Source organism: Acinetobacter sp. B-6 (assembly GCF_056930735.1).
The window spans coordinates 57672-115342 of the sequence record NZ_JBXPBY010000006.1 but is presented as its reverse complement, the minus strand read 5'-3'; the positions used below and the strand labels follow the sequence as shown (position 1 = coordinate 115342).

The following is a 57671-nucleotide window of genomic DNA, read 5'->3' as shown; positions in this document are numbered from 1 at the left end:
AGACATAAATCATCAGACACCCATAATAATTTTTTGACACGATCAAAATAAAGATTGATTATTCAAGGAAAAAATTGTTTATTAAAATTTTATTTTCGACTATTTTTAGATATTACAACATGGATGAAAAAACAAATCTTAATCAGGAAGATAAACGCACACTTGGTCTCTCCTCTTTGGGTGGCGCACTCGAATTTTATGATTTTGTGATTTATGTATTCTACGCAAAAATCATTGCTGAACTATTTTTCCCCAGCACACTGAGTCCTTTTTGGGCGATGTTGAACACCTATGGAATTTTTGCAGCTGGATATTTCTTTCGCCCTTTGGGCGGTATCGTCATGGCACATTTTGGGGATTTGGTAGGACGTAAGCGTCTATTTAGTCTATCTATTTTATTAATGGCACTGCCAACCTTAATGATTGGTCTCATGCCAACCTATACTGATATAGGTCTTGCTGCTCCACTATTATTACTGCTTATGCGTGTGGTACAAGGGATTGCCATCGGTGGTGAAATTCCAGCAGCATGGACTTTTGTTTCAGAACATGTTCCTGAAAAGAAAATTGGCTTTGCCAATGGTCTACTCACAGCAGGCTTATCGTTGGGAATTTTATTGGGTTCACTAACATCATTATTGATTTCACTCAAATTTAATGAAGCAGAAATTCACGCTTGGGCTTGGCGTATTCCCTTTATTTTGGGCGGAATATTTGGATTAATTGCTTTATATCTAAGAAGCTATCTCAAAGAAACACCTGTGTTTAAAGCCATGCAAGCACGTAAAGAACTCTCCAAAGCGCTACCAGTCAAACAAGTCTTAAGCTCCCATAAGTCAGCGGTTTTGATAGGAATGCTGTTTACTTGGTTTTTAACGGGTTGTGTCGTGGTCATTATTTTAGCGATGCCTAATTTACTCACGGGGACTTTTGCTTTTCAACGTACAGATGCATTTCAAATGCAAAGTGCTGCAATCTTAATGCAGATGTTGGGTTGTGTGATTGCAGGAACATTGGCTGATCGCTTTGGTGCAGGTCGTATTATGTTCTGGGGTTCACTGTGTGTCGCTGTTATTTCAAGTATTTTTTACAACAGTTTGGGGTATGTAACCCCATCCACCATTTTTAGCCTCTATATGCTATTGGGTTTATTTTCAGGTACGGTAGGTATAGTTTCTTATAGCATGGTAAAAATGTTTCCTGCACAAATCCGTTTTTCAGGAATTTCTTTTTCTTATAACGTTGCTTATGCCATCGTAGGTGGATTAACGCTCCCATTAGTACAATGGCTCAGTTTATATAGTGATATTGGTGCAATGTACTATATTGTCGTGTTGTGTTGCTTTACCCTACTGACCAGCTTAATTTACCGAAAAAAATTTGAAATACATTAGAGTCTGTGGACAATTCGTCTATGTTTGCGACTAGGTGTGTTTTTTAGGCGATTCTAGGCGCGAAATACGAAATTTAGTCATTCTAAATGAGTAGTTCGGAACGAAGAAGCGACAAAAAACACACTAGTCCCGAAGGGTTGTGGCTAAAATTATCTCAGGCTACGTTATGAAACTTAAAAATAGTCTCGCTATTCTCTTCATTTCATGCCTTACCTGCTCAATTTTAACCTACAACGCAAGCCATTTATGAAATGTCCACAGCCCCTAAATCACTTGTTTAGATTCCATTGAATGGGTAATTTTAATTTCCAAGAAATGACGAACTTGATTGCGCCCATTCTTTTTTGCCAAATATAACGCTTGATCTGCCTGACGAATAATTTCTTCTTTGGTAATTCCAAAAGGATTGATTGAGGCTGCAACGCCAAAACTTGCAGTAATGCTAATTTTGCGTTGAGTATCCAGTAAAATCACTTCTTTCTCAATTGCTTTACGGCATCGCTCAGCGATATCAATGGCTTTGGCGAGCTGACCACCTCTGGTCAAAATGATAAATTCCTCACCACCAAAGCGTCCAACAATATCCTCTTCATGGATATTTTCAGTCAATATCCCAGCAACTTGTTGTAAAACGATATCGCCTATATCGTGACCATATTTATCATTAATATCTTTAAAATAATCAAGGTCTAACAACACAATCGCAAAAGAGCTTTGTTGTTGTTTGAGCATATCAATATTTTCACTGATTTTACGACGATTAAAAATGCCAGTTAAAGGATCAATAATACTCACTTGCTCAATCATTTTTTCGCGTTTACGCCACTGTGTAAGAAGAACCTCAAACAAAACTAAACTTGCAAAGAAAATTGGAATATAAAAATACAGCATGCAATATACCCAAAATGCATTGCGATACAAGGGCATTACCAGCAGTTCTTCACTGAAAATCGGGGCATATCTAATCTGACCTGTAAGACTCAATACAATACAAATCAACATAAAACCACTAATTGGAATAACTGTTAAATAAACAACCCGCCGTTCAAACAACACCAAACCAACCGTAATCAAGCTGACAAAACCAGCAGTCGAAGCTGGACTAAAGATACCTATACAATAAGCACCATAAATAAAAATAGTGCCAAAATATACAATCGTTATATAAGGAATAATTTTTTCAAAAATAGAAATTTTTTTTAAAGATCGAATCAGAAAAATGAGCACAAAAAAACCAATTGTGGCAAGAGACAACATCCGAATATACGTTGGATAAAAGGCTTGATTAATCCAAGGTTGTATATCTACTTTTGCTTCACTGAAATACCACCATATGATCCACAACAAAACATCTATACCACCAAGTAATAGGACCAAGCCGCACTTTTTATAATTACTCCAATTCATGATCATATTGTCGTGTATAAAAACTTCAGCGGAGGAATGTATTACCCCTCTATTTTTTTGCTTCATATTACCATTCACCCGTCAAAAATAGTGAATTACTCTCTATTTTTATTTTTCATATCGATGATTAAAATATAACACTTAGAAAAGTCAAAGTAAGTCAATTTTTTAAATACTACCATTTCTTAATTCTATTTATTTTAATATTAAAACTGAATTGAATGAAATAAGTTGGTTTGTATTGATTTCACACATTACATAGCATTCATTTAAACCATTAGATATATTTAACATATTGTATTTATTCAAATAAATCAAAATAAAAAGAACTTTGTATTCAATAATAATGCATAATTACAGTAAATAAAATTCAAAAAATAACAAGCTATTTTTTTTAAAATATTTTGATACATATACTTATAGATATATTTTTTTCTAAAATGAATAAAAAAATATTCAAAATTACTGTATTTATTTAAGTTATAAAATTTAATTTTTTAATTTTAGTGTCTTGTGTTTTTTTGAATCATAACACGAGTATCAAAATCAAAAATTAGGATGTATCGAGAACATATCATCAAACTGCCTGATTAAACAAATATGTGATTTGATATCAATCACATCCAATGAAATTTATGCTTTTATACAGATGGTTAAATGATTTGGTGATTCAATTATTTTGTACTTTTTAAGGTTGATTTCTCTTTAAGAAAAGTTCAGCACTCAAAATTTTCCTATTGAAATATGATTAAAAATTATCCAATATGATCAATATAGACAACAAACATGACAATTGTATGAACGAAATGAAGCATCTGAATCATTGAGCGATTATTCTCTAATTGTATAACGAACCTTGATTAATTTTTGCACACCTTGCACATCAATCGATAAAAAATGATTTTTATATTCAATATGAATACAAAAGTCTTCTGCACCATCATCAAGACCAGATACAGTCCATGTCGTTCCTTGAGGAAAATCATTGAGCCATTGAGCTTTATAAAAATCGGATACTGAATCAAAATCAAGATACTTTTCAGGTCTATCTACAATATTTTGTGCCAGATCTTCAAATTTCTGTTTTTGTATTTGAACAAAGTCAATCAGCATGCTCGACCTTTATATCCACTAGATTTCATTATACAACTGACTCCATTGTTTCTTTTTCACTTGTTCCCATTGCCACCATCCAAATGCCGCCATAGCCACAAATGCTGCATATAAACCTGCAGTCAAAAATAAATCTTTGTAAAGAAACATCGCCACATAGACAATATCAACAAATACCCACAGTACCCAAGTCGCAATGTGTTTACGACTTGTCCAATAGGTTGCTAACAAACTAAATGCCGCTAGTTGCGAGTCTAGCATCGGCAAAGCTGCATCAGTAAAATAATGCAATGACAAGCCGAATAAAAGCCCACCTAAGGCAGCAATCAACATTTGAATAAACACGGCACCTATCGCAATGGGCTCAATTCGAATTTCATGATCTTGCTGTTTACCTTTAAACCAGTGATAAAAACCATAAAAATTCACCAACATAAAAAATAGCTGTAAAATGGTTTCACCATATAATTTAAAGGTAAAAAATAGATAAGCGTATAAGACAAATGCAAAAAAATTAAATAACCAACACCACATATTGCGCTTTATTGTCAAACCAACACCAATCACACTAATAATAACGGCAAAAATTTCTAATGCTGACATGATAAAAAGCGCACAAATATAAAAAAGCTTATTATGAAAAAAAACACTACAAATGCAAGAAAAATGACATACCAAATTCAATTCGAAACGGCGCATACACTCAGCCATCATGTTTTATGATGATCATATATAGCCGTTTTATTTATATATTAAATTGGACACGCTCATACATTTGAGTCGAAGATTAAAGTAAATTAGGAACATGGATTGTTTGCCATGTAAATCGAAGCTTATCGTCAAAAATAATTTTTTAGAAATTTAATTATTTTTATCACTTCAATACGGCAATTTGACGTGATTTTAATTAAAACTAAGCAATCACCAATAAATAAAGCGAGCCAACGCAGTTCATTTCATCAAAACATTCATAACATCGCTCAAACTAGCACTGATAAATGCTTTTTAAGATGCTAAAAAATAGCCAAAATCTAAGTTTTTCAAACCGTGTATTTATCATTCGTTAAAAAATACTGTATATGCTTAGATTGTTTGTTTATACAATATAACTTAAAAATCTCTATAAAAAACATAGATTAAAATTAAGTTTCTTTCATTGATACTGTTCACATTTTAACCTTATTTACGAGATTTAACACTTGTTTACGTGAATACCAATGAATTAACAGACAGAACCGTCTACTATCATACTTAAGTTATGAATCTTCCCCAAAATTCATAACATTTCTCCTTAACCGAACTGTGAAAGCAGATTCGTTGTTCTACGCAATGATCACCCCAATCATTGCGTATTTTTTTGTCTACAGTTCCGTCTGTTAACTTCAACAGTTATAAGGAATCATTGAACAAAATGCAAGCAATCATTTTCAAACAACTTTTCAACTATTAAAAATGATAAGATATTGATTTTAATTACAATCAAAAAATATTTAGTTGCAATATTTCGACAAAACCGATAGACTTTATTTATTAATTGAATTAATTGATGATAATTGTAGGATTAGTTCAAATTTAAAATACGATCTATAAAAATTTTTTAACAATAATTTTGAGCAAAACAATATGTGGGAATTATTTACACACTCATCTAACTTAGTTTTTAGCGTAAGTCTTTGCCTTATGTTGTTGTTGGGACTGGTGGAGTGTTTGCTTCTCATTATTGGTTCGAGTAGCCAAGGTTTTTTAGACCAATTTGTTCCTGATCAGCTTCTAGAAGCCCATCATCCAGATATTGATCTGCATACAGAACATGGTTTTTTTGTACAACTTTTAGATTGGCTCTATTTGGGACGAGTTCCTGTCTTAGTTTGGTTGATTATTTTTTTAACTGTTTATGCCCTATTTGGCTTTATTGTTCAAACAATTTTTTATCACTTTACAGAACATTATTTTTCAATTTGGGTAATTGCACCAGCCAGTCTTTTTTTATGTATGCCCATAGTCCGTCTCTGTGCATCCCTGATCTCCAAAATTTTACCCCAAGATGAAACCACTGCCATTCATAGTGACGAGTTGATTGGTCGTACAGCTCAGATTGTTTTAGGCGAAGCAAAGCAGAACTATCCTGCTCAAGCCAAAGTCATCGATCAATTTGGACAAACACATTATATTTTGGTTGAACCTGAATTAGACCAAGTTTTTTCACAAGGTCAATCGGTAATTCTCACCCAGCGAACAAAAGCAGGTTTTCAAGCAATTCTTGATTAATTTTTTAATAACAAACGAAGGCATAATAAAATGTTGAATTCAAATTTATATCAAATACTGGTTTTAGCGGGCATTGTGCTCGCAGCACTGATCATTATTGGCGTGATCATTGCCCGTTTATATAAACGTTCGAGTAAAGAAGTTTCCTTTGTTCGTACTGGTTTTGGTGGTGAAAAGGTCATTTTGAATGGCGGTGCAATTGTACTTCCTGTTTTACATGAAGTGATTCCTGTCAATATGAATACACTACGACTTGAAGTTAAACGTGCGACAGATCAAGCATTGATTACTCGAGATCGCATGCGGGTAGATGTGATGGCGGAATTCTATGTTCGTGTAAAACCAACTGCAGAATCAATTGCTACAGCAGCGCAAACGCTGGGTAAAAAAACCATGTCGCCGCAAGAGCTAAAAGACTTGGTCGAAGGTAAATTTGTGGACTCACTTCGTGCAGTTGCTGCTGAAATGGCAATGGAAGAGTTACATGAAAAGCGGGTTGATTTTGTCCAAAAAGTTCAACAAGTGGTTTCAGAAGATTTATTTAAAAATGGTTTAGAACTTGAAACTGTTTCTTTGACAGGTTTGGACCAAACCAGTTTTGAATATTTTAATCCACAAAATGCTTTCGATGCTGAAGGTTTAACCAAATTAACCGAAACCATTGAAGACCGTCGTAAAAAACGAAATGACATCGAACAGGACAATGACCTGGCAATCAAAGCCAAAAACTTAGAAGCTGAACAAGCGCGTTTGCAAATCCTTCGCGAAGAAGAATATGCAAAAATGCAACAAGAACGTGAAATTGCCATTCGCAAAGCTGAACAGTCTGCTGAAATCGCGACCCAAGAAGCGGCAAAAAAACGAGAAGCCGAAGAGGCGCGTATTGCGGCTGAACGTGAAGTTGAAATCAAACGCATTGCTTCAGCACGAGATGTTGAAAATGAAAATATTCAAAAAGCACAGTTGATCCAAAAAGCCCAAGTAGAACAGAAGAAAACCATTGAACTGGCTGAACAAGATCGTGCCATTGCAATTGCCGAAAAATCACGCGCAGAATCTGAAGCAAAAACCTTAGCAGATCAAGCGCGTGCACAAGCGGTAAAAGCGGAAGAAGAAGTGACCACAGTTCGAGAAACTCAGCGAGCTGAGCGTTTAAAAGCAGTTGAGTTGGTTGCTGCGAAACAAGTTGCTGAAACAGATGCGATTGCCATTAGCGTTGCAGCAGAAGCATCAAAACAAGCTGCAGTAGATGATGCAGAAGCTGTACGTATTGCAGCACAAGCGGAAGCAGAAAAGGTTCGATTAAAGGCCAAAGGTGAGGCTGATGCAAAAATGCTGCTTGCAGCCGCTCAAGAGAAACAATATCAAGTGGATGCTGAGGGTACGCGTGCAGTGAACGAAGCCAATAATGTCCTTTCAACTGAACAAGTTGAAATGCAAATTCGTTTAGCGTTATTGAAATACCTACCTGAAATCATTCGTGAAAGTGTTAAACCGATGGAAAATATTGATGATATTAAGATTCTCCAAGTCAATGGTTTAGGCGGTGTTGCTGGCTCGACTGGAAGCTCAGAATCAGGTGAACAAACTCAAGTTGCGCTTTCTGATCAAGTCGTCAACAGCGCACTTCGTTATCGCTCACAAGCACCGTTAATTGATAGTTTAATGAATGAGTTAGGCATCAAAGGTGGTGATATCAATGGTTTAACCCAATCATTAAAACCTAATAATGATTAATTTACTCATTATTTAGACATAACATGAATATTGAGCCTCTAAAGTTAGGGGCTTTTTTATTGGCTGAAATTCAATGCAAGAATGACGATTTGAATCTCAATTTTAATCTAAATAAATGATGAAGCCATTCATTCATTTCTTTTAGAATCGAGTGCTTGATCTCATCCTTTTGGTCGGAATACCATGCCCCTTTTCCAGCTCGATATAACACACTAAAAAATGACTTGGTTTATTTTCATTCTCGGTGCCATGATTGCAGGCTTTGTGCAAGGTTTAACAGGTTTTGCCTTTGCTTTAATTGCGATGTCTTTTTGGGTTTGGGTATTACCACCTCAACTGGCAGCACCGTTGGTGGTCTTTGCTTCTCTATGGAGTCATCTCATCGCACTGGGGCGAGAGCAAAAACATGACTTTTCTTTTTCTTTGGTATTGCCCTATCTGATTGCAGGACTCATCGGTGTTCCATTAGGAACTTACCTTTTACACTTGGTTGATGGCAATAGTTTTAAAATTATACTCGGGCTGTTTCTCATGCTTTGGTGTCCAATCATGCTTTTTGCACCTGAATTCCCACGCATTCAAGCATTGGGGAAAATCGCTGACAGTTGCATTGGCTTTGTAGGTGGAGTTTTAGGTGGATTAGGTGGTTTTTGTGGTGCAGCACCTTCTGCATGGGTGATGCTTAAAAACCTACCTAAAGCCCAACAGCGCTATATTCTGAGACACTTTAATTTTGCCATTCAGTTATTTACCATATTGGTCTATCTCTACCAAGGGGCGATTCAACGCTTACATTTACCTTATTTTGCACTGATTATTATTGCAGTGAGTATTCCAGCAATGATGGGTGCACAAATGTTTTACAAAATTTCTGAAATTCAGTTTAAACGTATCGTCCTTAGCTTGCTTTTCGCTTCTGGGTGTTTCTTGTTGTTCACAACATTGATCTAAATGATGCCATTTTTGAAAACTTGCATCATATCAATAAGGCACTTTTACAACCTTGTATTTTGAGAAAAATTTCGATTTGTGTCAGTCTTATCAATGAATGATAGATATTGAATTGAACACGACCACCAAGACTAAGGTGTCATACTGTTCACAAATAAAAGATACTGTCAAAATCATCAAGTAAATTATTTATCTAGGTATCAATTTTCCCATTCTGAATATAAGTAGATTACATATTACAGAATGGGTGTATTGGGTCTAGCAAGCTTTGATCTGGATTTGCACAATCAAGATGGGTCTTGACTTGAATGCTCTTGCTGAGGTGCTTGTTGCGAAAGCGATATTGGTGGTTGAGGTTTAAAATGATCCTGTAACAACGCCTTTCTCATACCAAACATATACAACAAAATAATCACAGAGAATGGCAATCCACAGAGCACTACGGCGCTTTGCATGGAATGGAAGCTCCCTGCTAACAACAGACCAACACTGACCAATGTAATCACCACTGACCAGAAAATTCGTAACCAGATCGGTGAGTCGCTTTCACTACTTCCACCTTTGGTAGATAAATTCGCAATCATCAATGTCCCTGAACCTACTGGAGTTAAAAATAGGACAAAACAGATCACCACGACAATACCAGCCACATAAGGATTGAAAGGTAAATATTCTAATAATTTAAACAAAGACAAAGCAGGATCAGTTAACACCATATCCCCTAGGATTTTTTGCTTTTGATTCAAAATCAAATCAATCGCAGTATTTCCAAAGATAGAAAGCCAAGCCAGTGTAAAGCCAAGAGGAATCAGACATACACCCAATACCACTTCGCGAATTGTACGACCTTTTGAAATTCGGGCAATAAACATTCCTACAAATGGCGCCCAAGCAATCCACCATGCCCAGTAAAACACTGTCCACGAACCTAACCACGCACTGGCTTTTTGATTGTATAAATACACATCAAAACTTTTAACGACAAAATGATTAAGATAATCACCAATATTTTGTACCAGACCATTCAACAAATGATTGGTGGGTCCTGTTAAAAATACAAAAAGCAATAAAGCATAGAGTAAACGTAAATTAATCCTTGAAAGCCAAGCTAAACCTTTTTCAATACCAACTACCGTGGTAATCGTTGCAACAACCATCATCACCAAGACCACACTAATCAAGGTAATATTATTATTGGGAATTTCTGGGAGTAAATAACTAATTCCTGAGACCAGAACCAATGCACCAATCCCTAAATTGGTGACCAAAGAAATGACAGTAGCTAAAATACCAAAGCCGTCAACACAGTCACCAATCAAACCATAGATCTTTTGACCAAAAATTGGATACAGTGCTGAGCGTAGTGCTAAGGGTAAGTCTAGGCGGAAGGCAAAATAGCCCAGAGTCACACCCAATAAGGCATAGAGCACCCAACCATGAATGCCCCAATGTAAGAAACTATACATCATAGCATCACGTGCTGCTTGAATGGTTCCACCCTCACCTTCTGGCGGACGTAGGAAATGATCAACTGGTTCAGCAACACCATAATAGAGTAAGGCGATCCCAATACCTGCAGAGAACAACATGGAAACCCAAGCCAGATAGCCAAACTCAGGCTTATCGTCATCTTTACCTAAAGGAATTTGACCAAACCTTGAAAAAGCTAACCAAGCAACGAAACCGATGCAGCCGACGATCACCAACATATAGTACCAACCAAATAGCTGGTTGGCTTGCTCTTGTACATAGGTCAGCCAAAATTGGCTTTTTTCAGGAAATAACACAAATAATAACCCAAAAATACCGATACTGACTGCTGAACTACCAAATACAAATAAATTTAATCTAACATGTTCGGATTCGGATCCTTCATGACTTTTTGACACCATGCTCTTGCTCCTTGCAAACGGTGTATTTTCTTTAAAAATAAGATGATAGGCACTTTTTTCGACTTAGCACATCAACCATCAACGAACTTGATTTAGCCATTTAGATCTTATATTGCCCATCAAAGAATTATTGATTTTTGCAGATTATACTTTTTATTGATTGAACGTTCAATCAATAAAAAGTATGATTAAAATGTTATGATGCTCTACATCGAGAAATGTTAGATAAAAACCCTGTTTAGGGCGAATGGAAAAGCATGACAAAGCGTAGAGTAAAACCAGAGCATGTGCGACGCGAAGAAATTATCAATGCCGCATTTCATGTGATTTATGAAGTGGGATTGTCCAATACAACCATTGCACAAATTGCAAAAAAAGCTGAATTATCAACAGGTATTGTCAGTCACTATTTTGGTGATAAACAAGGATTAATCAATACCTGTATGCAAGAAATGCTCAACGTTTTGCGTCGAAAAACCGACCAGAATAAAGCTGAAGCAGATACGCATCCAGAAAGCCAGATTAAGGCAATTATTGATTCCAACTTTGATATCAGTCAGGTCAATAAACAAGCGATGCGTGTCTGGTTAGACTTTTGGTCTGCAAGTATGCATCTCCCTGAATTGGGACGCTTGCAACAAATTAACGACCAACGTCTATATTCAAACTTGAAGTTTCATTTCCTCAAGTTGTTGGACAAAGAACAGGCAAGTATTGCTGCGCGTGGATTGGCAGCTTTGATTGACGGATTATGGTTACGTGGCAGTTTAGTCAGTCATGATGAATTTGACAGTGAACTGGCACGATCCATTGCTTATGATTATGTAAAAACGCAATTGCAATTTGCGCAAAAACCTTTGCAGGAGAGACAGAATGAGTGATTCACAAGTTCATCAATTGTATATCCATGGTCGCTATGTTGCCGCGACCAGTGGTAAAACATTTAATAGTATTAACCCTGCCAATGGTGAGGTGATTGCAACACTTCAGCAAGCATCACAACAAGATATTGAAACAGCTGTTCAAAGCGCACGACAAGGTCAGAAAATTTGGGCAGCCATGACGGCGATGGAACGTTCACGTATTTTACGCCGTGCTGTAGATATTCTTCGTGAGCGTAATGACCAGTTAGCGCACTTAGAAACACTGGATACAGGTAAAGCCTATAGCGAAACATCAACTGTTGATATTGTCACAGGGGCTGATGTTTTAGAGTACTACGCAGGACTTGCCACTGCGATTCAAGGTGAACAAGTTCCCCTTCGTGATTCCAGCTTTTTTTATACCCGTCGTGAACCATTGGGTGTGGTTGCAGGCATTGGTGCTTGGAACTATCCAATTCAAATTGCACTTTGGAAATCTGCTCCTGCCCTTGCAGCGGGAAATGCTATGATTTTCAAACCAAGTGAAACTACCCCGCTTACAGCATTTAAACTTGCAGAAATCTATACGGAAGCAGGTCTGCCAGACGGCGTATTTAACGTTGTACAAGGTGCAGGTCGTGAAATTGGACAATGGCTGACTGAACACCCTGTGATTGAAAAAATTTCTTTTACAGGCGGTGTAGAAACAGGCAAGAAAGTCATGGCCAGTGCAGCAGGTTCAACCCTTAAAGAAGTCACAATGGAACTCGGTGGTAAATCACCATTGATCATTTGCGATGATGCCAATCTAGACCGCGCCGCCGACATTGCCATCATGGCGAACTTTTTTAGCTCAGGACAGGTATGTACCAATGGTACACGCGTCTTTGTGCCTAAATCTTTACTCGCTGACTTTGAAAAAGCGATTGTTGAACGTGTTAAGCGAATTCGCATTGGCGATCCAATGTCAGAAAACACCAACTTTGGTCCGCTCACCAGCTTCCCACATATGGAAAAGGTATTGTCTTTCATTGAGTCAGGCAAACAACAAGGTGCAAAACTGCTTATCGGTGGTGGGCGTGCGACTGAAGGTGATTTAGCCAAAGGGGCTTATGTATTACCGACTGTTTTTAGTCACTGTCAAGATGATATGCGCATTGTTGAAGAAGAAATTTTCGGACCTGTGATGAGCATCCTCAGTTATGACACCGAGGAAGAAGTCATTCGCCGTGCTAACGACACGACTTTTGGTCTTGCAGCGGGTGTTGTGACTCAAGACATCACCCGAGCACACCGTATTATTCACCAAATCGAAGCAGGAATTTGCTGGATCAATACTTGGGGTGAGTCTCCTGCGGAAATGCCAGTTGGCGGTTATAAGCAATCTGGTGTGGGTCGTGAAAATGGTTTGACCACACTCGCACATTACACACGCATTAAATCGATTCAAGTTGAATTAGGTGAGTACCAAAGCATTTTTTAATGCACTCACCCTTTCCCTCTCAATCCATCCTATGTGCCATGTCATCACTTGATTGCATTGGCACCTTTAAGAAATACAAAAAGGATAATTATGAATACTCAATCCTATGACTACATTATCATTGGCGCAGGATCTGCCGGAAATGTATTGGCTACTCGTTTGACTGAAGACAAAGATGTCACTGTTTTATTATTAGAAGCAGGTGGTCCTGACTATCGTTTAGATTTCCGTACCCAAATGCCTGCTGCCTTGGCATATCCATTACAAGGTCGTCGTTACAATTGGGCGTATTTAACCGACCCAGAACCCCATATGAACAATCGCCGTATGGAATGCGGTCGTGGTAAAGGTCTAGGTGGCTCTTCGTTGATTAACGGAATGTGCTACATCCGTGGTAATGCTATGGACCTAGATCAGTGGTCAACCCACAAAGGTCTGGAAGACTGGACTTATGCGGATTGTTTGCCTTATTACAAAAAAGCCGAAACACGAGATATCGGTGGTAATGACTATCATGGTGACAACGGTCCAGTTTCTGTGGCTACGCCAAAAAATGGTAACAATGTACTGTTCCATGCCATGGTTGAAGCAGGCGTACAAGCAGGTTACCCACGTACTGACGATTTGAACGGTTATCAACAAGAAGGCTTTGGTCCAATGGACCGCACTGTGACGCCAAAAGGTCGTCGCTCAAGTACAGCGCGTGGTTATTTGGATATGGCAAAAGGTCGACCAAACTTAACCATTGTCACCCATGCAACCACCAATAAAATTCTTTTTAATCAGAAACAAGCGGTCGGTGTAGAGTATATTCTTGGTGCTGATCAAGCCAATTTAAAACAAGCGCAAGCAAAACGGGAAGTTTTGCTGTGTGCAGGTGCGATTGCTTCACCACAAATTTTGCAACGCTCAGGCGTAGGTCAAAGCACTTTCCTCAAATCAATGGACATTGCTGTGGTTCATGATTTGCCAGGGGTGGGTGAAAATCTACAAGACCATTTGGAAATGTACTTACAGTATAAGTGTAAGCAGCCTGTTTCTCTGTATCCAGCACTAAAATGGTTTAATCAACCTGCGATTGGTGCTGAATGGCTCTTTAATGGCACAGGCATTGGCGCAAGTAACCAGTTTGAAGCAGGCGGCTTTATCCGTAGCTCAGATGAGTTTGATTGGCCCAATATCCAATATCACTTCTTGCCTGTGGCGATTAACTACAATGGTAGTAATGCTGTTAAAGAACATGGCTTTCAAGCGCATGTCGGTTCCATGCGCTCACCGTCTCGTGGTCGAATCAAGCTCAATTCAAAAGATCCGTTTCAACATCCAAGTATTTTGTTCAACTATATGTCCACTGAACAAGACTGGCGTGAATTTAGAGATGCAATTCGCATTACTCGTGAAATCATGCAACAGCCTGCTTTGGATGCCTATCGAGGAGATGAAATCAGTCCCGGTAAGAAAGTACAAACCGATGCTGAGCTAGATGATTTTGTACGGAACCATGCAGAAACGGCTTACCACCCTTCTTGTAGCTGCAAAATGGGTGAAGATGAAATGGCCGTGGTGGATGGTCAAGGTCGAGTGCATGGCTTAGAAGGCTTACGTGTCGTAGATGCCTCGATCATGCCATTGATCATTACTGGAAACTTAAATGCAACCACCATTATGATCGCAGAAAAAATTGCAGATCAAATCCGTGGTCAAAAGTTACCACGATCTGAAGCGGGCTATTACAAGGCAGGAACAACGCCTGTACGCCAAGCACCTTTGCGTGCAATCCATTCATAGAGGTCTATATTGCGCCAGCTGAGTGACCACTGAGCTGGCGCATTACTCAAGGACGAATAAGATGAAAAAGCAACTATTATTTCTCATTCCTTGCAGCATATACGTTCAAGGCATCTATGCAGACGAATCGAGTAAAGTCACGACATCACCGTATAGCGCGAATCTAACCATAGCAAGCCAATATATTTCACGTGGTTTCCAACAAACTTGGGGGAAACCTGCTGTACAAGGTGGCTTAGATTACAATCATAGCAATGGTTTTTTTGCAGGAACATGGGCATCTACAGTCAGTGATGATTTTATCCGAGATGCGACTGTCGAATGGGATGTATATAGCGGATATCGCCGTAGTTTCGGTGAGCTTACGCTAGGTACAAAAGTCGCGTATTACTATTACCCTGGTGCAAAAACCACAGCAGAAACAGCACATACGCGATTTAATTATGGTGAGATCATTCCTGAAATCAGTTATGGTCCATTCAGCTTGAAATATGCCATCACCTATACACAAGACTACTTTGGCAATAACTCTGACACCTTAGCGATTGGCAACAATCAACACTCTCGTGGCTCTGGATATCTAGACTTGAATTGGTATCAACCCATTACTCAAGGTTGGTCTGTAAATGCACACTATGGTCATCAACGTATTCAAAATTTTTCTGAGGCTAACTTTCAGGATGCAAGTTTGACCATCAGTAAACAATTGCCTTATCAGATTTCAAGCAGTTTGAGTTATAGCAAAGCCTGGGATAAAAATGGTTTCTATCAGAACTATAGTAACGGTAACCCAAATGCTAAAGTTTCTAATCCGATTGACTCAACCGTGACTTTTGCACTCACCAAAAGTTTTTAGTTTTCAGGCTTAATTCCCAGAGTTTAGTATGGCTATCCCATAAAGGGAGCTAAAACCAAATATTTTTGAATTCAGTTCCCTCTTTAGCATGACTCATCCTCATGCTTTTTTTATTGATCTATACGACTTCCCCACCAGCACATATATAAAATGGGTAGATTCAGACCAACAAAAAACCGATAAAAATATTTTAATTACAACAACTTAATAAAAACATTCTCCATTTATTCTCTATGTACTTGGTCTTTGTAAGCCAATGATCTCACTATAATTTTTAAAATTTTCGATGATTTTATCGACAGTCTGACATATTTTGTGACGTGATATTCCCTATTTATTTTCAGGTTTTTTATCGTTTTTATGATTTAGCAATGTATTCCTGCGAACTTTTACTTTAAAATGCACCTACTATCTTTTCGTAATTCGTCACCACCTTGCGCCAAAGCAACTGTTTTATGCGTGGTAGCACGAATAAACATGCCTTTGAAAATTCGCGTGGCTAATAATTGTAATGACTCAAGCAACTCATCATCCTATGGAATCCATTTCCAACATCCGTGTATTGGATGAATGGCAAGAAGAAATTCCAGAGGATTTATACATTCCTCCTGCTGCATTCGAAATTCTGCTTGAACATTTCGAAGGACCACTCGACTTTTTAATTTATCTGATTCAGAAAAACGGTTTTGATCTTTTACAATTGGATATTGCTCCAATTGCAACGCAATATCTGTCTTATATGGACAATATGAAATCGCTTAACATTGAACTCACTGCGGACTACATGGTCATGGCGGCACTGTTAGCTGATTTAAAATCGCGCTTGTTGTTGCCAAAACCGAAAACAATAAATATCGAAAAAGATCCAAAACAAGAACTTATTGATCGTTTAGAAACTTATTTACGAATCAAACAAGCAACTGAACGTTTAGGGCAAATGCCTGTTTTAGACCGAGATACTTTTGCCAGTCATGTGGCAATTGGTGAAATTCCAAAAGTATATGAGGGCTATGATGTCAACATGTTAAAAGATGCCTTGTACTGCATTTTTAACCGCCCTGAACCAATTACCCATAAAATTGAACAAGAGCCTGTCCTGCTTGAAGAACGTATTGCTTATATTGAATATATGACCCAATCTGGTGGAGTACTCAGTTTTCAAGAATTGCTTAAGCCAAACCAAGGTCGTATGGGCATGGTGGTGACTTTCATGGCAATCTTAGAGCTGACGCGTCAGCAAAAAGTTCAAATTATTTCATCTGGTGTCGAAGCTCCTCTTTCCATTCAAGGTGCAAACGCATGACCATAGATCAAAATAATGTATTTAATGTTGATGAATTACATCATGAAGTTTTGATGCAACTTGAAGCGATTATCTTTGCCAGTGACGCCCCTGTCTCTCTAGCACGTTTAAAAGAAGCATTTCAAAATCAGTACTCTAAACAGCAGTTGCAACAGTATTTACAACAACTGTCTGTTTTACAACATGGTCGTTCTATTGAGTTGATTGAAACCGCTCAAGGTTATCGTTTTCAAGTTCGTGCTAAATATCGCAATATGATTGCACAAGTTTGGCCTGATCGACCAACCAGATTATCTCCATCACTGTTAGAAACTGTTGCAGTGATTGCTTATCATCAGCCTGTAACCCGCGCTGATATTGAGCAAATACGAGGAGTGACAAATAATAGTCAAATACTCAGGACTTTATTTGATTGGAACTGGATTAAAGAATCTGGTTACCGTGAGCTCCCAGGAAGACCCGCGTTGTTGGTAACGACGCCACAATTTTTAAATGCCTTTGGTCTAGTGTCTTTAGATCAATTGCCTCCCCTACAGGACGCCAAGGAAGCTTTTATGGCTTTGGATGCGCAAGCGCCAAAGTCTTAAATAGGTGCACTGTTGATGATTATTTCTAAGGTTATGCTGTCATGAGTGAAAAATTGCAAAAGGTACTCGCACGAGTTGGTCTGGGCTCTCGCCGTTATATGGAAGAGGTCATTGCCGCTGGTCGTGTAAGTGTCAACGGGCAGGTTGCTCAAGTGGGTGAACGTATCGAACCAGGTGATGAGCTTCGCATCGATGGTCGTAAGGTTCAGTTCCAAATTGAAGACGAAATCCGTCGTCGTGTATTGATTTACTACAAACCAGAAGGTGAAATCTGCTCACGTAATGATCCAGAATCTCGCCCGACCGTGTTTGATCATTTACCGCCAATTGCCAACGACCGTTGGGTCATGGTAGGTCGTTTAGACATTAACTCTACCGGTTTATTGCTTTTCACAAACGATGGTGAACTTGCCAATCGTTTAATGCATCCCTCAAATGAAATCGAACGTGAATATGCTGTTCGTGTCATGGGAGAAGTCACGCCTCAACTTAAAAACAACATGACAAATGGCGTTGTTTTAGATGATGGTCCAGCTAAATTTGAATCTTTCTCTGAAATTGGTGGTGAAGGGATCAATCGCTGGTACCAAGTCGTTGTAAAAGAAGGTCGTAACCGTGAGGTTCGCCGTATTTTTGAATCACAAGGTTTAAAAGTAAGTCGCTTACTCCGTACACGTTACGGTACTGTGATTTTGCCTCGTGAACTTCGTACAGGTCGTTGGATGGAACTGGATAAAACTGATATTGATAATTTAACCAAAGCGGTTGAACTAAAACCACGTCAAGGTACGGGTCTATTTGGTATGGCAAAACGCCGTACAGAACGTATGCAAGACAAACCAATGGCTGCACGTCGTGGCGGTTTCCTTCGTCAGCAACGTCGTGACAATGAAGGTGAGCAACAAAATAACCATAATGAACAACGCGACTATAAAGCGGGTTCAAATCAATATGGTCAAAACCGCAGTGAAAATCGTGCTGATCAACGTAATGAACGTTCTGAAAACCGTTTTAATAAAGCGCGTTCTGGTGGCAACCATTACAATCAAGATCGTGCAGATAATCGTGGCAACAGCTTTAACAGCAACCGCTCTGAAAACCGCTATGGTTCACCACAAAACCGTAACCGCTCAGATGAACGTTACAGCAATGATCGTCGTGATTATTCAGACCGTCAAGAACGTAGTGAACAACCTGAAAAGAAAAAACCTTTTGTAGTGAATAAAGGTTTTAAAAAGTTTTAAGTCATGCATAGACTGAACGCTAAAAAGCCACTCGATTGAGTGGCTTTTTGATTTGCATCGGATCAGAACAGTTACTCAACAACAGCTTTTGGAATGGCACTCAACAAGCGTTTGGTATACTCATGTTTAGGAGACTGATACAGTTCATCAGAATTGGCAATTTCGACAATATCACCATGATTCATCACCATGATTTGATCAGAAATATATTTCACTACAGATAGATCATGTGAAATAAAAATATAGCTTAATCCAAACTCATCTTGTAAATCCTGAAGTAAATTTAACACCTGAGCTTGAACAGATACATCCAATGCAGATACTGACTCATCACAAATTAAAATTTCAGGCTTTAAAGTCAAACAACGAGCAATTGCAATCCGTTGACGCTGACCACCCGAAAACTCATGTGGATAACGATCAAAAGCCTGTACAGGTAAGCTGACTTTCTCCAATAAGGCTAAAGCAAACTGTTTGCGCTCTACATCGTTTGCACCAATGCGATGAATCTGCATCGGTTCCATCAAGATCTGTCCAACCGTAAAACGTGGATTTAGTGAAGCATATGGGTTTTGGAAAATAATCTGAATTTTACGTTGATATTGAATGAATTCTTTTTCAGACATTGCCAAAATATCTTTACCTTGAAATAATGCCTGCCCGCCTGTAGCCTGTTGTAAACGCATCAGCAATAAGCCAATCGTGGTTTTACCAGAACCTGACTCACCGACTAAGCCTAATGTCTTTCCTTTTGCCAATTGAAAAGATGCACCTTTTACCGCTTGATATTCCTCTTTTCCAAAGAACCCTTTACGGCTAAAAAATGATTTTTTTAAGCCTTTGACTTCTAGGATGATTTCCTCACCACCGACTAAACCACGTGTTCTTTCTGGCATTTTTGTTTTTGCTAAATCTCCGCCTTCGACCCAATGCCCTTCTTGTTGTTTAAGAAAGTCACTGATGACAGGTAAACGATAAGGACGTTGTGATAATGTTGGTCGGCATAACAATAAAGCTTTGGTATATGGATCTTTGGGATGTTCTAGCACCTCGTTGGCTAAACCTTGCTCACGAATTTCACCATGACGCATCACAATGACTTGATCGGCAATTTCATTCACCAAAGCCAAATCATGAGTAATAAATAGCATCGACATTTGGCGGCGTTTACGCAAAGCCTCTAGCAAATCTAAGATTTGTTTTTGAATCGTAACATCTAATGCTGTGGTAGGTTCATCAGCGATCAGTAATTTCGGTTCACAGGCAATTGCCATTGCAATCATGACCCGTTGCTGCTGACCACCTGAAAGCTGATTGGGATATGCATCAATCTTGGTTTCTGGCGATGGGATCCCCACTTCTGTGAGTAACGCGAGTGCACGTTGTCGCGCTTGTTTTCGTCCCATGTTTAAGTGAATACGTAGAATCTCAGCAATTTGATCACCTACAGTAAAGACAGGATTAAGCGATGACATCGGTTCCTGAAAAATCATGGCAATGTCTTTACCACAAATCTTACGCATTTGTTTGGTTGTCAAATCCAGTAAATCTTGACCTTCAAACATAATTTTACTTTTTTCAGCAATACGAGACTGATCTTTGGGTAATAGTCCCATTGTTGCCAAAGAGGTCACTGACTTACCACTGCCAGACTCACCCACCAATGCCACGGTGGTATTGGCTGGAATCTGAAAAGAAATGCCTTTTACAGTTTCAATAAATTGCTTATTTTCCCCCTTAAAACTCACACTCAGATCTTCGACACTAAGAAGTACAGGAGGTGTCACATATTGTTCTGACATTGATGTGCTCCTTATTTTAATTTCGGGTCTAATGCATCACGTAATGCATCTGTAAACATTGAAAATGCCGTGACGAGTACTGCCATTGCGACTGATGCAGCAACCAATTGCCACCATTTACCCAGTATGAGCTCGCTTTGTGCTTCATTTAGCATACTGCCCCATGACACAACCCCTACAGGAACACCAAAGCCAAGAAAACTTAAAATCACTTCTGATTTAATAAATCCAACCACTAAAATTGACATCTGAACCAGTGCAATATGACTGACATTGGGAAAGATATGCACAAACATTCGTCTGAGGTGGCTCACCCCAATAGCTTTAGCCGCAAGCACATACTCACGTGAGGTATGCTTCATATATTCAGCACGAATTAAACGAAACACACCTGTCCAGCCAGTTAAACCTAGAATCAAAACGATAGACAAAATCCCTTTTTGTTGTAATACAGCTGCTATCGCCAAAACCAGTAATAAATAGGGAATAGAGGTAAAAATGCTATAAAACCAGTTTAGAACGTCATCGACCCATCCACCAAAATAACCTGCAACCGCCCCAAGAAAAGTACCGATCACCACAGCAAGCAATGCAGAAACCAACCCTACAACAATCGAGGTTTCAGCGCCTTTAATGGTCTTTAATAAAACATCCTGTCCCCATTTATCAGCACCAAAAGGCAAAGTTTTTTTCAACTCGCTTTGCTGATCGAGCAAATGTCCACCCAACTGCTGATCAATGACCTTCATATCCTCAGCGAGTGGATCTTGAACACCATAATAATCCACTGCACCACCTGAAGCCTGCTCAATGGCAATTTGAGCATTTAATTCTTTGATAACATCTTTTAAAGGATCAACAGGATTTTCAGGTAAAGCTGCTGTATTTGCTGTCTTTTGAGCAGCATTTTGTAGTGTTTGATCTGCTCCCATAAAGGTAGGAGGTGCATAACTTTCGGCAACCTCTTTGTTCCAGTTAGAAGCGATGACACCTGTCATGGATAAAATCAAGATGATGAAATAACAGAACAATACTCCTAACGACACCATGGCAACACGATCAGCTTTTAATCGTCGCATAGCCAAGCGCCATAGCCCCGGAGAAGCGTGCTGTTGTGTTTCTACTTTTTTAGATAAAATTCCAAGCATCATCCCACCTACTTCAACTGTACGCGTGGATCAACCACTTTATAAATCAAATCAGCGATGAGATTAAAAATCATGGTTGCGGCTGCGACATACACAGTAATGGCTTTAATCACAGGAAAATCACTACGCTCAACTGCAATGATGATTTCACGCCCGATCCCTGGAATCCCAAAAAAACGCTCAATTAAGAATGCACCGATTAATAAACCAGGCAGACTTGCCATCACATCAGTGATAATCGGAATTGAAGCATTACGAAGCACATGAATCCCCAAGATACGTCCTTCCCCTACGCCTTTTGCACGAGCAGTTCTGACATAATCCTGATTGACTTCATCCAAAATAAAGCTGCGATAAAGCCGTAATGTAGGCGCAATACTGACCACTAACATGATTAAAATTGGCAATAAGGCATACTCAAATAAATTCCCCGTCAGACTGTCACTCCATCCTTGCACAGGGAACCAACCAAGCTGATAAGCAAGACTGTATTGAAATACAATGATATACACCAAAATACTGATCGACATACCGATGGTACACAACAACATCACCATTCGATCTGTTAAAGAACCACGAACCGATGCAACAGCCAATGCCAAAATGATTGAAATCACAGTTTGTAAAATTGTCAGTGGGATAATGATGGTGAGAGATGGACCTAGTCGGGTTAAAATAATATTTGAAACTGACTCACCGGTGCTCCAACTAAAACCATAATCAAAAGTGATAATTTGTTTAATAAAAATCCAAAGTTGAATGTAATAGGGTTGGTCAACGCCCAATTGCTGGCGAATATTTGCAATTTGTTCTGGATTCGCCATTTTGCCTGCAAGGATATATGCAGGATCGCCCCCGACCCAATTAAATAAAAAGAAAATCAGCAACACAACTCCCAACATGGTAGGAATCATTTGCCATATACGACGTATGATATATGCCAACATAGTTCTTATTCCCTTTAGTTACGTTGTCCCGTAATTTCTTGAAAGAATGCCTTGTTATCTGGTGCTCTGCCTAAGAAATCGACCACCAATTGTTCAGCTTTCTTCTGCCCACCTTGCGACAAGATTGTCTTCCGATAACGTGCACCAACTTCAGGATTATTTAAGTTATCGCCAAATGCTGAAAGCATGTCTAAGGCCAAGACTTCAGACCACATATAACCGTAATAGCCGACTTGATAGCCTCCCATAATATGACCAAACTGACCTGGGAATTCTGTCGTAGGCACATAGCCTAGAGCCGTTTGAGCTTCTAGATTTTTCCAGACGTCCATGGGTTGGGTTTTTAATGCATTGGCAGTATGTAGTGCCATATCATATTGCGCATACAAGGTCTGACGAGAATAGAACAAACCACGTCCATAGTTTTTAACCGCTTTAAGTTTTCCAATCAGTTCATCATCAATGCGTGGACATGCAGGCTTACAATAATCCGCCAAGGTAGAAAGCGTTTCTTTACGACGTGCCCATTCCTCATACATTTGGGAAGGTGCTTCCACAAAGTCACGCTCTACAGAAGTCCCTGATTGCGAGGCATAACGCGTATTTGAAAGAATGCCATGCAAAGCGTGACCAAACTCATGGACAAATGTTTCCAGTTCATCACTGTTTAAGCCTTTACGGTTAAAATTGGTGACCAAAGCAGAAATGGGTTTACGGTGGGTCAATGTACTTCCGCCTCTTACGCCCCAAACTGCAGCGTGACCATATTTACCTTCACGTGGAAACTTATCCATATACAGACCACCTAAAAGTTGACCTGTCTGCTTATCGACTACATCGTAGTACTCAACTTCATCTTGCCAAACATCAACTTTGGCAGGCTTAAATTCGATACCATATAACTGAGACGAAATGGCAAATAACCAATCTTGTGACGCTTGTGTCGGAAAATATTCACGCATTTTTTCTTGGTCAATTTGGTACTTATCTTGGCGTAATTTTTCACTCCAATATGCTTCACTCCAGCGATTAATTTCAGCTTTTTCCACAGCAATGTTCAACGTTTTGGCTTTGAATTCACGGAGAGTCTGCACTTCTTGTTTTTCTAATGGCGCAACGGTATTGTGTACTTCTTTGAGGAACTTATTGACTGTTTCAGGATTTTGCGCCATACGATTTTTCAATGCCCAATCGGCATAGCTGGCTTTACCAAAGAGTTGTGCCAACTCATGACGCAGATCAATGGCTTGTTTAAGCAAGACTAAATTCTTTTCAGTTCCACGGCGTGTATAAGCAATTTGATAACGTTTACGCGCATCTTCGCTGTCTGCCAACTCCATAAATGGACGATATTCGGGATAGTCAAATCCCAATAAATAGTTACCCTTTTCATTTTTCTTTAAATTGGTGATATAACTTTCGGGTAAACCTTTTAGCTCGGCAGGTGTAAATTCTAATTTTTCTGGATTATCACGAATATTACGCGCATATTCTTGTTGGATCTTGGTCAACTCATCCAAAATTACCTTTAAACGGGCTTGTTTTTCTGCGGAGAGCTGAACACCAGTATCTTCAAAACCATCTAAAATATCTTGGCGATATTTACTGTCAATCTCATTATTGGCTTTGGTTTTTTTAATCTGCTGATATAACTTGGCATCTTGATAAACTTCAGTCTGGAATTGGCTAATTTTAACCTCACAATCCTCAGCAGCTTTACGTAATGCTGCATCTGGATCGACATTGCTCATCAAATTGATCGGTCCATAAAAATCTTCAAACTCAGCAAAAATTTGATCCCACTTTGCCAACACATTACCAGCAGGCGCATTATTTTTTAATTTGAGCTTGGCAAATTCAGCAAGTTTACTTTTTACATCAGCAATTTTTGCATCACATTGGGCAGGAATGTCTTTCGCTTGAAACTTCGGTAAAGTACTCCGTTCCGATTGTGCATATGCCCACTGTCCTAAACCTATTGATAACATACATAACGCACTGAGCTTAAATCGCTTCATTTTCATCTTTACTCCAATCTTCAATTTATTTTTCAAAATTCAATCTGTTTATTTTTTCAACAAATGCAATAAATTACTTTTTCATATCAAAATACATCCATTCTGATGGAAGAATAGGATGCTTTTTAAATCCAATCACACGCGGTTGCGCCAAAGCATTTCGGTAACGTGTTGATGCCATTTGTACAGGCATATAAACTTCTAATATTCTTGCCATTTTGCGATAGAGTGCATCGCGTTCAGGACCCGGCTTTAACTTTTGGGTTTGTTCATAGAGGCGGTCATATTCAGGAATTTTCATACAGGCATTGTTGGTCGCATGAATATTTTTGCTGTAGAACAATTGCATAAAGTTGTCAGCATCAGGATAGTCAGCAACCCAAGCAGAACCTTTAAACATGGTTTTACATTGCTTTTCAGCTTTTAGACCTTCTGCAAAAGGTAAGGATTTGGTGGTCATTTTGACTTTAATATTGTCTAACGTTTTTTTCCAAAATTCGGCACTCTGCTGACTACGCGCACTCCCCCCATAAACTGCTAATTCGATCACCAACGGCTTACCATCGGGCAAAGTTCGCCAACCATCTGCCCCCACTTTATAGTGATAACGATCAAGAAGTAAATTGGCTGCTTTGACTGAATAAGGGATACTGGTTTTATAATTTGGATCATGCCCCACTACCCCGTAAGGGACAGGGAACTGTAATCTTTGTGCATCCCCTTTCATTAAAATTTTAATTTGGTTATCTGGGGAATACGCCATTGCCATGGCACGACGTAAAGCAATTTTTTCTTTACTTAAACCACCAACAACAGGATTCTGCATATTCCAGTAATAATAATCAATCGAAGGATCGACAATTCGGGAAAGTTGAATGCCTTTTTTCGCCAGTTCAGGCTTGAGCTGACCATCCTGAATCGCTTGAACAGTTAAATCACCATCAAGGACGAATAAGTCTGTTTCATCTTTGCTAAACGATAACCAGCGTGATTGCGCTTCTTCCATCACTTGAATATCAACCACACCGATTTGCGGCATCTTTTTGCCTTTCATCGCATCGACAATTTTCTGATCTTCGGGTGTTGAAGCTTTGAAATCCCAAACATAGCCACGATAGTCAGGATTTGCTTTTAAAATAATACGTGAGCCAGGAATCCACTTGGTCAAAATATAAGGACCTGTACCTACAGGATGAGCCATAGCAAATCCGGATTTATCGCGATAATGTTCAATTACTTCCCGAGCCACCGCACCTGCTGGCTGATGTGCCAAGAGCATTGGAAAGTTTTGATCAGGCTGTTTTAACTTAATCACCAAAGTATAACGATCTGTTGCCTGAAGCCCTGCAACAGGTTGATCATAATCAAACTTCCCGGTTTTTTTGGCTTGATCAAGGAGTTTATCTATACCCACGATCTTGTCATCCAACAACCAACTATTGGGTGAATGTAAACCTGGATCTAATAAACGTTTATAAGAATAAACATAATCTTGTGCAGTTAACTCTCGCGCCTTACCTTTAAACACTGGATCTTTTGCAAAATAGATACCTTTTTTAATTTTAAAGGTATAGGTCAACCCATCAGCACTCACTTCAGGCAATGCTACAGCAGTACGCGGGACTAATTTGGCAGGTGATGCTAGATAATCATAGGTATATAAGCCTTCAAAGATTGAATTATGCACATGTGCAGAATACAAATCTTGTGTTCCAGCTGGATCAAATCCCGTTTCCGCAACGGGAAAAACATAACGTAAAACCTTATTTGGATCTGCTGGACTTTTGGCAAAAACATTCATCGTGCCTGTAAGCATCATACTGCCCAACAATACACTTAACCCAATCTGTTTAAGTTTCCTATTTAAATTATCCTTCATCATTTCCTTCAACTTTATCAGTTATTTTTTGATTGACTGTACATCAAGATATTGCCAAACGGTATTCATCATTGGGTGCGCTTTATAGCCTTGAACTTGTGGTTGCAATAACCAATTACGAATTCGGGTGGTATGTATAATCCAAGGATTATCGGCTTCAATCTGACGACTGATTTTTTCATAAAAAGGCTGTCGTTGTTGTGGTGGTAAGGTTAAGGCTTGCTGATAAAGTGAATCGTAAGCTTTAGATTGATAACAACTTAAATTGCCTTTTCCTGAATTAGGACCATAAAGCAACTGAGCAAAATTTTCGCCTTCAGGGAAATCAGCAATCCACGCACCACCCCAAATCATATGCTTACATTGCATGGCTTCTTTTAAATTATCAGCAAAGTTACTGACTTTAAATTCAACACGCACCCCAATCGCGTCCAAATTTTTCTTCCATAACTCAGAATGAATGACTGAACTGGAACTATTTTCCGTATTGTATTTCAATGTCAATGGCTGCCCATTGGGTAAAGTTCGGTATCCATCCTTGGCTTTTTTATAGCCAAATCGATCCAGTAGTTTGTTCGCCAATAGAGGGTTATAAGCCACGCTACTGCGATATTGGGCATTATGCCCTTGTACACCATCTGGCACGAGCATTTCAGCTCGGACAGCTTGTCCCTTATAAAGCTGCTTAATTGCTTCTTCTTGGTTATATGCCAAGGTAATCGCTCGACGCAAGGCGATTTTATCTAAACTATAGCCACCCACAATTGGATCTTTCATGTTGAACATGGTGTAAGTAATTTCTGGATCTTTATTGGGAAAGTGCTGAATACCTTGTTTCTTTAATTCAGGTTTTAATTGTGTACCATTGAGTGCCTGTGGAACAGCATTAGAGGTTAATTTATCAAAGTCCAATTGCCCAGATTTAAACGCTAACCATCTGGATTGCTCCTCCTCAATAATACTGACCACAACCTTACCGACTTGGGGCATTTTTTTGCCTGTCATTTCCTTGACCAACTGATTATCCCAAGCTGTTCCTGTAGATTTATAATTCCAGATAAAACCACGATAGTCAGGATTTGCCACTAATTCAATTTTACTACGTGGCACATATTTACTGAGTTGATAGGGTCCAGTACCTACGGGATGTTGCGCTATACGATCTCCATAAAACTCAACAACTTCTCGTGCTGTTCCGCTAAAAGTGACATAAGCTAAAATATATGGGAAATTATAGTCAGGACGGGTAAGGGTAAATTGCAATGTATATTTATCTAAAGCTTTAAGCCCTGCAATCGGTGCATCATAATCAAACTTTCCAGTCTTTTTTGCCTGAGCAACCACAGATACTAAACCTTGAATCTTACCATCGATAAAAGAGTAAGTTGGAGAGTGATTTTTCGGATCACTGATACGCTGTATTGAGTAAATATAATCCTGAGCAGTCAATTCACGTCGTTTTCCCTTAAATGCAGGATCTTCGGTGAAATAAATTCCAGGCTGAATTTTAAAGGTATAAACCTTACCCTCTTGTTCTATTTTTGGTAAGGACTGTGCTGTATTGGGCACGAGTACCACTGGTCGAGCCAAATAATCATATTTTAACAAAGGCTCAAATATCGCTTCTGCGATATTGCCGCTGTAGTAATTATAGGTTTTAACCATATCAAAACCATCATCTGGCGCTTCAAAGGCCAAATTCAAAATTTTATTGGGTTGCGCAGGAGTTTTCGCAATGACGAGTTCCCCACAACCGATTGCATAAGCACACAACGCAATACGTAAAAGCTTAGATTCCAAATTCATACCTATGTGTTTTTATAAGAGTAGCAAACCTTGAAAAGCGCCTCAGCTCTGAATCAGATCATATGAAACAGTATGCTAACGGTACGATCATCCTGTACATTACCGCTTTGGTACGAAACCAAATATCAAATTAACAATAGTGAAAAACTGCACAAGATAACAGCCCTAAATCGAAAGCGAATTTCATGCCACCCATAATCAACGTTGTAAATTTTGTTTATTTTTACCGTAATAAATTGACAATTATTAAGGATTTATCAAAGTTCGACATATAATAATTTGTACGATAACTGATATAAATATTAAATTCGTATAACCTTTATCAAAATGACTTATATTGCACAATTTAAGGACACCAGTGTTCCAAAATTGCTCACTTATTTTATCAAACACTTTAAAATAATTAATAAATATATGATTATTATAAAATAATATAAAAATTTAAATCATAATAAATTTATATAATACTCATAACTTATATTAAACATTTGATTTTAAAAACATTGCTTAAACATAATCACCATAAAACAACACCTTTAATTACAATCTTTTCATCTTTCCTTAATATTTTTTAAAAATTAGATTTTTTCAATCAAGCCACGGAAGAATAAGATAATTAGACACTAGTAACGTAATTTATTAGCAATTTTTTGTATATTTTTACAACATATAATTAGATAGTTGGCACTTGTATTGCTAGAAAGCATTGCAGCAATATCGCTAAGTACAAAAAAAAACGGATGTCTGAAAATATGAAAATGAACAAAGAGTTTCGTTCTTTGGAATCGCCAGTAATGGGGAAAAATATTCTTAAATTAAGCATACTTAGTTTAAGTTTGATGTACCTCTCTGTAGCAAAAGCAGCGGAAAATGAAGAAAGCCCTCAAACAACCAAAGTGGCAAAAGTGACGGTCACAGGCTCTTCGATCAAAGGGGTTGCTGCCCAAAGTGCGTCCCCCATTACAATTATTAAAGGAGATGATTTAGCGAAACAAGGGGTCACCACAGTTGAAGAAGCGTTGACCAAAGTCAGTTCAAACCAAGCAGGATTTTCAACTTCACAAAACGTCGGAGCAAGTAATACAGAGGGTTCTTCTGCCAACCTTCGTGGTTTAGGAACAGATAAAACATTGGTATTACTCAATGGTCGTCGTTTGGCTTATAGCCCTTTCAGCACATCCACCACCAATCTTAATATTATTCCAATGGCAATGGTGGAGCGTATAGAGATTCTCCGTGATGGTGCTTCCGCCGTGTATGGCGCAGATGCAATAGGAGGTGTAATTAATTTCATTACAAAAAAATCCTTTGAAGGACTCAATATTAGTGTTGGTGCTACTCAACCTGAAGCCAGTGGTGGAGATAAACAAGACATTTCTATTTTTGGGGGATATGGTAATTTAGACGAACAAGGCTTTAACGTTTACGGCGTAGTTGATTATCGTAGAGCCAATAATATCATGGCGAAAGACCGTAAAATCAGTCGTCGCGGGGGCGTAATCCCTGAACTGGGACTAGATGCCAGTTCAGCAAATGCCTTTCCTGCAAACTTTTTTGAGCCAAAATCCAATATTTTTGCAAACCCATATGGCAATACAAATTGTAATAACACGCCCAATGTTATTGCAGATGGAGGCTTATGCTATTTGAACACGCAAGCACTGATTGGCATTACCCCAGAAGTTGAAACAATTTCAGCACTTGGTCGAGGTACATTTAAACTTTCAGATCAATTTAATTTAATTGGTGAGTATATTTTTTCTCGCAATGAAGTGACAACCTCGATTGCCCCTGATGTATACAGTCGTTCTGTAACACTGCCAAGTACAAGTCAATATTATCCAGGCAAAGGAATCACCCCAGAAGTGAGTGGCTTGAATGATGCAGATTTACAACTTTATCTGCGTTCACAAGGTGGCAATCGCTCTGGCAAAACAACCAATGACTCTCACCGAGCTTTTGCTGGAATTGAAGGTGAAGCTTATGGATGGGATATCAATGCAGGTTTAACTTATGCAAAAAGCAAGGCAACAGACAGCTTTAATGCTGGTTATCTTAACCAAAGTAAAGTTCAAGCTGCATTAAATGATGGTTCGCTCAATCCATTTGGTCCCTCAGCAGATGCCAATATTTGGAAATCATTTGAAGTCAACGGAGATACCAATAAAGCCAGTTTAGATTCAACTTCTGTTGATGTCACTGTATCTCGCCCCATCTACAGCTTACCTGCTGGTGATGTTGGCTTTGCTTTAGGTGGAAGTTTTACCAAACAAAATTGGGATCAAAAAATTAATGCTGAAATTGTTAGACAAGTGCCTGGCAGTGGAATAGATCCAGACAAACCTGTGAGTAAAGGTGATCGTAATATTTCAGCCGTATTTACTGAATTACATATTCCGATTTTAGCCAATTTAGAGGCACAACTTGCCGCACGCTATGATGATTACAGTGACTTTGGGGATACTTTCAATCCTAAAGTAGCGTTGCGTTGGGAACCTTTAAAACAATTAATGTTCCGCACATCCTATAGCACAGGCTTCCGTGCACCAAGTTTATACGACATCAATGCACCTCAAAGCCAGACCTACACAGGCTCAAGATACAATGATCCTGTACTTTGCCCAGGTGGAGCTGCAAGTTCACCACAATATCAAACAGAATGTAATGTTCAATTTAAGCGTATGCAAGGTGGAAACCCAGATTTAAAAGCTGAAGAATCAACATCATATACAGCTGGCGTGGTATTTGAACCGATCAAAAACCTTGTATTCACAGCAGATTATTACAACATCAAAGTTGATAATCTAATCGATGCCATTACAGATTCAATTGTTTTCGCAGATCCAAATAAATATGCAAGTCTTTTTGTCCGTGACGCAGATGGTCGTATCAAATATGTCAGTACCACTTTGATCAATATGGGAGGGATCAAAACTCAAGGGGTTGATTTAAGTTTGAATTATCTTACACCTGTGACCAAAACTGGACGATTTGGGTTTGGTATTGACGGAACCTATGTCATCAAATATGACAAACAAGAAGAAAAAGGCGGTGAATGGATCGGTCGTGTAGGGAGCTATTACAATCAACAAGTGTATACACGCTGGAAACATGTTGCCAATGTAAATTGGAGCTACGACAAATGGAAAATGATCTTTGAACAACAATTTAGCCGTGGCTATAAAGACTCAAATACAACGGGTGAAGCAAAATACGACCAACATCGTGTAAGCGATTACACTCTCTACAACATCGCAAGTACTTATAGTGGATTTAAGAATCTTGAACTCACTGCAGGAATCAAAAATATTTTTGATCAAGATCCACCAGCCTCGAACGTTACAGATAACTTCCAATATGGCTATGACTCAAGTTATGCCGATCCAACAGGTCGTGCATATTACCTAAGAGCGACCTATAAGTTTTAACTGAGTATTTCACAAACAGCAGCCCAATTTCTTCTGTTGTTTGTGAAAGTAAATCGTTCACATCGTCAAACAAAAAATTGAACACAATTTTTATATAGCCTCTTTTGCGCTATTTATTGTTTGTCTCTCATTTCAGGAGTCGCAATGGGCAAGAATTTTTCAGAATTAGAAAATAATTCTGCCAAACGCCTGATTGGTATTGGAGCTGTAATTCTTCTGCATCTGATCATTCTTTATGGACTGATTACAGGATTGTCTAAGCATGTGGAAAAGCCGACTGATAAGCCAGTTGAATTACTCATCATTCAGGACAAAAAGCCTGAACCAGAAAAACCAAAACCTATTGAAAAACCACCTGAGCTTCCAAAGTTAGTGGAGAAAGTATTAAAAACACCCGATCCAAAACCTCGTGAAAAACAGGTGCAAAAAACCAATCCAGATTCGAAACCTCAGGAAAAACCAACTGAAAAGCCAACACAGAAAACATCTGAAAGCCCAGAGTCTACACCAACCCAAAAAACAGAGTCAGAGCAGAAATCTGATCCTACGCCAAAATCCAAACCTGCTGGTGAAACACGTGGTGTTTCTCGTGGTGAAGCGGGCTGTAAAAAGCCTGATTATCCAAGGGAGTCTTTACAGAGTGAAGAACAAGGTGAAGTTCTTATTTCAGTCTTTGTTGGTGCTGATGGCAAAGTTAAAGAAGCCAAAGTTAAAAAATCGAGTGGTAGTAAAGCTTTAGATAGAGCAGCTTCAAAAGCTTTCAGTTTATGTACTTTCAAACCTGCCTTGAAGAATGGTGAACCTCAAGATTCTTGGTATGACATTCCCTATGAATTTGTAATGAATTAATTAAAAAATTGGAGATCCTGAATGAATAAAATGATGAAAACTGTCCGACTTTTTGCATTAACAAGTGTTTTAGCAGGTACCAGTGTACTGCCTATTTCTAGCGTATTTGCAGAAGAAACAGTTACAGCAACAGCAGTTCAAACTACTGAAAATGCCAATAATAGTGCCCATACCCCACCACCTCAACCTGCTACAAGTCAAGCTGTTCACAATCCTTATGGCTTAGAAGCGTTATGGCGTGAAGGCGATATCGTTGCTAAATCGACCTTATTTATCTTGGTGCTGATGTCGATTGGTACATGGTACATCATGGTGACCAAGTTTATCCAACAAGCCAAGATCAAACGTCAGGGAAAAGAAGTTGAAGCTAAATTTTGGGATGCAGCTTCGATTGACCATGCAGCAGAAACATTAAATGAAACAAGTGCATACCGTTTTATTGCAGAAAAAGGGATTCATTCAACAAAAAAACATGGAGGTAATTTACTAGAGCGTATTGATTTTAATACATGGGTCACGATTTCGATTCAACGTGCCATAGATAAAATCCAAAGTCATTTAAGTGGTGGCTTGGCATTCTTGGCGACAGTAGGTTCAACTGCTCCTTTTGTGGGGTTATTTGGGACGGTTTGGGGAATTTACCATGCCTTGACCGCAATCGGAATTTCAGGACAGGCATCCATTGATAAAGTTGCTGGTCCTGTGGGCGAAGCCTTAATCATGACTGCAATCGGTCTTGCTGTCGCAGTACCTGCCGTACTCGGCTATAACTGGCTCACTCGACGTAACAAAGCAGTTTTGGACAATGTTCGTACTTTTGGTTCTGATCTGCACACAGTGTTATTGAGTGGTGAAATCAAAAATACCGATGATCTTAAATAATATAAACAATAATACGAGGTATTTAGCATGGGAATGAGCGTAAATTCAGAGGGCGATGAAGATGATGTAATTTCAGCCATCAATACCACACCATTGGTTGATATTATGTTGGTCTTGCTGATTATCTTTTTAATTACTGTGCCGGTTGCCATACATACAGTGCCAGTCAAATTACCTGAGGAAAAAAATACACCTTATGTGACCAAGCCCATCAATATTCAAATTGCAGTCAATAAAGCAGGTGATATTTTTTGGAACGAAAAATATATTGCAGACAAAACTACGTTGATCAGTCGTTTACAGGTGGAAGCTCAGAAACGCCCTCAGCCTGAGGTACACATTCGGGGAGATCAAGTCACCAAATTTGAGGCAATTGATGAAGTCATTAGTGCGACCAAACAGGCAGGTATTGGCAAAATTGCCTTTGTGACCACTCCTGTTGCTGCACCATGATCAAATAAGAGGAATATTTTATGGCGATGAATGTTGGTTCAAATAAAGATGATGATGTCATGTTGGATGTCAATATGACACCGCTTATCGATGTCATGCTGGTCTTGCTCATCATGTTCATCATTACTATCCCGATCCCCAATAATGCGATTAATATTAATTTACCTAATGGCAATCCTCCACCCAATCAAGATCAACCACTAGAGCCAATCAATTTGAGAATTGATCCACAAGGTAAAATTTTTTGGAATAATCAAGAGGTGGAAAACAAACAAGCGTTGGAAGTTTTATTGGCAAGTGTTGCACAAAAATCTGATCAAGATCAGATCAAAGTACAACCTGACCAATTCACTGAATATAAAGATGTCGCGATGGTTATGGCAGCAGCACAACGCTTAAATGTGAAAAAAATTGCCATTGCAACAAATCATTAAATCATAAACTCAAACTGAATCACGCATAGATCAATCTATGAGTGATTCTAAAGCCACTTGAATTTTAAGAAAAAACTTATTAAACCACATCTTACTTACTGCTTTGCTGCCAAATTTGATATAAATGAAAAGGCAGATCCAATTTTAATTGAACAAATTGTAAGCCATCTTGCTGTTGTGGAGGCTGTCTAAGTTGTACAGCCACCTGTTCAGTCGATAAACCATAAGGTTCTGCATCAGAATTGGAATAAGCATAGACAATTTTCTCCACGCCAACCATCCGCATTGCAGCCAAACACATTGGGCAAGGCTGACCACTTGCATAGACCACACAATCTTTTAAAGATAAACGTTGTAATTTCTGGCAAGCTTGGCGTACTGCGTTCAGTTCTGCATGCGAAGTCGGATCATTGTGAGCTAAAATCTGATTAACGCCTGTACTCACTAGCTCGCCTTGATAAACAATAACTGCACCGAAAGGACGACCACCTTTCTCAACATTTTCTCTAGCAAGATTCACGGCGTATTGTAAAAACTCAATATCCTGCATGCTTTCATCTTCTCTTAAATAGCTTAAATTTCAGGCAACATCAGTGAGCAAAAGGTTTAAACTTTTTTAACAAACTCAGATTTCAACTTCATTTGACCAATACCCTCAATTTTACAATCGATATCATGACCATCACTACTATCTGTAAGCAAACGAATACTTTTAACTTTAGTACCCACTTTTACCACTGAAGATGAACCTTTGATTTTTAAATCTTTAATGACAGTAACAGCATCGCCATCTGCCAAAATATTACCTACAGCATCTTTGATGACAACTTGCTCTTCAGCTTGTGATAACTCACCTTCTTTCCATTCATAACTACATTCAGGGCAAATCAACAAATCACCGTCTTCATAGGTATATTCAGAACTACATTTTGGGCAGTTAGGCAATGACATGATTCACTCCTATAATATTAAAAAAGAAGCATCATAACATCTATCCATTTTTCATCAACTTAAAACCCCTAACAAATATAAGGAATAATAAACATCATGACGAGACTTGATGATTCAGCACCTCAAGCAGTACTGTCAGATGATTATGATCTTCATTCTTGACAGCAGTTAATAAAGTCATTGAACCCTGTTGACCCCATTGTCGTAGTTGTTCTAAATGTGCCTGTTGTTGCTCTAATTCAGCCTTATATTTCAGTCTAAATTCGTCCCAACGATGCTCAATATCTTGGTGATACCATTTTCTTAAATCATTTGAAGGTGTAATTTCTTTAAGCCACACATCAATATGTGCATTTTCTTTTTTTATTCCGCGCGGCCATAAACGATCCACAAGAATACGTTTTCCATCTTTTTCAGACACTTCCTCATAGATACGCTTTGTATAAATTGTCACTTTTATTAAACTCTACTGGTCTATTTTTTATTGATCAGGAATAGTTGGATTGACTAAAAGACCGAGAAGCTGCAGCGATTCTTGCCAGCCTAAATAACAAGCTTCAACAGGAATGACTTCAGGAATACCCGACTGAGTAATATTTACTTCTGTTCCCACAAGCACACTTTTTATTTCAATGATGACTTCAATTTCACCAGCCAATTCAGGATTATCAAAACGATCAAAATAACGTATCCGTTGATTCGGAATAAGTTCCGCATACGTTCCGCCGAACGAATGAATTGAACCCGTTGAAAAATTGGTAAATGACATTCGATATGAACCACCCTCTGTGGCATCCATATGATGTATTTTGGCGGTGAAACCATGCGGTGGCATCCACTTAACCAGTGCATCTGGGTCTAAAAATGCTTTATAAACACGTTCAGGTGGTGCACTAAAAACACGATGCAATTTTACAGTATTACTCATCTTTTACATCCTTGATTATTTATTCTTGTTAAATATCTAGTTTAGCGCTGTAAATTATTGGTATTTGTATGGCTTTAGTAGTTTGAAACTTAAAAAAGAAAAGCATATCTCTTTGGATATGCTCTATAAATAATTGATCTCAATTTAATTGTTGATCATCACTCTCTTCGATATCAAAGACATAAGTTGTACATCCCCAACCATCATATTCACCATCGAACTGCTCGGCAATCTTAGTAAACCATTGTTCTAAGTCCACAATATCCTCATATTCTGGAAAAAGATTGACATAGATGGTAATCACCCATTCATTAGGATGTACTTCTTCATCTAAATACAGTGATATTTTTTGTTCTTCAAGCAACAGAGAAATCGCACATTTTTCAGCAAGTTCCTGTGTCTTGAAATACATTGAGAATTCAAGCTCATGTATTTCGTCTAAATCATCACCATCTTCGTGCATTTGCCAAAGTAGATTACCATTATCATCTTCTGGAAATTTTTCAAAATCACGAGTCATGGCAGCGTCCTCTTATAGGGTTTTAAAATAGGATGACTTTAAAAATAACAAAACTTTATGACAGTTTTAAAATATTGCCTATTCGCACACAAATTACTACTTTTATTTGGCTTTGTTTTGTAATAAAAAATGAATTAATTCTATGATTAATAAAAATTCCTAAGGCTTACTGGCGGTTACTAAGTCGTGCTAAAACCAATACTCAAAGGTGAACAATGACACATTTTAATAATCATCAATTGCAGGAAATTCGTTTACTTCTTCAACATAACCGTAAAGTTGAAGCAGTTAAATATGTTAAAGATCACTCAAATTTAGGTTTAAAAGAGTCCAAAGACTTTGTTGATCAATTTGAAAATCAGGCGCAATTTTTTTACAGTGAATACGCTCATCAGAACACAGATGATTTAAATACGCCTCAAACGATACAACATCATGAAATTCTATCGCTCATCCAACAAGGTCGTAAGATTGAAGCAATAAAATTGGTCATGGACCAAAGTCATCTGGGTCTAAAAGATGCTAAAGATTTTGTGGAGGAATTAGCTGAGAATCCTGATTCTAACATTCTCGACTTTGAATCTGACCAGGATTTTTATCAGCATTCTCATCCTCAGTACAAATCTATTCAAACTAACTACAGCACAGGTGAAATTTTTATTTTATATCAGGATGGTCATAAAGAACGCATTGATGAACATCATCCTGACTGGGATGATATTATGGATCAATTTGCGGGTGGAGCAAGCTATGATTCAGCAACGGATTATCTTACCGCTATGCAAACAAGAACCCAGAAAACCACAACAGATGCCACGCTTCACGCGCACACACGTCCAAGCGCCTCAATAAGCCCATTGGTAGGAATTGAAGATCAATCGAAGAAAAAACGTTCACCTTTGTTTATCATTGTTATCGTGATCATTATTGCATTCATACTCTACTTGTTAAGCACCCGCTAAGAAAAACATGCATCTAAAAAATCAACATCTTAGGGTTTTAAATAGTTTTCTAAATAGATTATAAAGTACATTACATAGAATCAATCATTTGATCACTAACAATATGACCATTATTTAAAGCAATAATGCGATCAACAGACACCATTGTTTCTGGTCGATGAGCAATAATGATTCTAGTAATCCTGAGTGCTTTAATCATGTCGTTAATTTCTTTCTCTTTGATGATATCTAAATGGCTCGTTGCCTCATCCAAAAATAAAATCTTAGGCTTTCTATACAATGCTCTTGCTAATAATACTCTCTGTTTTTGCCCTCCAGATAAAATATTTCCCATATCACCTACTAATGTCTGATATCCCATAGGCATAGCCATAATTTCATCATGTATTGAAACCATTCTTGCACATTGTTCAACCCAATTTTGCCCAACATTTTCATCAAAAAAACTAATATTTTCAAGAATTGAACCTGCAAACAACACATCATCTTGGGCAACATAGGCGATAAAATGCCTGAGTTGATTAACACCAAGGCTCTTTATGCTTTGCTCACCAATTTTAATTTCCCCATGCTCAGGTGTTAAATTACCTAACAGTAAATTCATCAGTGTAGTTTTTCCACAACCCGTAGGACCGACAATTGCTACAGATTGTCCTTCTGGAATATTAAAGTTAATACCATGAATAATCCAAGATTCATCTTCTGAATATCTGAATCTCAGAGACCTGACATCAATTTCTGTTTTTTGTAGTTCTGAGGACTCAGGAATAGATAAATAACTTTCTGTTTTTTCTTGTTCAGTAAGTACGATATCCGCTAGACGTTCACCATGTAGACTAAGCATTCTTACTTCAACATACTTATCAATGAGAGAACTTACTCTCCCACCGAACTGATTTTTATAGGCAATAAAAGCCATTAAAATACCAACAGTAAATTCGCCCTCAATGACTAAAGTTGCGCCTAACCATATGATAACAATATTCTGTAAGCCAAATAATAATGTATTTACAAACCCAAACATGAGATTTAGCTTCTGTGTTGTCAATCCAGCATTAATCTGGTTTACAAATAAGTTTAACCATGTTGCTTGTCTATAGTCCTGTTTTTCAAATTGTTTGATTGCTTTTACGCCACGCATTGTTTCCATAAAATGAGTATTTTGCTTTGCAGCATGGACAATTTGATCTTCTGTCGCTCGTCTTAAAGGGTAATACCAAATCCAGCGTATAATCGCATACAATAACATCGAAATTACTGCAATCCATGCTAGTTTTGGACTATATACAAACATTAGTATTAATGTAAAAATTGTCATCAACCCATCAAGAATGGCTGTAATAAATGATGTTGTTAGCGTTCTTTGAATTGCATCAATCGAGCCAAATCTGGAAATAATATCCCCTAAATGACGTTTCTGAAAAAAAGTGGTTGGTAAGTTAACAAGATGATGAAAAATATTGGCTTTCCATTGTACATTCAATGTGGTTGCCATATGCATAACCACCCATGCTTGTAGCAAGCTAATTAAGCTACTCAATATTATTAACAGGCCAAAACCGATTGCCAAGGTCGTGAGTAAGTTTAAATCAGCAGAAACAATTGCATGGTCAATCACCCATTGCATAAAGAATGGACTGACGAGAGAGAAAACTTCTAGGACTAAAGCAAGAATCAGAATTTGCCCTAAAGATTTCCATAATCCTCTAATTTCACCAAATAATTTAAAAATACGAATACTTGTTTTATCTTTTTTTTCTTCGAAGTCAGAATCGGGCCATAACTCTAAAGCAATCCCTGTAAAATGCGATGAAGCCTGATCGTAGGTAAATACTTTTTCCCCAAAAGCTGGATCAACAATCGTTATTTTTGTTGCTGATACATTTTTTAAAACCACAAAATGATTTAAATTCCAATGTAAAATACATGGCAGTCTTAATTGATTTAACTCCTCCAGTTCAAGCTTGAGCGGGCGAGTCGTAAGATGCAATTTATTGGCTATCTTAACCAAAGTTGTAAGTGTTGCTCCTTTTTGAGATATAGGATATCTCTGTCTTAATGTTAAAAGGTCTGATTCATAACCATAATAGCCTGCAATCATTGCGAGGCAAGCTAACCCACATTCTGATGACTCTGTTTGTAGTATTACAGGAATTTTTCGACCTAGACCTAAAGATAAACGATCAAGATAACGCATGGACTATAGTTTTCCTGTAATACTAAACAATGGTTCTAAAACCCACTCATACAATTTACGCTTTTCATGCATAATATCTCCTTCAAGGGTCATTCCCGCTTGTAAAGGCATATCCTTTCCATAAGCTTTTACCATCTGTTTATCAAGTTTTGCTCTTACCAAATACACGGGTTCATTATTGAGTTGTTCTTGTGGAGAAATAGTCCCTATTGCTTTTAAATCTTGACTTGCCAATGCCGTTTTTGCTACAGATAAAATCTGCGCTTTCGCATGACCAAATTTTTGATAAGGGTATGCTTGATAACGTAATAAAACCTGATCACCTTCTTTAACAAACCCAATTGCACGGCTAGGCACATAAAATTGTGCAATTAAAGGGGTATTTTCGGGAAGAATAACCAATAAGGGTTTAGATAAATCAACAAATTGCCCTACCTCGGCATTAACCGTACTCACCACTCCAGATGTATGCGCTTGTATTGCGATCTGCTGTCTAGATTGCATTTCAATGAATTCTTGAGTATTTGTAGACGACAAGCGTTCTAACTGTTCAATTTCATTATTCTGCTTATTCTTCAATCCACCTAGATTGATATACTGTTCATTTAACTGTTTCTCAAAAGTTATTCTTTCACGCTGTAATGATTCATATTGATCAAGTTGACTTAAAAAATCTGCTTTTTTTGTTTCAAACTCTTCATTTGATGTTGCGTTCAGCTTAAATGCTTGTTCGTAACGCTCTTGATTTACTTTAGCTAAATTGACGCGATTTTTTTGATTTAGAATTAAATTATCCATCTTTATTAAGTTTTCTTTTAATAAATTTATTTGGTTTAACGTTGTTTCTCTTTCATTTTTGTGAAGTAAACGCAATCGTATAATTTCATTACGAATCGACAGCTCTTTTAATTGAGTTTGTTTAGATAAAGCTGCAGTAATATCACCATGTTCTCCATAGTTAGTTGTTGATATGACAAAAAGAATATCTCCTTGTTTAACCATTTGTCCTTCATACACATTCTTTTTAACAATAGTGCCCTGCTGGGTGGCATAAACTTGAATTAATCCAGATTGTGGAATCAATTGACCTTGTACCGTACTGCGTTTGGTATAACTTCCCCATATAGCAAAAGCAACAATAATTAACGCAATGGACAATGCGCAAATTGTTAAGAAAGTAAAACTAAATGGGCGAGAGAGAATAATGCTTCCCGTCCATCGAGTTATTTTTGCATCAAAGACTTCTTTACGAAATAAGTTTGAACTCATCTAAAAATTCACGTCACAAGACCAATAATATTTTCCAAAGCCAATTGGAAAAGAAGTTTTTTTATTTTATCTGCTGGATAATTATTGAATTGAGCAACTATATCCGCAACGAATGAATACCGATGTTCGAACAAATACTGAATCAGTTGTAAACTTATTGTATCTACATTGAGTTTATTTCCATTAATAATGACGAAACCATCATCAAATACATATACTAAGTTTGCATTTAAGCAAAGCTTTTGATCTTCTTCTAACTGCCCAATTTTACCATTACCTAAAATATCTAAAGATAATGTTGATGGTACATGATGATTTACCATATGATGCATCATAAAGCTTTCATAATACTTCCTATCTTTAATAATCTCTGAAACTTGATTACTAATATCCTGAATCATCTTTGCATCATGTTCATAATCACTAAAATTTCTACGACAATCTAAAATACTCGGAATCTCATTTTGCAACCATTGCATGTATTCAAAGCCTGTAGGTGCAAAAGTAGCAACCGCCAGATGAAAAGTTTCTTCATCAAGTGGCAATGGATCATGCCACCAACCACGTGGTATATATAAAATATCTCCAGCTTCTAAAATAACATCCATATAAATCTCTTCAGGCTCTTTTATATCTGAGAAATATTTAGTTTGTTGCATATACAAGGGAAATTCAAAATTAGGTTTCCTCAAAATCCATCGTTTTCTTCCTAATAACTGTACCGCATAAACATCTCGTGTATCCCAATGACTCTTATAAGAGGACTTTGAACTAAATGCAGCATATCCACCCGTTATTGTATGTGCTTCTGCAAAACTGGCAACTTGTCTACTTATATTATCTACAAATGGTTCATTTTTAATTCTATTGTAAACTAAAGTTGCACCATTCCTAAGATATTCATAAAGAACTGATGTAATACATTTATACTCAACCACCCCTAAGTTATTATATACTTCAACATATTTATCTTTAGAAACTTCATAACCATCCATTAATTTAAAATTAATATGTGATATATCAGCACGGCTATACAACTCATTTACATCATTCCATGTGAGCTCCTGTTTATGAATTGCTTTCTTGAATAAATACGGCTCTTTATACAAAAATTTTTCTCTAAACTTTCTTTGATTAAAATTAAAGTTAACAATCATTAAATTACACCAAATTATAAAAATTAATAAAAAATATTAGCAAGTTGAAATAGTGATAAAATTAAAAAATGAAACAGAACCAATATTAATAAAATAAATTTAAAAATATGATAAATCACTTAAAAAATATTCAAGTAAAAACAACAAACTAAGCTTAAAGTCTAGCTATTAATAGACCTCTTGCTTTAGTCAAAATTTAAGTAGGTATGGTCTTTGATTTAAAAGATATTACATAAAACCTAAATGACCAAAAAACCTACTTTCGCAAGAGGGCTAATGTTTAAATATTAATAGTTTCCACCATCTTTACCACCTCTCCCATAATTAGTGCCATCATTACAATAGTCATTTCCTGCAACACAAGCACTATAAGCTGTAAAGGCTGCACCAGCAACGGCCCAAGGCCCTCCTAAAGGAGACACACCTAAAAATACTGCTGCAGCCAAGCATTCACCACTTGCACCACTTACTAATTCTAATTCAATTAAAGAAAGTTCTTTCATATTAAAATCCTCTGTAAAAATTAACCTAATATAGGTACTTATAATTTAAAACCTGCATTTTTAATCTTAAAAATTAAATATCGCTCCCATAAAATTAAAAAACCAATAAAAATACAAATAAAAATATTAATATTTTGATACCACAATAAAATAATTAAAATTGAAGAAAAAAAAATAGAAGTTAAAGCAAAATAAATAGGGTTTAAACTTACTGTCCTCAACTCTAACATCAATAAAAAATTAAAAAAATTCATATATAATCCAAATCAATACTAGACCAAATAATACACTTAACTCTAATAAAACCCCCATTTTCTACCATATTACTAAAACATAAACACCACCTCAACAATAAATTAAAACAAAAGTTAAACAGTTAATGAAATATAATAAAAACCCACCAACAATAGCTAAAATACAAATTTAAATACATAACAACTCAATAAGTTTCATATTTATTAAAAACAGTTTTTACAAAATACCTAGCAAACATACCAGCACATATAAAAAACAAAATAGACAAGATATTTTTAAAAATAATTAATAATTCAAATTCATTAAAAAGAAAAAAAATCAAAGCAAAAGAAAAACTTATTATTATCGATAAAAATAAGCTATTTTTGTATTTTTCTTTTGAAGATTTTTCCACAAACTTATACCCACAAAAAATCAACAATAAATTAAAAATTATCACTGATATTTCTATACTATTATTGATATTTAATAATTTTAGAGAAACCCCTATAGCTACTACTATAAAAAAAACAAAAATTGTCCTAGAAAAACCATAGATAATATAACTCATATTCATAATATTATTAAACCCTACTTATTTATATTAATATTTACTTAATTCTCAATAGTTTCCACCAGCTTTCTCGGTATAACCATTACCATCTATCATCGATTTTAATTGACTAAACATACTGACCGTAAACATAGGAACAGCTGTCACCTCTAAGTCAACTCCAGATTATCAAGCACTTTCGTACATAGTTGTATAGTAGTCAATCTGTGATTCAATAATTTCATAACTCTTTTCAACGGCTAATGTAATTAAGGCTGTTTTGAAATCTCGGCTAGTAGAACCACCTTTACCATCATCAGTTGCACCAGAAACTAAAGTCATCTCTTGAATCATAATTTCACGCATAATATATTCTCCATAATGAAGTTAAAAATTTATTGCTAAACAGTCTTTACAAAAACTTACAGCCATCCTTTATTTTTCAAATAATCTTCTAAATTAAAAAAATAACGACATACCAAAATTAAAAAAATGTTACATAAAATTACAAACCATTTAAAATCCTTATCATTAAAGTAGTTATAAATTTGCATATATAAATTAGCAATAAGGAGTAAACTAAAGAAAATTACTCCTATTTTTTGAGATTTTCTTTTACCTATAGATATAGATGACATATTTCAACCCCACTAGAAACAATCTCTAACTCTTCTATAAATAATTCCATATTACTTAATCCTCTCTCCTATTAAAAATGAGTACTTAAAATAATTAATATTAGAAGCATATAGATCAAAAAATTTCAAAACAAATACAATTACTAATAAAATTAATCATGATTTTTCATTTAAATTTATAAAAGCATTTATTTATTAAGAATAATTTATAACACAACAAATCATAAAAATCAAAATTACTATAAAATTCAATATAATACATTTCAAGTGAATTTAAAATTTAATTTTAAAACCTAAATAATATCTTTATTTATTCAGCATTTAACACACCAGAAACTTTACTTTTAAACTATCCACTAAAACAAAAATATTAATAATTTATGTTTTTTTAAAAAATTAATACAAGAAATTATCAAATAAATAGACCTATATAGATAGATTTATTTTAATTACGCTCTTTCAAAAATCAAAAAATCATCTTTTTATGAATACTCATCATATAAAATTTAAGATTCCTTAAGCATGAATTACGTAAAAAATATATATCAACTCATTTTTTATTCTTAGTTTAAAGTGTTATGACTGACGTAAATCATTTGATATTTCCTCTAATAATTAAATAAATCAAAATGAAAATTCTTTCTTAAAAGTAGGCAATAGATGCTATTTTCTTGAAGATCAAGTTTTACTCTATTTAAGCTATCGGAAAAATATTAACCTTATTTTACCGCAAGCTATTGTCTACTTTTGCTAACAGCTTTCAAAATAGCTCATCAAGTTAAAGATACTTTTAACCTAGAAATTAATAAATGAAGAAAGGAACTTGTATTTGGAATATTAAAGGCTTCCAACATCCTTACAGTGCATACTCGGTTTCACTCAACCTGATGCATTGTCTAAGTTTGCTAAAAGTTTTATGCAAGGACAATCACAAAATAAAGACTCGCAAGAAACCTTTTCATCTCAAGATACCAGTGCTTCAGCTCATTCATTCACCCCAGCAGGTGTTGAAGACTTAAACCATCAAAATAAATCCAGCTCACTCTGGCTACTGATTGGATTCATTTTGCTGGTCGGCGTTGTTGCCTTCTATTATTATAAGACCTAAATTCATTTGAAATTAATGTAGTTCAATAATATCAATCGTTGGTGGCACTCTAAAGCGGAATGGTACACCCACCATGCCAGTACCCACACTGACAAAAACATCTGCATTCTCATGCTGATATAAGCCACGTTTATGCCCTAAGATCGACACCTTTTTCATCACATAACTGGTTAACCACGGTAACTCAACTTGTCCACCATGTGTATGACCAGACAGCATTAATGGACGTGTCGGTAATTGCGGAACCATATCCACTGTGTCGGGATTATGCGATAAAATTAACCATGGTTTATCTTGAGGTAATTCAGGCATATATCGCATATCGGCTTTACCAGCCCATAAGTCTCCAATCCCGATTAAACGAAAGTCATCGAACTCAACAATTTTTCCTTCAATGTCCATTACATTGTTGGCCTGTAATGCTTTTGCCAGCAACGCTTGAATAGGTGGTCCAGGATATTGTTCATCATGGTTACCATTGACAGAATAAACAGGTGCTTGAATCTCTTTTAAAATGGCGAGTTCTTCGACCAGTTTATTTTCAGGCTCATAAGTCCAATCCCCTGCAACCACAACAAAATCAGGTTGTGATAAGTTGACTTTTTTCACAATTGTTTTGAGTTGACGTTCATGCCCTGAAAAAAGCCCGATATGTAAATCTGCTAACAATGCAACTTTGACAGGTCGTACAAAACGTTGTGATTGTCCTAGAGCATAAGATAAATGTTTGACATGTACCGTATGCGGTTCAATAAACCGTGCATATATCAATAAAGCGCTCAATATGAAAATAAAAATACTTTCGTGTATGGAAAATATTCCAATCCAACCTGCATAAATGCTAAAAAACAACAACGGAATTAATAAATAAGACAGGTAAAATGCCAACAAATGGACGAAAGACTTAAAAGGATGGATTGTTTCAGTTCTAGATTGGCTTATCCATGCTTGGCTGACTCCCCATATGGCAAGCACAATAAAGCAGAGATAAAAAATTGAGGTTATCGTTAGGGTAGGAAACATATTCAATCTCTCAAGTACCATGTACTTGTCATCTCATTATTTATCTTTTCAATGAAGACAATTATACTCTAGCTCTGAAAAATCTTAGAAAATATTATGCAACGAACGATCAATCGTAATACTCAATTACAGCAAAAAGATGACAATCAACAGTTTAAAAACTGGCTGCTTGTTCTCAGCTCGTGCTTATTTCTAAGTCTTTCGGCATGCTCTACTTTACCAAAACAGCAAAATATCAAGCCAGAATATGCCTATGATATAGACACCAAAGACACTTCTTTGGCAAAAATTATTAACCCCTTAAAAAGTCAAAATCCAGAATTAACAGGTTATCACGTTCTGTATGATCCTCTTGAAGCCATTGCAGCGCGTATTAATCTGATCGAAAAAGCACAAAAAACATTAGATCTACAATATTACATTTGGGACAATGACAAAATTGGTTCATTGGCTTTATATAAAATTATTGAAGCGGCGGATCGTGGTGTTAAAGTTCGTTTATTAATTGATGATAACAATGCCAAGCAGATGGAAGGTGTCTATCTCGCATTGGATCAGCATCCAAACATTGAAGTTAAATTATTCAACCCATATCGTTTTAGAAGCTTGCGCCCGATTGACATGGTACTGGATTTAAAACGTATCAATCGACGAATGCATAATAAAACCTTTACTGCTGACAATCAGATTTCTTTGATTGGCGGACGTAATATGAGTAATCAATATTATAATGTCAGTGACAATTACCAATTTTCAGATGTTGATGTCATGTTGGTTGGACAAGCAGTAGATGATATTACCCATTCATTTGATGAATATTGGAATCACAGCTATGCTTATCCTGTCAGAAATATTGTCAATCACAATACTTATACCCTGCGTTATGACAACTTAAAACAACAACTCACTCATCACTACCAAGAAATAACGGTGCAAAATTATTTAAATTTAAGTAATCGCACTCATGCCTTTGATGAATGGCTGCATCACAATATCCAACTCGATTGGGTTAAAGCGGAAGTCGTAAAAGACGCACCAGATAAAATTCAGGCGAAAGCAAAAAAAGAACAACATCTCAACTTTCAGATGGTTAAACGTTTAGATATCCCCACGCAAAGTGTAGATCTCATTTCTGCCTATTTTGTGCCGCAGAAAAAGGGAGAAGCAAAACTGATTGAACTGGCACAAGAAGGTGTCAAAGTTCGTGTTTTGACCAATTCATTTAAAGCCAATGATGTCGCGCTAGTCCACGCGTTTTATGCTAAATACCGTGATGATTTGCTTAAAAATGGTGTAGAGCTATATGAATTCCTTCCAGCTGTCTCTGAGGAAAATTTATATGCCAATTCAGAAGAAATCTCAAAAAAAGCAAAAGTCAGTTTAAAAGGATTAAGCCGTTCAAGTTTGCATGCCAAATTGATGGCGATCGACAATAAGCAAGTATTTATTGGTTCTTTTAATTTTGATCCACGTTCCGCCAACTTAAACACAGAAATTGGGGTGATTATCAATAGCCCGCCATTGGCAAATGCGGTACATAAGACCATGGATGAGCATTTAAAAAAATATGCCTATAAATTAGTTTTAGACTCAAAAAACAAAATCAACTGGCTGAAAGAAACGCCTCAAGGCATTGTTACACTTAGAAAAGAACCCAAAATGAAATGGTGGCAAAAAGCTGGTATTAAAGTGATTTCATGGTTGCCGATCGAAGGCTTTATGTAAGTCTAGAAAATTGTTAAAGCTTTTTTTTGATTCATTTATTTTGTACTTTTGAATCATATAGACGATCTTTCTATCATGAGAAGAAATAAATGCCACCATGTTGAGTGGTGTATATGACTAAAAACAAAGGGCTGCTGGGTTTGCTACGCAAGAATACACTGAAATTAAACATGGCGTGAGCAAAGTGAAACTTCGCCTACGCACATTGATTTAATGAAGAAAAATACAATAACCTGTTGAAAACTAGTCCATTGTAAGAACTTCTTTCTGTAAGTCTTCCAAACCTTTTTGCATCATTTCTTGGACTTGTTGAGTCAGCGTTTCAACAGTATGTCCTTCTGTAGAAATAGCAGGAAAGGTTTTTAAATGTGCCACTACTTTAGGCATTTCTAAAACAGCTTGTACATGCTCAACAAATCCTGTTTCACCAATAAATGGAACCACGTTATCTAATTTTCCATCTTGATTGACATAGCAAATTACACAGACTTGAACAGGCTTTTTAGCCTCAATGGCTGCGCCTAAAATACGCCCATGAACTTTTTTAACTTTTGATCCATCTGTCGTTGTTGCTTCTGGGAAAAACAATACAGGAATATCTTTACGTAAAAAATCTGCAATTTGTTCACGGATACGAACAGAGTCCCCAGAACCACGTTTAATAAATAAAGTACCACCACCTTTCGCAAGATTTCCAAAGACTGGCCAACTCTCAATTTCAGCCTTCGCCAAGAAAAATACACGTGCGCCTGAGCCAAGAACAGCAATATCTAACCAAGAAATATGATTGCTCACCCACAATGCAGGTTCACGTGGAATATCACCATGGACACGCACATCCACATTGAACACTTCACTTAAACGGCGACAAAAATATTGAACGTAACGGGTATTTTTTGGATTATTCGGATCTTTATATAATTGATGGCGATAAACGAGATAAAAGCCTTCTGCAACAGCAGATGTACTTGATACTAATTTTTTACCATATAAAAAAACTTTAGATAAAGCACTTAAATTCGATGATTTTGACTTTTTGATTGCTTGTTGTTGAGTCATAGACATTCACTAAACAGAATATATTTCATATTAAACCACGGCTATTGTATACAAATCATATTCAACTTGCATTGACCTTAAATCGTTTTAGTAAAATTTACCTCCCTACTGATGATTATAATCGGTGCTCTATCATTTTAAATAGATCAAATTTTTTCAAGAATATGATCTTTTTATAGCATCTGTTAAGCCCGTTCTTTATCGGTTAAAACGGGCATCTCGCTTATTGTTTGCAATTTTATTTCATTACACCAACACTCATTCAGGATTTACACTGCAATATCCTTTAGAATGAATTTTTATCCAAGCAATGGCTGAGTTGTATTATCTGTGGAATATGTTAATCAAAGTCAAGGTGGTGAAAAAACCATTCTAGTCACAGTAAATGTTCAAATCTTAGAAGATTTAGATCCAGAAGAATTTCGCTTGTTGGCAAAGTCTGCTGGGGCAGAGATTCTAGACCATTTAACCGTACAACGGATTAAACCTGATCCAAAATTCTTTATTGGTACAGGAAAAGCAGAAGAAATTGCTGAGCAAGTCGAGAATGATGAAATTGAATTGGTGATTTTTGACCAAGCCCTATCCCCTGCTCAGGAAAGAAATTTAGAACGCATTTTAAAATGCCGTGTCATCGATCGTACTGGTTTAATTTTGGATATTTTTGCACAACGTGCACGTACACATGAAGGTAAATTACAAGTTGAGTTGGCTCAGCTTGATCATTTGTCTTCTCGTTTAGTGCGTAGTCGAAGCAATTTAGATAGCCAAAAAGGAGGAATTGGTTTACGTGGACCTGGTGAAACATTACTTGAGACAGATCGCCGTTTATTACGTATTCGTATGGAGCAACTCAAAGATCGTCTAGAAAAAGTTCGTAAAACACGAGTTCAGGGGCGTGCAGCGCGTCAAAAGGCCAATATTCCAACCGTTTCCTTAGTGGGTTATACCAATGCAGGAAAATCAACACTGTTTAATATTTTGGCAAACAGTGATGTTTATGCAGCTGATCAGCTCTTTGCAACATTAGATCCAACATTGCGTCGTTTGGATTGGGATGGTATTGGCACATTGGTTCTTGCAGATACTGTTGGTTTTGTGCGCAATCTCGCTCATTCTTTAGTCGAATCTTTTAAAGCTACGCTAGAAGAAACCTTAGAGGCAACTTTGTTGCTACATGTGATCGATGCCAGTAGTCCAGACATGATGGAGCAAATCGATGCGGTTGAAACCGTATTAAAAGAAATTGGTGCTGATATTCCAACGCTTAGGGTGTATAACAAAATTGACCAAAGTCATGATGAAGCAAAAATCATCTATGCCAAACCTCATCAACCCGAGCGTGTTTATGTTTCAGCCCATACCAAACAAGGCTTAGACCTACTTCGTAGAGCAGTGCATGAATGTTTAATGGGACAAATTCAAAAATTTGAACTGCGCTTAAAACCTGCTTATGGGAAACTCAAAAATCAGCTTTATGAATTGAATGTGATTGAATCCGAACATTATGATGATGACGGTCAGCTCCTTTTGAGCATTGCCATTGCCCCACATAAACTTGAGCAGCTCATTAAACAGGCACATTTACCGATTGATGAAATTCTTGGAGAGAAAGCCCAACAGTTTAAAAGACCATTAGAAGAGTTTGAAATAAAGCGCTAAATCGGTTAAAACGTGAAAGGTCAAATTTTATAAATAAACACACATGGATCAGTTAAAAGGTATCGATTGGCAAGCTTGGATCTTCACGTTAGGACTCATCATCTTTTTTCGTGAAGCTTCAGTATTTATCATGTCGCAATTTAATCACCCAGAACTGGGCAATTTAACAGGCTTATTAAGCTTATTGGTTGTTTTGGTTGTTTGGCGTAAATTCAAAAAAATTCCAGCGCGGCTGGTCGATACCAACAATAAATTAATGAAAGAAAGTGGCTTTGCATTTCTGCCTATCTGTGCAGGCTCATTGATCATGCTAGTCAGCATGGGCAAAGAAATTCCATTATTTTTAGTGATTATGTTTGTTAGTACGCTGATTCCATTATGGATTTATGCAAAAATGGCAAAAAAGTGGTTATAGGAGATACATATGTTAAGTGTACTGACTGGTTTTTTAATCACTTTAATTGCTTATCTTGCTGCAAAACCCATCAATAAGCGTTTTCCTCAAGTACCATTACTGGTGATAGGCATGTTTTTTGTCATTGGGATTTTAATGTTATTTAAAATTCCTTATGAAAAATACAATACCGATATGAATGGACTATTTAGTCACCTCTTGGGTTATGTCACTGTTGCTTTAGCGATTCCTCTGGCTGCAATGCGTTATGATGATTTACCGTTAAAATCTATCGTAGGTATTTTAGTCTTTGCCAGTATCAGTGCTGTCGCTTTACCCATGAGCTTGGCTTATTTATTACACATGTCTGAACCGACGATTATGGCTTTTGCAACACGAGCAGTAACAACGCCGATTGCGATCAATATTGCAACTTTATTGCACTCGCCAGTCACTTTAGTAATTTTGATCGTCATTTTATCAGGTGTAATTGGTGCTGCATTTTCATCGATTATTTTACGTAATATAAATGACGAACGCGCGTCAGGCTTAGCTTTGGGGCTAGCTGCACATGCTATTGGAACTGCGCAAGCATGGCAACGTGGCGCAGTTGCTGGGCGTTATGCAGCATTTGGTATGGCTGTAAATGCGGTCTTTACCGCAATCTGGTTGCCAACCTTTATACTGTTTCTTAAATAAGTGTGATTTATTTAACTTTTCACGTGATTGCACAGGGTAATTATTCAGCTTAATATGAACTATACTTCCCCATTTTGATAAGGAATCAAGAAATGAGGTTTAATAAGTTTATTTTAGGGACATTAATTTCCATTTTAAGCTGTAGCAGTATGGCAAAAGATATCACGGGTATCTGGAAAAATATTGATGATAAAACGGGTTCATCAAAAGCCATTCTTGAAATACGAAAAGAGTCTAATGGAACCTATACGGGTAAAATCATTAAGGTGACGCCACGTCCAGGCTATACACCAAAAGAAACCTGCGTAGATTGTCCTGAACCTTATACCAATAAGCCTATTTTAGGTATGGATGTACTGAAAAACCTAAAGCAAAGCAGTGATGAAGATTATGTTGGTGGAAAAATTATTGACCCATTGACAGGTAAAATCTATTCAATGAAAGCCAAACTCAGCCCAAATGGCAATCGTTTATTATTAAGAGGCTATGTCGGCGTTTCGGCACTTGGTCGTAGTCAAACTTGGATTCGTGAATAATTTAATTCGCGAATCTCTACTTCTTTTATTCAAACAACAAAGTAGGTATGCTGATGAAAAAAGGATTTTTCTGTTGTATGCTGTTTAGTATCGTCAGCTGGACACATGCCGCTGATATTACTGGAACTTGGCGCACGGTGGATGACAAAACAGGTTATGTCCGTGCTTATATTCAAATTGAAAAACAAAAAGACGATACTTATGCTGGAAAAATCATTAAAGATTTTCCTGCTCCTGGTGAAGTGCCCTTAACCCAATGTCATAACTGCCCTGCTCCATTTACCAATAAGCCAATTATAGGATTGACCATTTTGCAAAAAATGAAAGTTGATCCTAAAGACCCCAACAATTATATCGGCGGTGAAGTTCTCGATCCTCGTGGAGGCAAAATTTATCATGGTAAAGCACGCCTAAATGCTAGTGGTAACCGACTTACACTACGTGGCTATATTGGAATATCAATGATTGGTCGCAGTCAAACATGGATTAGAATGGAATAATTATCCTTTCAAACCCAATTCGATGTGCTGATAAATAATGAGCTACTCATTGGATTTAAACCCCAAACAGTCACCTATTTCAGCTCAGCAGGACTAAAGTCCTGCTTTGTGTATAACGCAAATTGAGACAGCATCTCGTTAAAATCACTTAATCTTTAAACATAAAACACGGCATCATACATATTTGCCATCATCAAATAGCTAAAGCTGATCTCTTTTATCCATCATTTACATGTTTAATTTCCCGATAAAACCTGTTTTATAAAATTCAACTCTACGCAAATTTTTTAAAGGAATATTAAGCTTTGGCTATTTATATATGCACCATGTCCAACATGGTTGCATCGATATGTATAACCATCTCACCTATCTCGCAAAAATCATCAGAACTTATTTTGTTTCAGATAAAACCTACCTAAGCAAAAGATTCGTACAAAAATTAGGATATCTTCCGAACTTGTATCATCCACAAAGTTTCAATGAAAAAGTAACTTCGAGGATGATTTTTGAGCGAAATTCTCTTCATACAGCACTGGCTGACAAACTTGCGGTTAGACAATTGATTGAAGATAAGATTTGCACTTCACATGTGGTACCACTGCTTGGTGTATATCATCGTTTCAATGAAATCAACTTTGATCAGTTGCCTGAAAAATTTGTCTTAAAATGCAATCATGACAGTGGTAGTGCCTTGGTTTGTAAAGATAAAAATCAATTCGATTTTAAAAAAGCCGAACGCAATCTAACTCGGCATCTCAAACAAAATATGTATTATTTAAAGAGAGAATGGCACTACAAAAATATCAAACCTGTTATTTTAGTTGAGCAATATGTTGAATTATTATCAGATCCAGAAACCCAATTAACAATAACCACTTGTAGAGTGCATTGTTTTGAAGGTCAACCTAAATTTATCGAAGTAGATATACAAGATCAGTTTAAAAACGAATATTCAAATATTTATGATCTAAGTTGGACTTTACAACCCTTCACAGTTGACCTAAAAAATAATAGTCCAATGTGCTTAAAGCAACCTGTCAGATTGGGCATGGTAATTGAACTTTCTCAAATGCTTTGTCTAAAGCATGGTTATAGTCGAGTAGATTTTTTAATTACGGATGAAAATATCTATTTTAGTGAAATCACTTTAACGCCGAATGCAGGAAGAATGATCATCAAACCGAGCGAATGGGATTCAAAACTCGGTGAATATTGGCAATCTTTTTAAAATTCTTGTTTTTGCCGATAGATGATGACCTTTAGCAGCCCATACTCTCTAAATACGCTGTTGATCTAATTTTCATTCTTGTCTGTTGAGCAACAATTCTTCATTGAAATACTTTGACAAATGCATACTGAGTCAAAAATAAAGCCACTTGATGTGGCTTTATTCAGATCACATCACTGGATTATCAACTTTAAAAATTTCTTTATCTTCTAGTCGATATGCAATCAATTGATGCCCCCATACACAGCCACCATCCACATTTTGAATTTGTGAACTGATGCTTTTACCTTGCAAAGCAGCCCAATGTCCAAAAATAATCTGATGCGTTTGAGCAGCCTTTGATTCAAACTCAAACCAAGGCTGAAATCCTTCAGGCATCGGTTCATCCAGCGCATCTTTAAAACTAAACTCTAAACGACCTTGAGCATCGGTTAAACGCATACGGGTAAGATAATTGGTAATACAGCGTCGTCGTGCATTGCCCTGTAAATTATCTTCCCACAATGCAGGTTCAGCACCATACATCTCTTTTAGAAATGAATCGAGTACGTCAAAATCATCATCCGCCAATACAGTTTCGACTTCTTTTGCCAAAACAGCAGTTTGTTCTGCATCCCAAATATTGGGAATACCAGCATGAGTCAAAATAGTCTGAGGGTTCGGAAAAAGACACAAAGGCTGCTTACGTAACCAGTCAATCAACTCATCACTTTCCAAAGCGTGAATGACATCATCAATATGATCTTTGTCTTTAAGTTTTTTGATCCCACGAGCAACTGCCAGTAAATTTAAATCATGGTTCCCCAACACTGTTGCAGCGCAGCCTCGCTCGCATAGTTTTTTAATAAAGCGTAATGCACCTACTGAGTTTTCACCACGCGCAACCAAATCACCTGCAAACCAAATGTAATCTTGATCAGCATCAAACTGTATTGCTTTCAATAATGCTTTCAGTGCCTCAAAACAACCTTGCACATCACCAATCACATAATTAAATCTGACATTTTCTCGTGACATTTTTAAGCCACCATCTGATCTGACAATGCGACAAACTGAGCCAGACTCAATGTTTCTGGGCGCGCCATTGGATCAACACCTGCCCGCTCAAAACCATCTTCAACCAACATCCCTTTTAAACTGTTACGTAAAGTTTTTCGACGTTGGGTAAATACATGCGAAACCAAACGTGCCAATGCTTTTTCATTTTTGGCGATTATTGGCTTAGTTGCATAAGGCTCTAAACGAAAGACTGCAGATGTTACTTTTGGTGGTGGATTAAAAGAGCCAGGCGGTACTTCAAATAAAAAGGTAGGTTTGCAATAATATTGGATCATCACAGACAAACGACCATATTCTTTGGTATTTGGTTCCGCTGTAATACGATCTACAACTTCTTTTTGCAACATGAAGTGCATATCTTTGACTTTATCGCCAAACTCTAAAAGATGGAAAAGCAAAGGGGTCGAAATATTATATGGCAAATTTCCAACCACACGTAATGGGCGATCTTGTTGAAACAGCTCAGAAAAGTCATATTTCAATGCATCTGTTTCAATGATTGTTAAACGCTCAGGATGTGGGACACGACCAGGTAAACCTGCTGCCAAATCACGGTCTAACTCAACCACAGTTAAAGCATCACATTCACCAATCAAAGGTGAAGTTAGTGCCGCAAGACCTGGACCAATTTCAACAATATTGTCACCTGTGCGTGGTGCAACAGAACGCACAATTTTTGCAATTACACGTTGGTCATGTAAAAAGTTTTGACCAAAACGCTTTCGCGTATGATGCCCTTCATCTTTTGGGTTTAAGGCATTAATTTGATACATAAAAAATTTCCAACGCGGTATATAAGTTTGTTTACCAATTAATTTGATCGGGCAAGGTCAAGTGCCAAATCAACTGCGACATGTAAACTTGAACTCTTTGCAAGCCCAGTACCCGCAAGATGTAATGCAGTACCATGATCGACAGATGTACGAATAAAAGGTAAACCTAAAGTAATATTGATGGCTTCACCAAACCCCTGTGATTTTAACACAGGTAAACCTTGATCGTGATACATCGCTAAAACTGCATCCGCATTTTTTAAATTATCTGGCGTAAACAAAGTATCTGCGGGCATACTTAAACTGAGCTGTATACCTTGTGCACGATAGCTTTCGAGTACTGGATTAATCGTATCGATTTCTTCATGCCCTAAATACCCACCTTCTCCTGCATGAGGATTTAGTCCACAGACCAGAATGCGCGGCTGACTAATTTTGAATTTTGTTTTTAAATCATGAATCAGAATATCGATAATTTGATGTAGGCGTTCTTTAGTGATGGCGTCTGCAACATCGCGCAGTGGAAGATGCGTGGTGACCAATGCTACTCTCAGAGTTTTGGTAGCAAGCATCATGACCACACGATCTACACCAGCATACTCTTGATAATATTCAGTATGCCCACTGAAATATATTCCAGCATCATTAATAATTGACTTTTGTACAGGTCCTGTTGCCACACCAACACTTGAGCCTTGCATTGCGTAATAAGCCGTTCGGCGTAATTGTTCGATCACATAGGCTGAGTTTTGTGGATTCAGTTCCCCTAAGACAACATCCTCATTTAAAGGAACATGCTCGACGTAAAGCTGACCTTCTGCCAACCCCTGCTTTTGTCCTTGATACTCGATCAACTGAATCGTTTTATTTAAAATTTTGGCACGATCTCTCAGCATATTGATATCAGCCAATACCACTACTGGACGATCATCAACACGATCTGCCAAATCCAAACTAATATCCGGTCCAATGCCAGCAGGCTCACCGCTGGTTATATATAAAGGAAGCATCGAGAACTCTTTTAAACAGACGTTGCATTGATAGTATACATCGGTTCTAAATCATCATTTCCTATTCAAGTTAATTTTTGCATCAATTTGACTGAAAATGTATAAACTTAAACTAAAAACTATCGCAAGACGACCCACAAAATCCATGACAATTGTTATTCACAAGTGCATGCTGAATATTTGAATTTAAAAATAAAAGTAACTTCTAGAAAAATTCAACCCAAGCATAAACCTAAATTAAAAATCATGATACATCTATATCAATTGTAAAGAAAAAATGCGATAAAACACACATAAACCACAATACTAACAGTCTTTAATGCTTGTGTATAAATCCCATACAAATGCTGAAAAAACGGATAAAAATTAACATTTGAGTGCAAAAATAAATGCTATTGATTCAATTATCCGAATAAAAAACGATTTATTCCAATCTATTAAAACTGACTTA

At 37.1% G+C, this 57671-nt stretch carries 50 protein-coding genes and 1 pseudogene; 25 read left to right on the top strand and 26 right to left on the bottom strand.

The features are described 5' to 3' along the window. The first annotated feature begins 119 nt into the window (after nt 1-119). On the top strand, nt 120-1394 hold the full coding sequence (locus tag AC1Z3T_RS09185) for an MFS transporter (RefSeq protein WP_100885863.1): 1275 nt from the start codon (nt 120-122) through the stop codon (nt 1392-1394). Between the two features lie 264 nt (nt 1395-1658). Here the strand turns inward: AC1Z3T_RS09185 and AC1Z3T_RS09180 are convergent, their stop codons facing one another. From AC1Z3T_RS09180 to pnuC, 3 genes are all read right to left on the bottom strand, one after another. After that, nucleotides 1659-2801: a GGDEF domain-containing protein gene (locus AC1Z3T_RS09180; RefSeq protein ID WP_100885864.1), complete on the bottom strand. Its 1143-nt coding sequence runs from the start codon at nt 2799-2801 to the stop codon at nt 1659-1661. 831 nt (nt 2802-3632) lie between these two features. Then, on the bottom strand, nt 3633-3914 hold the full coding sequence (locus tag AC1Z3T_RS09175; RefSeq protein WP_004829761.1) for a hypothetical protein: 282 nt from the start codon (nt 3912-3914) through the stop codon (nt 3633-3635). 18 nt (nt 3915-3932) lie between these two features. Continuing rightward, nucleotides 3933-4517 carry a nicotinamide riboside transporter PnuC gene (gene pnuC / locus AC1Z3T_RS09170; RefSeq protein ID WP_100886327.1) on the bottom strand — a complete coding sequence of 195 codons (585 nt, stop codon included), beginning with the start codon at nt 4515-4517 and terminating at the stop codon, nt 3933-3935. Nucleotides 4518-5537: 1020 nt separating this feature from the next. Here pnuC and AC1Z3T_RS09165 point away from each other — a divergent pair. The 3 genes from AC1Z3T_RS09165 to AC1Z3T_RS09155 all read left to right on the top strand — a co-directional run bounded on the left by AC1Z3T_RS09165 (nt 5538) and on the right by AC1Z3T_RS09155 (nt 8870). Next, nucleotides 5538-6182 carry a YqiJ family protein gene (locus AC1Z3T_RS09165; protein WP_100885865.1) on the top strand — a complete coding sequence of 215 codons (645 nt, stop codon included), beginning with the start codon at nt 5538-5540 and terminating at the stop codon, nt 6180-6182. Between the two features lie 30 nt (nt 6183-6212). Further along, nucleotides 6213-7919 carry a flotillin family protein gene (locus AC1Z3T_RS09160; RefSeq protein ID WP_483396595.1) on the top strand — a complete coding sequence of 569 codons (1707 nt, stop codon included), beginning with the start codon at nt 6213-6215 and terminating at the stop codon, nt 7917-7919. Between the two features lie 219 nt (nt 7920-8138). Further along, nucleotides 8139-8870: a sulfite exporter TauE/SafE family protein gene (locus AC1Z3T_RS09155; RefSeq protein WP_034708327.1), complete on the top strand. Its 732-nt coding sequence runs from the start codon at nt 8139-8141 to the stop codon at nt 8868-8870. 287 nt (nt 8871-9157) lie between these two features. Here AC1Z3T_RS09155 and AC1Z3T_RS09150 read toward each other — a convergent pair whose 3' ends face one another. Then, complete coding sequence (locus tag AC1Z3T_RS09150) at nt 9158-10762, bottom strand: BCCT family transporter (RefSeq protein ID WP_042088169.1); 1605 nt, start codon at nt 10760-10762, stop codon at nt 9158-9160. Between the two features lie 257 nt (nt 10763-11019). Here AC1Z3T_RS09150 and betI point away from each other — a divergent pair, with 257 nt between their 5' ends. The 7 genes and pseudogenes from betI to rluB all read left to right on the top strand — a co-directional run. Continuing rightward, nucleotides 11020-11643, top strand: coding sequence for a transcriptional regulator BetI (betI, locus tag AC1Z3T_RS09145; protein ID WP_004829769.1), 624 nt, complete (start codon nt 11020-11022; stop codon nt 11641-11643). Then, complete coding sequence (gene betB, locus AC1Z3T_RS09140) at nt 11636-13108, top strand: betaine-aldehyde dehydrogenase (protein ID WP_009585876.1); 1473 nt, start codon at nt 11636-11638, stop codon at nt 13106-13108. Before betI ends, betB begins: the two co-directional genes overlap by 8 nt. A 90-nt stretch (nt 13109-13198) precedes the next feature. Further along, nucleotides 13199-14896: a choline dehydrogenase gene (gene betA, locus AC1Z3T_RS09135; protein WP_005033368.1), complete on the top strand. Its 1698-nt coding sequence runs from the start codon at nt 13199-13201 to the stop codon at nt 14894-14896. A gap of 61 nt (nt 14897-14957) precedes the next feature. Further along, nucleotides 14958-15752, top strand: a complete 795-nt coding sequence (locus tag AC1Z3T_RS09130; protein ID WP_483396594.1) for a TorF family putative porin — start codon at nt 14958-14960, stop codon at nt 15750-15752. 511 nt (nt 15753-16263) lie between these two features. Further along, nucleotides 16264-17055, top strand: coding sequence for a segregation and condensation protein A (locus tag AC1Z3T_RS09125; RefSeq protein WP_419320491.1), 792 nt, complete (start codon nt 16264-16266; stop codon nt 17053-17055). Continuing rightward, the gene (scpB, locus tag AC1Z3T_RS09120; RefSeq protein ID WP_004829778.1) at nt 17052-17642 is read left to right on the top strand and encodes an SMC-Scp complex subunit ScpB; all 591 of its coding nucleotides are present in this window, start codon (nt 17052-17054) and stop codon (nt 17640-17642) included. The genes AC1Z3T_RS09125 and scpB overlap by 4 nt, the downstream gene beginning before the upstream one ends. A gap of 41 nt (nt 17643-17683) precedes the next feature. Further along, a pseudogene (gene rluB, locus AC1Z3T_RS09115) lies at nt 17684-18542 on the top strand (23S rRNA pseudouridine(2605) synthase RluB); the annotation flags it as partial. A gap of 415 nt (nt 18543-18957) precedes the next feature. Here the strand turns inward: rluB and AC1Z3T_RS09110 are convergent. From AC1Z3T_RS09110 to AC1Z3T_RS09085, 6 genes are all read right to left on the bottom strand, one after another. Further along, the gene (locus AC1Z3T_RS09110; RefSeq protein WP_151806836.1) at nt 18958-20688 is read right to left on the bottom strand and encodes an ABC transporter ATP-binding protein; all 1731 of its coding nucleotides are present in this window, start codon (nt 20686-20688) and stop codon (nt 18958-18960) included. An 11-nt stretch (nt 20689-20699) separates the two neighbouring features. Continuing rightward, nucleotides 20700-21836 (bottom strand): ABC transporter permease, encoded by a 1137-nt coding sequence (locus AC1Z3T_RS09105; RefSeq protein ID WP_419320489.1) that lies wholly within the window; start codon nt 21834-21836, stop codon nt 20700-20702. 8 nt (nt 21837-21844) lie between these two features. Next, complete coding sequence (locus tag AC1Z3T_RS09100; protein ID WP_005033381.1) at nt 21845-22783, bottom strand: ABC transporter permease; 939 nt, start codon at nt 22781-22783, stop codon at nt 21845-21847. Between the two features lie 14 nt (nt 22784-22797). Continuing rightward, nucleotides 22798-24807 carry a M3 family metallopeptidase gene (locus AC1Z3T_RS09095; RefSeq protein WP_483396593.1) on the bottom strand — a complete coding sequence of 670 codons (2010 nt, stop codon included), beginning with the start codon at nt 24805-24807 and terminating at the stop codon, nt 22798-22800. 67 nt (nt 24808-24874) lie between these two features. Continuing rightward, nucleotides 24875-26680, bottom strand: coding sequence for an ABC transporter substrate-binding protein (locus AC1Z3T_RS09090; protein WP_483396599.1), 1806 nt, complete (start codon nt 26678-26680; stop codon nt 24875-24877). Nucleotides 26681-26701: 21 nt separating this feature from the next. After that, the gene (locus AC1Z3T_RS09085; RefSeq protein ID WP_483396598.1) at nt 26702-28492 is read right to left on the bottom strand and encodes an ABC transporter substrate-binding protein; all 1791 of its coding nucleotides are present in this window, start codon (nt 28490-28492) and stop codon (nt 26702-26704) included. 746 nt (nt 28493-29238) lie between these two features. On the opposite strand from AC1Z3T_RS09085, the gene AC1Z3T_RS09080 reads away from it, so the two are divergent. The 5 genes from AC1Z3T_RS09080 to AC1Z3T_RS09060 all read left to right on the top strand — a co-directional run bounded on the left by AC1Z3T_RS09080 (nt 29239) and on the right by AC1Z3T_RS09060 (nt 34532). Continuing rightward, entirely contained in the window at nt 29239-31914 is a 2676-nt protein-coding gene (locus AC1Z3T_RS09080) for a TonB-dependent receptor (RefSeq protein WP_483396592.1), read from the top strand. Nucleotides 31915-32058: 144 nt separating this feature from the next. Next, the gene (locus tag AC1Z3T_RS09075; RefSeq protein ID WP_199958544.1) at nt 32059-32763 is read left to right on the top strand and encodes a TonB family protein; all 705 of its coding nucleotides are present in this window, start codon (nt 32059-32061) and stop codon (nt 32761-32763) included. A 21-nt stretch (nt 32764-32784) separates the two neighbouring features. Further along, on the top strand, nt 32785-33645 hold the full coding sequence (locus AC1Z3T_RS09070; protein WP_151798706.1) for a MotA/TolQ/ExbB proton channel family protein: 861 nt from the start codon (nt 32785-32787) through the stop codon (nt 33643-33645). A gap of 27 nt (nt 33646-33672) precedes the next feature. After that, nucleotides 33673-34098 (top strand): ExbD/TolR family protein, encoded by a 426-nt coding sequence (locus tag AC1Z3T_RS09065; RefSeq protein WP_005033400.1) that lies wholly within the window; start codon nt 33673-33675, stop codon nt 34096-34098. Nucleotides 34099-34118: 20 nt separating this feature from the next. Next, entirely contained in the window at nt 34119-34532 is a 414-nt protein-coding gene (locus tag AC1Z3T_RS09060) for an ExbD/TolR family protein (protein WP_009585886.1), read from the top strand. A 91-nt stretch (nt 34533-34623) separates the two neighbouring features. Here the strand turns inward: AC1Z3T_RS09060 and AC1Z3T_RS09055 are convergent, their stop codons facing one another. The 5 genes from AC1Z3T_RS09055 to AC1Z3T_RS09035 form a co-directional block, all read right to left on the bottom strand. Continuing rightward, nucleotides 34624-35082, bottom strand: a complete 459-nt coding sequence (locus AC1Z3T_RS09055) for a nucleoside deaminase (protein ID WP_005033406.1) — start codon at nt 35080-35082, stop codon at nt 34624-34626. A 56-nt stretch (nt 35083-35138) separates the two neighbouring features. Further along, nucleotides 35139-35483 (bottom strand): zinc ribbon domain-containing protein YjdM, encoded by a 345-nt coding sequence (locus tag AC1Z3T_RS09050; protein ID WP_005033408.1) that lies wholly within the window; start codon nt 35481-35483, stop codon nt 35139-35141. Between the two features lie 94 nt (nt 35484-35577). Beyond that, nucleotides 35578-35937: a DUF488 domain-containing protein gene (locus AC1Z3T_RS09045; protein ID WP_483396591.1), complete on the bottom strand. Its 360-nt coding sequence runs from the start codon at nt 35935-35937 to the stop codon at nt 35578-35580. Nucleotides 35938-35964: 27 nt separating this feature from the next. Beyond that, nucleotides 35965-36411 (bottom strand): SRPBCC family protein, encoded by a 447-nt coding sequence (locus AC1Z3T_RS09040; RefSeq protein ID WP_005033414.1) that lies wholly within the window; start codon nt 36409-36411, stop codon nt 35965-35967. A gap of 139 nt (nt 36412-36550) precedes the next feature. Then, nucleotides 36551-36931, bottom strand: coding sequence for a ribonuclease E inhibitor RraB (locus AC1Z3T_RS09035; protein WP_005033416.1), 381 nt, complete (start codon nt 36929-36931; stop codon nt 36551-36553). A gap of 215 nt (nt 36932-37146) precedes the next feature. Here AC1Z3T_RS09035 and AC1Z3T_RS09030 point away from each other — a divergent pair, with 215 nt between their 5' ends. Further along, nucleotides 37147-37893, top strand: coding sequence for a 50S ribosomal protein L7/L12 (locus AC1Z3T_RS09030; protein ID WP_483396590.1), 747 nt, complete (start codon nt 37147-37149; stop codon nt 37891-37893). 70 nt (nt 37894-37963) lie between these two features. Here AC1Z3T_RS09030 and AC1Z3T_RS09025 read toward each other — a convergent pair whose 3' ends face one another. The 6 genes from AC1Z3T_RS09025 to AC1Z3T_RS09000 all read right to left on the bottom strand — a co-directional run bounded on the left by AC1Z3T_RS09025 (nt 37964) and on the right by AC1Z3T_RS09000 (nt 44172). Continuing rightward, a complete protein-coding gene (locus AC1Z3T_RS09025) occupies nt 37964-40090 on the bottom strand; it encodes a peptidase domain-containing ABC transporter (protein WP_483396589.1) in 2127 nt (708 codons plus the stop codon). A 3-nt stretch (nt 40091-40093) separates the two neighbouring features. Continuing rightward, nucleotides 40094-41359 (bottom strand): HlyD family secretion protein, encoded by a 1266-nt coding sequence (locus AC1Z3T_RS09020; RefSeq protein ID WP_394893550.1) that lies wholly within the window; start codon nt 41357-41359, stop codon nt 40094-40096. An 8-nt stretch (nt 41360-41367) separates the two neighbouring features. Continuing rightward, nucleotides 41368-42516 (bottom strand): JmjC domain-containing protein, encoded by a 1149-nt coding sequence (locus AC1Z3T_RS09015; protein WP_483396588.1) that lies wholly within the window; start codon nt 42514-42516, stop codon nt 41368-41370. 287 nt (nt 42517-42803) lie between these two features. Then, nucleotides 42804-43019 carry a hypothetical protein gene (locus tag AC1Z3T_RS09010; protein ID WP_004829817.1) on the bottom strand — a complete coding sequence of 72 codons (216 nt, stop codon included), beginning with the start codon at nt 43017-43019 and terminating at the stop codon, nt 42804-42806. Between the two features lie 439 nt (nt 43020-43458). Further along, a complete protein-coding gene (locus AC1Z3T_RS09005; RefSeq protein WP_483396586.1) occupies nt 43459-43830 on the bottom strand; it encodes a hypothetical protein in 372 nt (123 codons plus the stop codon). 165 nt (nt 43831-43995) lie between these two features. Further along, complete coding sequence (locus AC1Z3T_RS09000) at nt 43996-44172, bottom strand: hypothetical protein (RefSeq protein ID WP_171521608.1); 177 nt, start codon at nt 44170-44172, stop codon at nt 43996-43998. A 1188-nt stretch (nt 44173-45360) separates the two neighbouring features. On the opposite strand from AC1Z3T_RS09000, the gene AC1Z3T_RS08995 reads away from it, so the two are divergent. Next, the gene (locus AC1Z3T_RS08995) at nt 45361-45552 is read left to right on the top strand and encodes a hypothetical protein (RefSeq protein WP_483396585.1); all 192 of its coding nucleotides are present in this window, start codon (nt 45361-45363) and stop codon (nt 45550-45552) included. A 12-nt stretch (nt 45553-45564) separates the two neighbouring features. On the opposite strand, the gene AC1Z3T_RS08990 is transcribed toward AC1Z3T_RS08995, so the two are convergent. After that, nucleotides 45565-46575, bottom strand: coding sequence for a metallophosphoesterase (locus AC1Z3T_RS08990; protein ID WP_483396583.1), 1011 nt, complete (start codon nt 46573-46575; stop codon nt 45565-45567). A gap of 96 nt (nt 46576-46671) precedes the next feature. On the opposite strand from AC1Z3T_RS08990, the gene AC1Z3T_RS08985 reads away from it, so the two are divergent. Further along, nucleotides 46672-48300 carry a phospholipase D family protein gene (locus AC1Z3T_RS08985; protein WP_199958539.1) on the top strand — a complete coding sequence of 543 codons (1629 nt, stop codon included), beginning with the start codon at nt 46672-46674 and terminating at the stop codon, nt 48298-48300. 243 nt (nt 48301-48543) lie between these two features. On the opposite strand, the gene AC1Z3T_RS08980 is transcribed toward AC1Z3T_RS08985, so the two are convergent. Beyond that, entirely contained in the window at nt 48544-49359 is an 816-nt protein-coding gene (locus tag AC1Z3T_RS08980; RefSeq protein ID WP_139421175.1) for a lysophospholipid acyltransferase family protein, read from the bottom strand. 330 nt (nt 49360-49689) lie between these two features. Here AC1Z3T_RS08980 and hflX point away from each other — a divergent pair, with 330 nt between their 5' ends. The 6 genes from hflX to AC1Z3T_RS08950 all read left to right on the top strand — a co-directional run bounded on the left by hflX (nt 49690) and on the right by AC1Z3T_RS08950 (nt 54378). Further along, nucleotides 49690-51021 (top strand): ribosome rescue GTPase HflX, encoded by a 1332-nt coding sequence (gene hflX, locus AC1Z3T_RS08975; RefSeq protein WP_199958538.1) that lies wholly within the window; start codon nt 49690-49692, stop codon nt 51019-51021. Nucleotides 51022-51064: 43 nt separating this feature from the next. After that, nucleotides 51065-51436, top strand: coding sequence for a hypothetical protein (locus tag AC1Z3T_RS08970; protein ID WP_004829835.1), 372 nt, complete (start codon nt 51065-51067; stop codon nt 51434-51436). Nucleotides 51437-51445: 9 nt separating this feature from the next. Beyond that, complete coding sequence (locus AC1Z3T_RS08965) at nt 51446-52114, top strand: LrgB family protein (protein ID WP_004829838.1); 669 nt, start codon at nt 51446-51448, stop codon at nt 52112-52114. Nucleotides 52115-52206: 92 nt separating this feature from the next. Then, the gene (locus AC1Z3T_RS08960; protein ID WP_005033434.1) at nt 52207-52650 is read left to right on the top strand and encodes a DUF2147 domain-containing protein; all 444 of its coding nucleotides are present in this window, start codon (nt 52207-52209) and stop codon (nt 52648-52650) included. Nucleotides 52651-52703: 53 nt separating this feature from the next. Continuing rightward, nucleotides 52704-53150 (top strand): DUF2147 domain-containing protein, encoded by a 447-nt coding sequence (locus tag AC1Z3T_RS08955; protein ID WP_035301198.1) that lies wholly within the window; start codon nt 52704-52706, stop codon nt 53148-53150. Nucleotides 53151-53499: 349 nt separating this feature from the next. Continuing rightward, a complete protein-coding gene (locus AC1Z3T_RS08950) occupies nt 53500-54378 on the top strand; it encodes an ATP-grasp fold amidoligase family protein (protein ID WP_009585963.1) in 879 nt (292 codons plus the stop codon). Nucleotides 54379-54546: 168 nt separating this feature from the next. Here the strand turns inward: AC1Z3T_RS08950 and AC1Z3T_RS08945 are convergent, their stop codons facing one another. Genes AC1Z3T_RS08945 through pdxA form a run of 3 tightly spaced genes read right to left on the bottom strand, consistent with a single transcriptional unit; the run spans nt 54547 to nt 57220 of the window. Continuing rightward, the gene (locus AC1Z3T_RS08945; RefSeq protein ID WP_004829845.1) at nt 54547-55395 is read right to left on the bottom strand and encodes a symmetrical bis(5'-nucleosyl)-tetraphosphatase; all 849 of its coding nucleotides are present in this window, start codon (nt 55393-55395) and stop codon (nt 54547-54549) included. Nucleotides 55396-55397: 2 nt separating this feature from the next. Continuing rightward, the gene (rsmA, locus tag AC1Z3T_RS08940) at nt 55398-56210 is read right to left on the bottom strand and encodes a 16S rRNA (adenine(1518)-N(6)/adenine(1519)-N(6))-dimethyltransferase RsmA (protein ID WP_004829846.1); all 813 of its coding nucleotides are present in this window, start codon (nt 56208-56210) and stop codon (nt 55398-55400) included. A 38-nt stretch (nt 56211-56248) separates the two neighbouring features. Then, nucleotides 56249-57220, bottom strand: coding sequence for a 4-hydroxythreonine-4-phosphate dehydrogenase PdxA (gene pdxA, locus AC1Z3T_RS08935; RefSeq protein ID WP_005033449.1), 972 nt, complete (start codon nt 57218-57220; stop codon nt 56249-56251). Nucleotides 57221-57671: the final 451 nt, after the last annotated feature.

Bases quoted from the DNA above. Each gene is read 5' to 3' on its own strand.
- AC1Z3T_RS09110 (WP_151806836.1), bottom strand. From the start codon at position 20,688: ATGTCAGAACAATATGTGACACCTCCTGTACTTCTTAGTGTCGAAGAT.
- AC1Z3T_RS08950 (WP_009585963.1), top strand. From the start codon at position 53,500: ATGTATAACCATCTCACCTATCTCGCAAAAATCATCAGAACTTATTTT.
- scpB (WP_004829778.1), top strand. From the start codon at position 17,052: ATGACCATAGATCAAAATAATGTATTTAATGTTGATGAATTACATCAT.
- AC1Z3T_RS09010 (WP_004829817.1), bottom strand. From the start codon at position 43,019: ATGAAAGAACTTTCTTTAATTGAATTAGAATTAGTAAGTGGTGCAAGT.
- AC1Z3T_RS08970 (WP_004829835.1), top strand. From the start codon at position 51,065: ATGGATCAGTTAAAAGGTATCGATTGGCAAGCTTGGATCTTCACGTTA.
- AC1Z3T_RS09150 (WP_042088169.1), bottom strand. From the start codon at position 10,762: ATGGTGTCAAAAAGTCATGAAGGATCCGAATCCGAACATGTTAGATTA.
- AC1Z3T_RS09070 (WP_151798706.1), top strand. From the start codon at position 32,785: ATGAATAAAATGATGAAAACTGTCCGACTTTTTGCATTAACAAGTGTT.
- AC1Z3T_RS09155 (WP_034708327.1), top strand. From the start codon at position 8,139: ATGACTTGGTTTATTTTCATTCTCGGTGCCATGATTGCAGGCTTTGTG.
- AC1Z3T_RS09050 (WP_005033408.1), bottom strand. From the start codon at position 35,483: ATGTCATTGCCTAACTGCCCAAAATGTAGTTCTGAATATACCTATGAA.
- AC1Z3T_RS08955 (WP_035301198.1), top strand. From the start codon at position 52,704: ATGAAAAAAGGATTTTTCTGTTGTATGCTGTTTAGTATCGTCAGCTGG.
- AC1Z3T_RS09035 (WP_005033416.1), bottom strand. From the start codon at position 36,931: ATGACTCGTGATTTTGAAAAATTTCCAGAAGATGATAATGGTAATCTA.
- AC1Z3T_RS09075 (WP_199958544.1), top strand. From the start codon at position 32,059: ATGGGCAAGAATTTTTCAGAATTAGAAAATAATTCTGCCAAACGCCTG.
- AC1Z3T_RS09105 (WP_419320489.1), bottom strand. From the start codon at position 21,836: ATGCTTGGAATTTTATCTAAAAAAGTAGAAACACAACAGCACGCTTCT.
- rsmA (WP_004829846.1), bottom strand. From the start codon at position 56,210: ATGTATCAAATTAATGCCTTAAACCCAAAAGATGAAGGGCATCATACG.
- pnuC (WP_100886327.1), bottom strand. From the start codon at position 4,517: ATGTCAGCATTAGAAATTTTTGCCGTTATTATTAGTGTGATTGGTGTT.
- AC1Z3T_RS09095 (WP_483396593.1), bottom strand. From the start codon at position 24,807: ATGAAAATGAAGCGATTTAAGCTCAGTGCGTTATGTATGTTATCAATA.
- AC1Z3T_RS09100 (WP_005033381.1), bottom strand. From the start codon at position 22,783: ATGTTGGCATATATCATACGTCGTATATGGCAAATGATTCCTACCATG.
- pdxA (WP_005033449.1), bottom strand. From the start codon at position 57,220: ATGCTTCCTTTATATATAACCAGCGGTGAGCCTGCTGGCATTGGACCG.
- AC1Z3T_RS08980 (WP_139421175.1), bottom strand. From the start codon at position 49,359: ATGACTCAACAACAAGCAATCAAAAAGTCAAAATCATCGAATTTAAGT.
- AC1Z3T_RS08960 (WP_005033434.1), top strand. From the start codon at position 52,207: ATGAGGTTTAATAAGTTTATTTTAGGGACATTAATTTCCATTTTAAGC.
- AC1Z3T_RS08985 (WP_199958539.1), top strand. From the start codon at position 46,672: ATGCAACGAACGATCAATCGTAATACTCAATTACAGCAAAAAGATGAC.
- AC1Z3T_RS09090 (WP_483396599.1), bottom strand. From the start codon at position 26,680: ATGAAGGATAATTTAAATAGGAAACTTAAACAGATTGGGTTAAGTGTA.
- AC1Z3T_RS09040 (WP_005033414.1), bottom strand. From the start codon at position 36,411: ATGAGTAATACTGTAAAATTGCATCGTGTTTTTAGTGCACCACCTGAA.
- AC1Z3T_RS09000 (WP_171521608.1), bottom strand. From the start codon at position 44,172: ATGCGTGAAATTATGATTCAAGAGATGACTTTAGTTTCTGGTGCAACT.
- AC1Z3T_RS08945 (WP_004829845.1), bottom strand. From the start codon at position 55,395: ATGTCACGAGAAAATGTCAGATTTAATTATGTGATTGGTGATGTGCAA.
- AC1Z3T_RS08965 (WP_004829838.1), top strand. From the start codon at position 51,446: ATGTTAAGTGTACTGACTGGTTTTTTAATCACTTTAATTGCTTATCTT.
- AC1Z3T_RS09175 (WP_004829761.1), bottom strand. From the start codon at position 3,914: ATGCTGATTGACTTTGTTCAAATACAAAAACAGAAATTTGAAGATCTG.
- AC1Z3T_RS09130 (WP_483396594.1), top strand. From the start codon at position 14,958: ATGAAAAAGCAACTATTATTTCTCATTCCTTGCAGCATATACGTTCAA.
- betA (WP_005033368.1), top strand. From the start codon at position 13,199: ATGAATACTCAATCCTATGACTACATTATCATTGGCGCAGGATCTGCC.
- AC1Z3T_RS09080 (WP_483396592.1), top strand. From the start codon at position 29,239: ATGAAAATGAACAAAGAGTTTCGTTCTTTGGAATCGCCAGTAATGGGG.
- AC1Z3T_RS09180 (WP_100885864.1), bottom strand. From the start codon at position 2,801: ATGAATTGGAGTAATTATAAAAAGTGCGGCTTGGTCCTATTACTTGGT.
- AC1Z3T_RS09125 (WP_419320491.1), top strand. From the start codon at position 16,264: ATGACTCAAGCAACTCATCATCCTATGGAATCCATTTCCAACATCCGT.
- AC1Z3T_RS09030 (WP_483396590.1), top strand. From the start codon at position 37,147: ATGACACATTTTAATAATCATCAATTGCAGGAAATTCGTTTACTTCTT.
- AC1Z3T_RS09055 (WP_005033406.1), bottom strand. From the start codon at position 35,082: ATGCAGGATATTGAGTTTTTACAATACGCCGTGAATCTTGCTAGAGAA.
- AC1Z3T_RS08995 (WP_483396585.1), top strand. From the start codon at position 45,361: ATGCAAGGACAATCACAAAATAAAGACTCGCAAGAAACCTTTTCATCT.
- AC1Z3T_RS09020 (WP_394893550.1), bottom strand. From the start codon at position 41,359: ATGAGTTCAAACTTATTTCGTAAAGAAGTCTTTGATGCAAAAATAACT.
- AC1Z3T_RS09005 (WP_483396586.1), bottom strand. From the start codon at position 43,830: ATGAATATGAGTTATATTATCTATGGTTTTTCTAGGACAATTTTTGTT.
- betB (WP_009585876.1), top strand. From the start codon at position 11,636: ATGAGTGATTCACAAGTTCATCAATTGTATATCCATGGTCGCTATGTT.
- AC1Z3T_RS09165 (WP_100885865.1), top strand. From the start codon at position 5,538: ATGTGGGAATTATTTACACACTCATCTAACTTAGTTTTTAGCGTAAGT.
- AC1Z3T_RS09065 (WP_005033400.1), top strand. From the start codon at position 33,673: ATGGGAATGAGCGTAAATTCAGAGGGCGATGAAGATGATGTAATTTCA.
- AC1Z3T_RS09015 (WP_483396588.1), bottom strand. From the start codon at position 42,516: ATGATTGTTAACTTTAATTTTAATCAAAGAAAGTTTAGAGAAAAATTT.
- AC1Z3T_RS09185 (WP_100885863.1), top strand. From the start codon at position 120: ATGGATGAAAAAACAAATCTTAATCAGGAAGATAAACGCACACTTGGT.
- AC1Z3T_RS09160 (WP_483396595.1), top strand. From the start codon at position 6,213: ATGTTGAATTCAAATTTATATCAAATACTGGTTTTAGCGGGCATTGTG.
- AC1Z3T_RS08990 (WP_483396583.1), bottom strand. From the start codon at position 46,575: ATGTTTCCTACCCTAACGATAACCTCAATTTTTTATCTCTGCTTTATT.
- betI (WP_004829769.1), top strand. From the start codon at position 11,020: ATGACAAAGCGTAGAGTAAAACCAGAGCATGTGCGACGCGAAGAAATT.
- AC1Z3T_RS09060 (WP_009585886.1), top strand. From the start codon at position 34,119: ATGGCGATGAATGTTGGTTCAAATAAAGATGATGATGTCATGTTGGAT.
- AC1Z3T_RS09025 (WP_483396589.1), bottom strand. From the start codon at position 40,090: ATGCGTTATCTTGATCGTTTATCTTTAGGTCTAGGTCGAAAAATTCCT.